Origin of the sequence: uncultured Pseudoflavonifractor sp. (assembly GCA_904419835.1) — a bacterium.
GTDB lineage: Bacteria > Bacillota > Clostridia > Oscillospirales > Oscillospiraceae > Pseudoflavonifractor.
Map to the genome: position 1 here is coordinate 1 of CAJFTA010000016.1, position 57,671 is coordinate 57,671.

The 57,671-nt window shown below is 64.1% G+C and carries 45 protein-coding genes (1 of these 45 running past the window's edge); 25 read left to right on the plus strand and 20 right to left on the minus strand.

The annotated features are described in order from the left end of the window. Positions 1 to 158 precede the first annotated feature (158 nt). Positions 159 to 1,136: a WYL domain-containing protein gene (locus QZY67_RS04630; RefSeq protein WP_295368774.1), complete on the minus strand. Its 978-nt coding sequence runs from the start codon at positions 1,134 to 1,136 to the stop codon at positions 159 to 161. Then, positions 1,136 to 2,368, minus strand: a complete 1,233-nt coding sequence (locus QZY67_RS04635) for a WYL domain-containing protein (protein ID WP_295368775.1) — start codon at positions 2,366 to 2,368, stop codon at positions 1,136 to 1,138. Before QZY67_RS04635 ends, QZY67_RS04630 begins: the two co-directional genes overlap by 1 nt. Positions 2,369 to 2,635: 267 nt before the next feature. On the opposite strand from QZY67_RS04635, the gene QZY67_RS04640 reads away from it, so the two are divergent. Beyond that, positions 2,636 to 4,102 carry a DUF2828 family protein gene (locus tag QZY67_RS04640; protein WP_295368776.1) on the plus strand — a complete coding sequence of 489 codons (1,467 nt, stop codon included), beginning with the start codon at positions 2,636 to 2,638 and terminating at the stop codon, positions 4,100 to 4,102. A 74-nt stretch (positions 4,103 to 4,176) separates the two neighbouring features. On the opposite strand, the gene QZY67_RS04645 is transcribed toward QZY67_RS04640, so the two are convergent. Next, a complete protein-coding gene (locus QZY67_RS04645) occupies positions 4,177 to 4,728 on the minus strand; it encodes a hypothetical protein (RefSeq protein WP_295368777.1) in 552 nt (183 codons plus the stop codon). 201 nt (positions 4,729 to 4,929) lie between these two features. Here QZY67_RS04645 and selD point away from each other — a divergent pair, with 201 nt between their 5' ends. The 3 genes from selD to QZY67_RS04660 all read left to right on the plus strand — a co-directional run bounded on the left by selD (position 4,930) and on the right by QZY67_RS04660 (position 8,442). After that, positions 4,930 to 5,979: a selenide, water dikinase SelD gene (gene selD / locus QZY67_RS04650; RefSeq protein WP_295368778.1), complete on the plus strand. Its 1,050-nt coding sequence runs from the start codon at positions 4,930 to 4,932 to the stop codon at positions 5,977 to 5,979. A gap of 142 nt (positions 5,980 to 6,121) precedes the next feature. Next, complete coding sequence (locus QZY67_RS04655) at positions 6,122 to 7,501, plus strand: ROK family protein (RefSeq protein ID WP_295368779.1); 1,380 nt, start codon at positions 6,122 to 6,124, stop codon at positions 7,499 to 7,501. Between the two features lie 107 nt (positions 7,502 to 7,608). Next, entirely contained in the window at positions 7,609 to 8,442 is an 834-nt protein-coding gene (locus tag QZY67_RS04660) for a hypothetical protein (protein ID WP_295368780.1), read from the plus strand. A 53-nt stretch (positions 8,443 to 8,495) separates the two neighbouring features. On the opposite strand, the gene sdaAA is transcribed toward QZY67_RS04660, so the two are convergent. The 4 genes from sdaAA to QZY67_RS04680 all read right to left on the minus strand — a co-directional run bounded on the left by sdaAA (position 8,496) and on the right by QZY67_RS04680 (position 13,154). Continuing rightward, entirely contained in the window at positions 8,496 to 9,353 is an 858-nt protein-coding gene (sdaAA, locus tag QZY67_RS04665) for an L-serine ammonia-lyase, iron-sulfur-dependent, subunit alpha (RefSeq protein ID WP_295368781.1), read from the minus strand. A 1-nt stretch (position 9,354) separates the two neighbouring features. Then, positions 9,355 to 10,023, minus strand: coding sequence for an L-serine ammonia-lyase, iron-sulfur-dependent subunit beta (gene sdaAB / locus QZY67_RS04670; protein ID WP_294537179.1), 669 nt, complete (start codon positions 10,021 to 10,023; stop codon positions 9,355 to 9,357). Between the two features lie 296 nt (positions 10,024 to 10,319). Next, a complete protein-coding gene (locus QZY67_RS04675) occupies positions 10,320 to 11,879 on the minus strand; it encodes an amidohydrolase (protein ID WP_295368782.1) in 1,560 nt (519 codons plus the stop codon). A 3-nt stretch (positions 11,880 to 11,882) separates the two neighbouring features. Further along, on the minus strand, positions 11,883 to 13,154 hold the full coding sequence (locus QZY67_RS04680; protein ID WP_295368783.1) for a chloride channel protein: 1,272 nt from the start codon (positions 13,152 to 13,154) through the stop codon (positions 11,883 to 11,885). 296 nt (positions 13,155 to 13,450) lie between these two features. Here QZY67_RS04680 and QZY67_RS04685 point away from each other — a divergent pair, with 296 nt between their 5' ends. The 4 genes from QZY67_RS04685 (at position 13,451) to QZY67_RS04700 (ending at position 19,024) form a co-directional block, all read left to right on the plus strand. Then, a complete protein-coding gene (locus tag QZY67_RS04685) occupies positions 13,451 to 14,800 on the plus strand; it encodes a hemolysin family protein (protein ID WP_295368784.1) in 1,350 nt (449 codons plus the stop codon). Positions 14,801 to 15,107: 307 nt separating this feature from the next. After that, entirely contained in the window at positions 15,108 to 16,535 is a 1,428-nt protein-coding gene (pyk, locus tag QZY67_RS04690; RefSeq protein ID WP_295368785.1) for a pyruvate kinase, read from the plus strand. Positions 16,536 to 17,089: 554 nt separating this feature from the next. Continuing rightward, positions 17,090 to 17,311, plus strand: a complete 222-nt coding sequence (locus QZY67_RS04695; RefSeq protein WP_295368786.1) for a hypothetical protein — start codon at positions 17,090 to 17,092, stop codon at positions 17,309 to 17,311. 117 nt (positions 17,312 to 17,428) lie between these two features. Next, positions 17,429 to 19,024 carry an MBL fold metallo-hydrolase gene (locus QZY67_RS04700; protein WP_295368787.1) on the plus strand — a complete coding sequence of 532 codons (1,596 nt, stop codon included), beginning with the start codon at positions 17,429 to 17,431 and terminating at the stop codon, positions 19,022 to 19,024. A gap of 53 nt (positions 19,025 to 19,077) precedes the next feature. Here QZY67_RS04700 and QZY67_RS04705 read toward each other — a convergent pair whose 3' ends face one another. Together QZY67_RS04705 and QZY67_RS04710 are read right to left on the minus strand one after the other, a co-directional pair. Next, positions 19,078 to 19,287 carry a hypothetical protein gene (locus tag QZY67_RS04705; RefSeq protein ID WP_294535602.1) on the minus strand — a complete coding sequence of 70 codons (210 nt, stop codon included), beginning with the start codon at positions 19,285 to 19,287 and terminating at the stop codon, positions 19,078 to 19,080. A gap of 101 nt (positions 19,288 to 19,388) precedes the next feature. Next, positions 19,389 to 20,558: a nucleoside recognition domain-containing protein gene (locus QZY67_RS04710; RefSeq protein WP_295368788.1), complete on the minus strand. Its 1,170-nt coding sequence runs from the start codon at positions 20,556 to 20,558 to the stop codon at positions 19,389 to 19,391. Positions 20,559 to 20,668: 110 nt separating this feature from the next. Between QZY67_RS04710 and QZY67_RS04715 the strand changes: the two genes are divergently transcribed. Next, positions 20,669 to 21,700 (plus strand): DUF2804 domain-containing protein, encoded by a 1,032-nt coding sequence (locus QZY67_RS04715; RefSeq protein ID WP_295368789.1) that lies wholly within the window; start codon positions 20,669 to 20,671, stop codon positions 21,698 to 21,700. Between the two features lie 291 nt (positions 21,701 to 21,991). Here the strand turns inward: QZY67_RS04715 and QZY67_RS04720 are convergent, their stop codons facing one another. Next, complete coding sequence (locus tag QZY67_RS04720) at positions 21,992 to 22,588, minus strand: TetR/AcrR family transcriptional regulator (protein WP_295368790.1); 597 nt, start codon at positions 22,586 to 22,588, stop codon at positions 21,992 to 21,994. Between the two features lie 99 nt (positions 22,589 to 22,687). Here QZY67_RS04720 and QZY67_RS04725 point away from each other — a divergent pair, with 99 nt between their 5' ends. Next, complete coding sequence (locus QZY67_RS04725; RefSeq protein WP_295368791.1) at positions 22,688 to 23,563, plus strand: DegV family protein; 876 nt, start codon at positions 22,688 to 22,690, stop codon at positions 23,561 to 23,563. A 55-nt stretch (positions 23,564 to 23,618) separates the two neighbouring features. Here QZY67_RS04725 and QZY67_RS04730 read toward each other — a convergent pair whose 3' ends face one another. Next, entirely contained in the window at positions 23,619 to 23,831 is a 213-nt protein-coding gene (locus QZY67_RS04730; protein WP_295368792.1) for a zinc ribbon domain-containing protein, read from the minus strand. Positions 23,832 to 24,030: 199 nt separating this feature from the next. Between QZY67_RS04730 and QZY67_RS04735 the strand changes: the two genes are divergently transcribed. From QZY67_RS04735 to QZY67_RS04770, 8 genes are all read left to right on the plus strand, one after another. After that, positions 24,031 to 24,573: a 4'-phosphopantetheinyl transferase superfamily protein gene (locus tag QZY67_RS04735; RefSeq protein ID WP_295368793.1), complete on the plus strand. Its 543-nt coding sequence runs from the start codon at positions 24,031 to 24,033 to the stop codon at positions 24,571 to 24,573. A 313-nt stretch (positions 24,574 to 24,886) separates the two neighbouring features. Continuing rightward, a complete protein-coding gene (locus tag QZY67_RS04740; protein WP_295368794.1) occupies positions 24,887 to 25,978 on the plus strand; it encodes a glycosyltransferase in 1,092 nt (363 codons plus the stop codon). 108 nt (positions 25,979 to 26,086) lie between these two features. Next, positions 26,087 to 27,163 carry a lysylphosphatidylglycerol synthase transmembrane domain-containing protein gene (locus tag QZY67_RS04745; RefSeq protein WP_295368795.1) on the plus strand — a complete coding sequence of 359 codons (1,077 nt, stop codon included), beginning with the start codon at positions 26,087 to 26,089 and terminating at the stop codon, positions 27,161 to 27,163. Positions 27,164 to 27,370: 207 nt separating this feature from the next. Beyond that, positions 27,371 to 28,321, plus strand: coding sequence for an ROK family protein (locus QZY67_RS04750; RefSeq protein ID WP_294536312.1), 951 nt, complete (start codon positions 27,371 to 27,373; stop codon positions 28,319 to 28,321). A 245-nt stretch (positions 28,322 to 28,566) separates the two neighbouring features. After that, entirely contained in the window at positions 28,567 to 29,736 is a 1,170-nt protein-coding gene (locus QZY67_RS04755) for a homocysteine S-methyltransferase family protein (RefSeq protein WP_295368796.1), read from the plus strand. A gap of 312 nt (positions 29,737 to 30,048) precedes the next feature. Then, entirely contained in the window at positions 30,049 to 32,991 is a 2,943-nt protein-coding gene (locus tag QZY67_RS04760) for a glycoside hydrolase family 3 N-terminal domain-containing protein (protein WP_295368797.1), read from the plus strand. Positions 32,992 to 32,994: 3 nt separating this feature from the next. Continuing rightward, positions 32,995 to 33,390 (plus strand): hypothetical protein, encoded by a 396-nt coding sequence (locus tag QZY67_RS04765; protein ID WP_295368798.1) that lies wholly within the window; start codon positions 32,995 to 32,997, stop codon positions 33,388 to 33,390. Further along, a complete protein-coding gene (locus QZY67_RS04770) occupies positions 33,391 to 34,611 on the plus strand; it encodes a hypothetical protein (RefSeq protein WP_295368799.1) in 1,221 nt (406 codons plus the stop codon). A gap of 285 nt (positions 34,612 to 34,896) precedes the next feature. Here the strand turns inward: QZY67_RS04770 and QZY67_RS04775 are convergent, their stop codons facing one another. The 4 genes from QZY67_RS04775 to QZY67_RS04790 are packed head-to-tail and all read right to left on the minus strand — an operon-like array spanning position 34,897 to position 39,773. After that, a complete protein-coding gene (locus tag QZY67_RS04775; RefSeq protein ID WP_295368800.1) occupies positions 34,897 to 36,177 on the minus strand; it encodes an ATP-binding protein in 1,281 nt (426 codons plus the stop codon). Then, positions 36,178 to 36,891, minus strand: a complete 714-nt coding sequence (locus QZY67_RS04780; RefSeq protein ID WP_295368801.1) for a LytTR family DNA-binding domain-containing protein — start codon at positions 36,889 to 36,891, stop codon at positions 36,178 to 36,180. Between the two features lie 40 nt (positions 36,892 to 36,931). Next, positions 36,932 to 38,107 carry a SpoIIE family protein phosphatase gene (locus QZY67_RS04785; RefSeq protein WP_295368802.1) on the minus strand — a complete coding sequence of 392 codons (1,176 nt, stop codon included), beginning with the start codon at positions 38,105 to 38,107 and terminating at the stop codon, positions 36,932 to 36,934. Further along, on the minus strand, positions 38,100 to 39,773 hold the full coding sequence (locus QZY67_RS04790) for a [Fe-Fe] hydrogenase large subunit C-terminal domain-containing protein (RefSeq protein ID WP_295368803.1): 1,674 nt from the start codon (positions 39,771 to 39,773) through the stop codon (positions 38,100 to 38,102). The genes QZY67_RS04785 and QZY67_RS04790 overlap by 8 nt, the downstream gene beginning before the upstream one ends. Before the next feature lie 277 nt (positions 39,774 to 40,050). Here QZY67_RS04790 and QZY67_RS04795 point away from each other — a divergent pair, with 277 nt between their 5' ends. The 5 genes from QZY67_RS04795 (at position 40,051) to QZY67_RS04815 (ending at position 49,407) form a co-directional block, all read left to right on the plus strand. Then, positions 40,051 to 41,751, plus strand: coding sequence for a M3 family oligoendopeptidase (locus QZY67_RS04795; RefSeq protein ID WP_295368804.1), 1,701 nt, complete (start codon positions 40,051 to 40,053; stop codon positions 41,749 to 41,751). Positions 41,752 to 41,849: 98 nt separating this feature from the next. Next, a complete protein-coding gene (locus tag QZY67_RS04800; protein WP_295368805.1) occupies positions 41,850 to 44,636 on the plus strand; it encodes an FAD-dependent oxidoreductase in 2,787 nt (928 codons plus the stop codon). A gap of 134 nt (positions 44,637 to 44,770) precedes the next feature. Beyond that, positions 44,771 to 45,481 (plus strand): LytTR family DNA-binding domain-containing protein, encoded by a 711-nt coding sequence (locus QZY67_RS04805; protein ID WP_295368806.1) that lies wholly within the window; start codon positions 44,771 to 44,773, stop codon positions 45,479 to 45,481. Then, entirely contained in the window at positions 45,478 to 46,812 is a 1,335-nt protein-coding gene (locus QZY67_RS04810; protein WP_295368807.1) for an ATP-binding protein, read from the plus strand. The genes QZY67_RS04805 and QZY67_RS04810 overlap by 4 nt, the downstream gene beginning before the upstream one ends. 216 nt (positions 46,813 to 47,028) lie before the next feature. Beyond that, positions 47,029 to 49,407 (plus strand): glycoside hydrolase family 2 TIM barrel-domain containing protein, encoded by a 2,379-nt coding sequence (locus QZY67_RS04815; RefSeq protein ID WP_295368808.1) that lies wholly within the window; start codon positions 47,029 to 47,031, stop codon positions 49,405 to 49,407. 277 nt (positions 49,408 to 49,684) lie between these two features. Here the strand turns inward: QZY67_RS04815 and QZY67_RS04820 are convergent, their stop codons facing one another. From QZY67_RS04820 to QZY67_RS04840, 5 genes are all read right to left on the minus strand, one after another. Next, on the minus strand, positions 49,685 to 50,872 hold the full coding sequence (locus tag QZY67_RS04820; RefSeq protein WP_295368809.1) for an S-layer homology domain-containing protein: 1,188 nt from the start codon (positions 50,870 to 50,872) through the stop codon (positions 49,685 to 49,687). A 255-nt stretch (positions 50,873 to 51,127) separates the two neighbouring features. Then, complete coding sequence (gene pflA / locus QZY67_RS04825; RefSeq protein WP_295368810.1) at positions 51,128 to 51,874, minus strand: pyruvate formate-lyase-activating protein; 747 nt, start codon at positions 51,872 to 51,874, stop codon at positions 51,128 to 51,130. Continuing rightward, positions 51,861 to 52,103, minus strand: coding sequence for an autonomous glycyl radical cofactor GrcA3 (gene grcA3 / locus QZY67_RS04830; protein ID WP_294533753.1), 243 nt, complete (start codon positions 52,101 to 52,103; stop codon positions 51,861 to 51,863). The genes pflA and grcA3 overlap by 14 nt, the downstream gene beginning before the upstream one ends. 41 nt (positions 52,104 to 52,144) lie before the next feature. Then, positions 52,145 to 54,229, minus strand: coding sequence for a formate C-acetyltransferase (gene pflB / locus QZY67_RS04835; RefSeq protein ID WP_295368815.1), 2,085 nt, complete (start codon positions 54,227 to 54,229; stop codon positions 52,145 to 52,147). 188 nt (positions 54,230 to 54,417) lie between these two features. Further along, positions 54,418 to 55,494 (minus strand): glycosyltransferase family 2 protein, encoded by a 1,077-nt coding sequence (locus QZY67_RS04840; protein WP_295368811.1) that lies wholly within the window; start codon positions 55,492 to 55,494, stop codon positions 54,418 to 54,420. A gap of 127 nt (positions 55,495 to 55,621) precedes the next feature. Between QZY67_RS04840 and QZY67_RS04845 the strand changes: the two genes are divergently transcribed. Both QZY67_RS04845 and QZY67_RS04850 read left to right on the plus strand, forming a co-directional pair. After that, positions 55,622 to 57,043: an alanine/glycine:cation symporter family protein gene (locus QZY67_RS04845; protein WP_295368812.1), complete on the plus strand. Its 1,422-nt coding sequence runs from the start codon at positions 55,622 to 55,624 to the stop codon at positions 57,041 to 57,043. Positions 57,044 to 57,112: 69 nt separating this feature from the next. Next, positions 57,113 to 57,671 carry the beginning of a glycerate kinase gene (locus tag QZY67_RS04850; protein WP_295368813.1) on the plus strand. 587 nt of this gene lie beyond the right edge of the window, so the window shows 559 of its 1,146 coding nt (coding positions 1–559); its start codon is at positions 57,113 to 57,115; its stop codon lies beyond the right edge, outside the window.

Below are 57,671 nucleotides of genomic sequence, written 5' to 3' on the forward strand. Positions count from 1 at the left end.
TTCGAGGCGCATGTCCCCGAAAATGACGGATTTTCATTTGATTCCGTCATCTGCGGATGACGGAACTCTGCGAGGCTTCCCCTTCTGGGAGGTTTTTCGGCACGCTGGCGGGAGCCCCCGGCGCACACAGTGCCGGGGGCTCCCGATAGGACCAATCTTCAGCTTTTCCCATTGTCCAGCAGGGCGGCCTGCCTGGCCACCCGAGCCCGCATCAGGGCTGCAAAGGGCTCCGGTCCCAGCACCCGCACCACCGGGCCGAAGCCCAGCAGCCGGATGAGCACCTCGGCCTCGTCGTTCTGCTGATACCACAGCCGCACCGTACAGGCGCCGGTCTCCTCGTCGTACTCGCTCTGCTTCTCGTAGGAGGAGAACTCCAGCATGAACCGCTCCACGCCGTTACGCTCGCCGGAGACCCGCAGGAGCAGGGGCTGGGCGCAGCGGTGGCGGCGGCGCCACTCCGCCACGTTAAAGGCGCCGCCGTACCGCGCCTCAGAGGGGGAGAGGTCCGCAATCCGGCCCAGATTGAGGACATGGCACCCCTGGGCGGCGCCGTCCAGGAGCCTGACGGCGTAAATCCGAAACTTGTCGTCCCGGGGGGAGTACTCCAGCCGCATGGGCCGGTATTCCCCCGTGTGGAGGCCCGTTCTGGGGGAGCGGTAGGTGATGTGGAGCACGGTCCCCTCCTCCAGGGCGGCCAGAATAGCCTGGAACCGCCGCCGGTAGCCCGGGTCGGCATAGTCGTCCCCGTCCAGAAAGCGGTCGAAGTACACGATATCCTCCTGCCGGTACAGAGGCTCCACGCCGGACAGGGCCTCCTCCAGGTGGGCGAGCTGCCCGTCGGAGAGGAACAGCCGGAGACGGGGGTCGGACAGCAGGGCCTTCAGCCAGGCGCGCTCCAGGCGGGTCACCGGCAGGGCGGGGAGATGGTCCAGGCGGCTGTAAAACAGGCCGTCCCGATCCTCCAGCAGCGGCCAGTCCCGCCCGTTCAGCAGCTTGGGGATGAGCTGGATGACGCTCTCGCCGTAGCCCCGGCCCGCCGCCAGGGCCTCCGCCTGGGCGCGGGTCAGGGGGGCGCCGCGGAGAATCTCCGACACCACCGCGTAGTAGCAGCCGTAGACCTCGGAAAACAGCTCCATTACCCCTCACCTCCGTACATCTCCGCCAGGCGGCGGACATCCTCATAGAAGCGGTCAATGGCCGCCTGATTGTCCCCCTCCAGGGACACGATGCGACCGATGAAGGTCTTGACCCAGTTCATCATCTCGCTGGTGTCCCAGACGTACCGGGTGCAGCGCCACAGGCCGGGCCCCACCTGCTCCACCGTGCCGCCCCGGCTCTCCCGGCGCAGGCGCTGGATGATATAGTACTCCCTGACCTCGTCGGCCTCTACGGTCATGGAGAACCGCTCCAGCCGGGCCCGGCCGCGGAGCGACGAGCCCCAGCTGTGGGCCAGCCGCTCCTCCGCCAGCGCGCGGTATGCCCCGTCCTCCTCCTGACCGGGGCGGAGGGAGAGGGCCTTGATGTAGTCCAGCCGGAGGGAGGTGAAATTCCTCCGCTCGGGCAGCCAGGCCGCCAGATAGCGCCGCCCGGTCTGGACGCTGACCATAATTTTCACCGGCACAACCGTCATCACCCGCTCCAGGCCGCTGCGGCCGCTGACGTTGGTCACCTCCAGCCGGGCCTGGGCGCGGATGGCCTCCAGGGCGGTGAGCAGCATCTGGTCCTCCAGGGTGTGGACGATGAAGTGGTGCTTGAACCGTATGCGCCGGTCCTCCTCCGCGCCGCGGCTGGCGAGAAAGCTGCCCGCCACCGAGAGAGGGGCCGCCTCCCCGAAGAAGCACAGCAGCTCGGGCAGCCGGGCCGGGTCGGGGAAGAGGGCCTCCAGAGTGCAGGGGGACAGGGTGTAGTACAGAGCCCGGCCCTGCCGCTGCCCGTCCAGAATGCCCATCTCCCCGTACTCCTTCAGCTTGCGCCGGACGGTGGACAGCTCGAAGAGGACGCCGTACCGCTCCGCCAGGGCGTCGGTGACGGCCTCGGCGTGCCGGGGAAGGCCGTCGGACAGCAGGTCCAGCAGGCAGAAGTGGAGGGTGATGTCGTTGTCGGTAAAGCTCCTGGACTGCCAGGCCCGGTACAGCGGGTTATGCACCAGCTCCGCCGTGTCCATGGACAGGAACACCGCCTTGCCCTTGGCGCGGTACTCCCAGCGCAGGTTGTCCCCCAGCCAGCTCTCAATGCGGCGGCGCTCGTTGTCGTAGGTGCGGGCGCTCCTGCCGGCAAACTCCCGCCGGGTCTTGTAGCCAAAGACCAGAAAATCCCGCATGTACTCCCGCACCGATTCAAACCGCTTTACCAGCTCCCGATAGGCCATGCCGCCACCTCCTTTTCTGACAGTATACGGCAAAGCGGGAGACCTCGCAACTTTTTTGAGAGGAAAAACCAGCGGCCGCGGACTATGATAAGCACAGAAAAGGCGCCCACAGCAGTTCATCTGACTAGCTTGGGAAAAGCGGCCGGTTCATGGCCGGAATACGGCGCCTTGTCCGCAGAAAGGCACAGACAGCAATCCAATGGGGCTTTGTGGTTCAACTCCACAGCGTGCCTTGTCATCCACCCCAGCCGCCAGGGAGGTACCGCCATGCTGGAAGCATTGAAAAGAGAATCCATCCGCACCCGCACGGAGAATGGCGGGGCCGCCTGGTCCACCACCATGAGCGGCTGCCTGGACCTGTTCTCCACCGCGGGCGCCCTGCGGGGCGCGTCCCGGGAAGAGATTCGGGACCGCTTTCTCCGGGCCTGGGTCGAGGACCGGGACGCGGCGGTGAAAATCGCCTTCTTCGCCCGGGACATCCGGGGCGGCCTGGGGGAGCGGTATGTGTTCCGCACGATTCTGAAGGAGCTGGCCCGGCTGTCCCCCGAGACGGTGGCCAAAAACCTGGGGAACATCCCCGAGTACGGCCGCTGGGACGACCTGCTCACCCTCTTTGACACCCCCTGCCGGGACGCGGCCATCGCGTACATCAGAGCCCAGCTGGCCCGGGACACGGCGGCCCTGGAGTCCGGAGGGGGGAATGTCTCTCTCATGGCCAAGTGGCTCCCCTCGGTAAACGCCAGCAGCCCCGACACCCTGCTCTCTGCCAGGATCCTGGTGAAGGGCCTGGGCATGACCGAGGCCGCCTACCGCAAGACCCTCTCTGCCCTGCGCGCCAGAATCGCCATTCTGGAGAACAACCTGCGTGAGAGGGACTACACCTTTGACTACGCCAAGCAGCCCTCCAAGGCTATGCTCAAGTACCGCCAGGCCTTTCTCCGCAACGACGGCGAGCGCTACCAGGACTTCATGAGACAGGTCTGTGAGGGGAAGGCGGCCCTCCACACGGACACCCTCTACCCCTACGATGTGATCGCACCCGTTCTTGTGGGCAAGGTGATGTCCCAGACGGAGCGCCTTGCCCTGGACACCACCTGGAAGGCCCTGCCCGATTACACCGGCGGCGGCAACGCCCTTGTGGTGGCCGATGAATCGGGCTCCATGTACAGCGGGTATGTCAGACCTATCCCTGCCGCTGTGGCCCTGTCCCTGGCCATCTACTTTGCCCAGCGGAACACAGGGGCCTTCCGCAACCACTTCATCACCTTCTCCCGCAGCCCCAGGCTGGTGGAGATCAAGGGTGAGGACCTCTATGAGCAGGTGCATTACTGCGCAGGCTTCAATGAGTGTGCCAACACCAACCTCCAGGCGGTCTTTGACCTGCTCCTCCGCACTGCAGTGGAGAACCACATGAGCCAGGCGGATATACCCGACACCCTGTACGTCATCTCTGACATGGAGTTTGACGAGGGGACCGAGCGCGCGGACGTCACCGTCTTTGAGGGCGCCCGCCGGGCCTTTGCCGCCGAGGGCTACGCTTTGCCCCGGGTGGTGTTCTGGAATGTGGCTAGCCGCAATCTCCACCAGCCCGTTACCATGAACGAGCAGGGGGCGGCGCTGGTCTCGGGCTGCACCCCCAGGCTCTTTGAGATGGCGGCCGGCGGAACAATCTCCCCCTACGCATACATGATGGACGTTCTCAGCTCTCCCCGCTACCGGGAGCTGACGGCGTAAATCCTATCACAACAATACAGAGACGGCTTGTCCCAATTCGGGATGCGCCGTCTCTGCGTGTCAAAAAGCCTCAGTTAAAAAGGACCCGCCTGAACTGGGGCGGGGGAGCGCGAGGGGGCAGCCGCCCGCCTCGCGTGGAATCGAATGCCCCGGAAGTCTTGCTGCGCAAGGCTTCCGGTGAGCGGAGCGAGGACTTTTGCGCCGCTGCGGGGCGCAAAAGTAACGGCATTTTTGAAGGCTGTCGAAAAAGTCCTTGGACTTTTTCGACAGCCTGAGACGGCGCGTCCCAATCCGGGATAGGCCGTCTTTTTGCAGGGAAAGTGTCTCTGTGCTGCGCAGCCGTGGGGCGCGGTACCGTCCACAATGGCGGTGGCCAGGGTGGGGATGATGACGGCGTCCAGGGAGTCCGGGTCGCCGGAGCACTGGATGCACTCCACTGCCAGGCCCTGCTCCTCCATGGCGGCCCCCACCTTCCGCATCAGGGAGGACTTGCCGCAGCCCGGGCCGCCCTTGAGGATCATCACGTCCTGGGCCTGGTCGGGGTCGATGAGCTGGTCGTAGAGAGAGTAGAAGCCGGAGGGGGCGTTTGCCCCCAGGTAAAACTGTACACGCGGTTCCGCAGCCATATGGATAACCCTCCAGTATTCAAAATAGGAAACGAGACATGGATTTCTTCTCAGTTCCAGCCTATGCCGCACCGGTCCGGCGGGTGAGACGGCGGCGGGTCAGCGTGGAAAATTTGCAGTTTAACCCCGGCGGGAGATGTGATATAATGAAATAAAATTGTTCCGGGCACCTGTCCCGGAGCAGGGGAGAGGAGGCGCGGTATGAACGAAGAACCGGTCAGACTGACCAAAATGACAGCCGCGGGCGGCTGAGGGGCCAAGATAGGACCGGGTGTCCTTGGCCAACTGCTGGCGGACCTGCCAAAGGGCTCTGATGAGCGGCTGATGGTGGGTTTTGACGCCAGCGACGACGCTGCCGTCTACCGGATCAACGACGATACCGCCATGATCCAGACGGCGGACTTTTTCCCGCCCGTAGTGGACGAACCCCGCAGCTTTGGCCGGATTGCGGCGGCCAACGCCCTCTCCGACGTGTACGCTATGGGGGGCACGCCCCGCCTGGCCATCAATCTGCTCTGCTTCCCCACCTGCCTGAACCTGGAGATTGTCCGGGAGATTCTGGCCGGCGGCGCCGACAAGGTGGTGGAGGCCGGAGCGGTCATCGCCGGAGGGCACAGCATTGAGGACACAGAGCCCAAATACGGCCTGTGCGTCACCGGCTTTGCCCGGCCGGAGGAGATTCTGACCAACAGCGGCGCAAAGCCCGGGGACCTGCTGGTGCTCACCAAGCCGGTGGGAACCGGCGTGCTCTCCACCGCCGCCAAGGCGGAGCTGCTCACCGACGGGCAGCTGAAGGAGATGATCGGCCTGATGAGCACCCTGAACAAGGGGGCCCAGGAGGTCATGCTGCCCCTGCGGCCCAACGCCTGCACGGACATCACCGGCTTTGGCCTGCTGGGCCATGTCAACGAGCTGGCCGAGGGCAGCGGCGTGACGGTACAGCTGTGGGCCGACCAGGTCCCCCTGGCCTCCGGCGCGCTGGAGCTGGCCCGGGAGGGCATCATCCCCGGCGGCGCCTACCGCAACCGGAGCTACCTGGAGGGCAAGGTGAAGGTGGAGGAGGCTGTGGCCCTGGAGCTGTCCGACCTGCTCTTTGACCCACAGACCGCCGGCGGCCTGCTCATCTCCATCCCGGAGGCCCGGGGCGGGGAGCTGGTCCGGCGGCTCAGCGACCGGGGCATCCCCGGGGCCGTCATCGGCCAGGCGCTGCCCAAAGAGACGCACGCCGTCCGGGTGCTGCCCAGCATGTGACGGGAGATACAGTGAAAAGAGGCCGGAGCCTGGCTTTGCACAGGCTCCGGTCCTTTTGTGCAAAAAGTGAGCAGGTTTGGATAATGCGCCGGGGGAGCTCGTGTGATAAACTGGAGGCAACAAACAAGAGGAGGATGCTTCCATGAAATTTTTAGGACTGGATCTGCCGGTGACCCACCTGCCCGAGCTGGACAAGACCTTCGTGCCCCTGGCCCGGTTCCTCCGGGTCTATGAGAGCGGGGCAAAATACCCCTTCGCCCTGGCGGTGGAGCGGGAGGACGGCCTGGTGTCGGTGTATGACACCGCCCTGCGCACCGAGGGAGCGCTGGACGAGGCGGACCGGCTGTATGTGGACCGGCTGGCCAAGTTCCTCCTCTGGTCCCGGGGCGGCTGGAAGCTCGTCGCCTGCGGCAGCCCGGCGGCGGCGGAGTACCTGCGCAGCGCCTATGCCCCCGGCGGCAGCCGGAACTTTGACCGGAACTTCATGGAGGGGGTCTACGAGCGCACCTTCACCGTGGAGTGCCGGAGCTACGCCGAACGCCCGGCGGAGAAGGGATCCTCCCGCCCGGTGGGGCGGCACCTGGAGGGCTGCCGCATCGGCCTGGACGCGGGGGCCAGCAACCTGAAGGTGAGCGCCCTGGTGGACGGCAAGAGCGTGTTCTCCGACACCATGCCCTGGCGGCCCAGCGAGCAGAGCGACCCCCAGTACCACTACGACCACATCACCGCCGCCCTCCGCGCCGCGGCGGAGCACCTGCCCCGGGTGGACGGCGTGGGCGTGTCCACCGCCGGCGTGCTGGTGGGGGAGCGGTGCATGGTGGCCAGCCTGTTCCTCGCCGTGGGCAAGGAGGACTTTGACAGGTCCGTCAAGGACATCTACCCCCGCACCGCCGCCAGCCTGGGGGAGGACATCCCCTTCGCCGTGGCCAACGACGGCGACGTGACCGCCCTGGCCGGGGCCATGGGCCTGAACGAGAACGGCATCCTGGGCATCTCCATGGGCAGCAGCGAGGCCGGCGGTTACGTGGACAGGGCGGGCAACGTGACCGGCTGGTTTAATGAGCTGGCCTTCACCCCCATCGACGTGCAGGCCGACGCCGCCCGGGACGACTGGAGCGGCGACGTGGGCTGCGGCGTTAAGTACCTGAGCCAGGAGGGCGCGGTGAAGCTGGCCGCCATGGCCGGGCTGGAGATGCCCGAGGGCGGCGCCGCCGACAAATTCTCCTCCATCCGCCGCCGGATGGATGGCGGCGACAGGTCGGTGGAGGCGGTCTACCGGGACCTGGGCGTCTACCTGGGCCACGCCCTGGCCCTGTACGCCAAGTTCTACGACATGAACTGCGCCCTGGTGATGGGCGGCGTGGCCGGCGGCGCCGGCGGGGACATCATCCTGTCCACCGCCCGCCAGGTCCTGGCAGACGAGTACCCCGACTGCGCCTTCTCCGTCCAGGCCCCCGACGAGCGGGTGCGGCAGATTGGCCAGAGCGCCGCCGCCGCCAGCCTGCCGGACAGCCGGGTATAAAAGTACATACAAAAACAAGGGGTCAGCGTCCTTTGGACGCTGACCCCTTGAAACATTCCGGCCCGCTTTTCGTCTATACAGACAGAGCATAAAAGGAGGGAGTCTGTATGAAACGAGGAAAGCGCTGGCTGATTGCGCTGCTCTGTGTGGCGGCCATCGGGTGCGGCATCTTTGCCCTTTCCGCCCTGGCCGGGCGGCGGCCCTACAGGGACCTGACGGCGGCGGATATTCAGTCCGCCACGGTGTGGCTTACTCCGCCTGACACCACATTGGAAATTCCCGATACTGCGGAGCTGGCGGAGTATCTCAGCCAGGTGGTCATCTATGACCGGGACGACTCCTATACGGAGTACGCCGGCCAGGGCGTGGTTTTCACCCTCCATATGACCGACGGCAGCACCACCGACGTGATGGCCTACAATCCCTTCCTGGTGATTGACGGGGTGGGGTACCGGACCAAATACGAGCCCTGCGAGGCGCTGAGCCGCTACGCGAACCAGCTGCTGGGCAGTGGGGAGGCCGTTGTGGTGCTGGAAAAGCCGCCTGTTCTGACGGTGGTGAGCGACAATACCGCCGCAACGGCCCTGCTGGGGACCTATCAGTGGGAGAAAAAGCGGGCCGACGGCACCACGGAGCACAGCATTGCCGACAGCGCCCACCCGCTGGACTGCCGGGAGCTGTTCACCCTTCTGGAAACTCGGGAGGGCACGGCGGAGCTGGACTTTGCCCGGATGCCCGGCGAGATTTTCAGCGCCCGCTGCTGGAGCGACGAATACTGGGGCGAACCCATGGCAGAAGGGGAGCCGGTGGCGGTGCACGGTAATGAGATTACCCTGAAACCGGGGGCGTATGTCTACCAGGTGGGCGCCCGGTGGGACACGGACAGCGGGTACGGCGGCACGGCCTATTATGCGTTCTATATTCATTGCCTGACAGAATAAGACACAATATGACAAGAGCCTCTGCGCACAGCGCAGAGGCTCTTGCTGTGCTGCTACTGGCCCAAAATCTGCTCCGCGATGCGCCGCCCGGTGGGGGTGGCGGCCAGACCGCCCATGCCGGTCTCCCGGAGGGAGGCGGGCAGGGCGTCGCCCACAGACCGCATGGCGTCAATGACCTCGTCGCAGGGGATGGCGTTTTTCACGCCGCACAGGGCCATCTCGGCGCAGGACAGGGCGTTCACCGCCCCCATCACGTTGCGCTTGACGCAGGGCACCTCCACCAGCCCGGCCACCGGGTCGCACACCAGGCCCAGGGTGTTGCTCAGGGCCATGGCGCAGGCGTGGGCCATCTGTTCCGGCGTGCCGCCCATGACGTGGACCAGAGCGGCGGCCGCCATGCCGGAGGCGGAGCCCACCTCGGCCTGGCAGCCCCCCTCCGCCCCGGAGATGGAGGCCCGGGAGGCGATGACCTGGCCAAAGCCCGCAGCCACATAGAGGGCCTGGGTCATGACCTCGTCGGAGAGGCCGTCCCGCTGCTGGAGGGGGAGGAGCACGGCGGGCAGCACGCCGCTGGCCCCCGCCGTGGGGGCGGCCACAATGCGGCGCATGCAGGCGTTGCACTCGCCGGTTTTCAGCGCCGTGGCGATGACGGCGGAGAAGAAGGGGCCGCACAGCCCGCCGCCCTGCTCCGCCACCAGCCCGCCTTCGCCGCCCACCAGGTCGCTGGACGAGCGGAGCCGGGGACTGTACTGCGCCACGCTCTCGGTCATGGCCGCCCAGAGGCGGGCCATCTGGCCCCAGGACTCGGCGGCGTCGGCGCCCCGGTCCCGGATATCGTCGTTCTGAACCGCCTGCCACAGCGGCGCCGCCGCCGCCGCCCGCAGCAGGCCCTCCACAGATGTAAACGCCATGTCAGCCGTCCTCCTCCATGTTGAGATAGGTCACCCGCACAATGCCCGGGCAGGCCCGCAGTTCCTCAATGGCCGCCTGCCAGATGGCCTGGTCGCTCTCCAGCACCATCACCGCCAGGCCGCCCCGCATGTTGCGGTAGAGCTGCATGGTGGCGATGTTGACCTGCCGCCGGGAGAGAATGGCGGACACCTCGGCCACCGCGCCGGGCTTGTCCTCGTTGCGGATAATCAGGGTGGGGTACTCCCCGGTGAAGGAGGCGTCCAGACCGTCGATGGCGTTGACCCGCACCCGGCCGCCTCCCAGGGAGGAGGCGTTGACCTCCAGGGTGTTGCCCCGCTCGTCCTCCACCCGCAGCAGCACCGAGTTGGGGTGGGCGCCCCGGAGGACAATGCTGCCCAGGCGCACCAGCATCCCGGCCCGCTCCGCCAGAGGGAAGGCCCGGGGGATGTCCGGGTCGTCGGGGGCCATGCCCAGCAGGCCGGCCACCAGAGCGCGGTCCGTGCCGTGGCCCTTGCCGGTGGCGGCAAAGGAGCCGTGGAGCAGCAGCTCGGCCCGGACCGGGGGACGGCCCAGCAGCTTGCGGGTGATGAGGCCGATGCGCACCGCCCCCGCCGTGTGGGAGCTGGACGGCCCCACCATGACGGGGCCCATAATATCAAAAATGTTCAAGAGAAAAAACCACCTTTCGGGCGCGCGCGGACCGATGGGGCCGTCCAGCGCGAGCGGAAGCGAGCCGCCGCTGTGCGGCGTACAGGGGTTTTCCCGGAGGGGAAAACCCTCAGCGTGTCGAAAGAGCTTCCCCGAAGGAAAGCCTCGCAGAGTTCCTGCGGCCGAAGCCGCAGGAATCAAATGAAAATCCGTCATTTCCGAGGACATGCGCCTTGGAAATGACACTTCTCGCGAATCGAGGTCCTCCTTGCGCACATCTCCCTCGAAAAAGTGGCTGGAGCCACTTTTTCGAATGGTCACGCCTGCCAGACCGTTTTACCCCTGTGAATGGTCTCCAGCACCCGGACGGAGCGGATATCCATGGGGTCCACCGCCGTGGGATCGGCGGAGAGAATGATGAGGTCGGCCTGCTTGCCGGGCCGGATGGAGCCCAGGGTGTCCTCCCGGAAGTACTGGTAGGCGGCGTGGACTGTCACCGCCCGCAGGGCGGACATGGGGGAGACCCTCAGCTCCGGCCCCAGCACCGCCCCGCCCCGGGTCAGGCGGTTGACGGCGCACCACACCGTCTCCAGCATATCGGGCTGGATGACCGGCGTATCCTGGTGGAGGGTGAAGGGGAGGCCCAGCGCCTCCGCCCACCCCAGGGGACTGATGGAGGCGGCCCGGCCCGGGCCGAAATTCTCCGCGTGGACGTCCCCCCAGTACCACAGGTGGGCGGCGAAGAAGGAGGGGATAATACCCAGGTCCTTCATCTCCGCCAGCTGCTCCCGGCGGACCAGCTGGGCGTGGATCATCACCGGCCGGATGTCCGCCACGCGCAGGCCGGTCTCCTCCTGGGCGGCGCGGCAGCAGCGGATATACTGCTCCGCCGCCCCGTCCCCGTTGCAGTGGGCCAGCAGCTGCCTGCCCTGGGTGAGGGCCGTGCGGACAAAGCCGGTGACCTCCCCGTCGGTGTAGATGGGATAGCCGCAATAGCCGGGCTGGCCGGGCTGGCTGGAGGCGTAGGGCTCCAGCATCCAGGCCGTCCTGCCCTGGGGCGAGCCGTCCAGAAAAATCTTATACCCGCCGATGCGGGGCTTGTCAATCAGGCCGGGGGAATTTTTCAGGTCGGCGTACCCCACCGCCTCGGTTTTCAGATGGGCGGCGGAGAGCAGGGCGCACCGCCCGGCGTCGGTGAGGCCGTCCTGGATGAGGGTAATGCCGTGGGAGAGATAGATCTCCTCCGCCCGCTCCACGTTGCGGGCCGCCTGCTCCGGCGAGGGGCCGGGCATGGCGGAGGTCAGGCGGATGAAGGCGTTTTCCTCCAGGTAGCCGCTGGGGGTGCGGCCGTCGGACTCCCGGCCGATTCTGCCCCCCTCCGGGTCGGGGGTGTCGGCGGTGATGTTCAGCAGCTTCAGGGCGGCGGAGTTGGCCGCCCCCATGTGGCCCGAGGCGTTGGAGATGAGCACCGGGGTGTGAGGGAAGGCGCCGTCCAGGGCGTGCCGGTCGGGCTGGGAGCGCTCGGCGAGCACATTGTGGTCGTACCCGAAGCCGATGAGCCACTGGTCCGGGGCCATGTTCCGCTCCCTCTGGAAGGCCAGCAGCAGCCGGGTGATGTCCCCAAAGGAGGACGCGCTGCCCAGGGGGCACAGGTCCAGGGTGGAGGCCAGGGCGGTCAGGTGGCTGTGGGGGTCCAGAAAGGCGGGCATCAGGGTGCGGCCCTTCAGGTCCCGCCGCGCCGCCGAGGGGGCCAGCGTCTCCAGCTCACTCAGAGAACCCACGGCCCGGATGACGCCGTTCTCAGCCAGGACGGCCTGGGGGGCGGGGCCGTCCTCCATGGTGAGGATGGTTCCGTTGTAAAAGAGGGTTTGGTTCATGACTCACTCCGCCTTTTTATCAATAAATTCCGGTCTGAACTTAGAATACACGATTTTCTGCTCGCTATACAGGCCGTAGTAGCCGGAGAGCATGTAGGCCACGGCACAGGACAGGGCGAAGAGGGGGAGGCCCTGTCCGCCGAAGAGCTCATAGGCCAGGAACAGGGAGGTCATGGGACAGTTGGTGACGCCGCAGAACACCGCCGTCATGCCCAGGGCCGCGCCGAAGGAGGCGGGCAGGCCCAGGAAGGGGGCGGCCACACAGCCGAAGGTGGCGCCGGTGAAGAACACGGGCACAATCTCGCCGCCCTTGAAGCCGGCCCCCAGGGTGACGGCGGTGAACAGAATTTTCAGCAGAAAGGCCTCGGGCCGGGCCTGGCCGCCGATGGCCTGGGCGATTATCCCGGCGCCGGCGCCGTTGTAGTCGTAGGTGCCCGGGTTCCACAGCCACACCAGGTAGGTCAGGGCGATGACCAGGGCGCCGCCCACCGCCGCCCGGAGGACGGGCCGGGGAATCAATCTGTTATAGAGCTTGGGCGCGGCGTGCATCACCCGGCAGAACAGGATGGACAGCAGGGCGAACAGCACCCCCATGCCCACGCACTGGAGGGCGGAGAGGGGACTGAGAACGGGCACGCCGGTGAGGGCGTAGGCAGTGGGGGGCACGCCGAAGGAGGAGGCCACGCCCACGCCCACCAGGGAGGCGATGGTGCAGGGGACAATGGCGGCGTAGTACATGACGCCCACGCTCACCACCTCCATGGAGAACACGGCGGCGGCCAGGGGGGTGCCGAAGAGGGCGGAGAAGGCGGCGGACATGCCGCACATGGTGATGACCCGGCTGTCCTTGTCGTCCAGGCCCATCCAGCGGCCGATTTTGGAGGAGATGGAGCCGCCCAGCTGGAGGGCCGCGCCCTCCCGGCCGGAGGAGCCGCCCACCAGATGGGTGATAACGGTGGCGGCAAAGATCAGCGGCGCGGTGCGCAGGCGGAGGGGCTCGTTCTCCCGCACGGCCACCAGCACAAAGTTGGTGCCCCGGTCCTTCTCCATGCCGCACCAGCGGTAGAGCAGGACGATGAGGGCGCCGCCGGCGGGCAGAAGCCAGAGAAGCCACGGGTATTCCCCCCGCAGCTCGGCGGCGGCGTCAATTGCGAAGTGGAACAGCGTGCCCACACCGCCGCAGATAAGGCCGATGAGACAGGCGAAAATGAGCCATTTTACAAAAATCGCAGGCTGCCTGGCCCAGCCGGGCAGGCGGTCCCGGAGCGTCTTCACAGGGCATCCCTCACTAAAGCAGAATGGCGGAAATTCATAAAAACGGGCCAAAACGGCTGGATTTATGACACCGCGAGAACAGATACAGACCGGACAGACCGGGTGGAGCCTCATTTGGCAGACATCATTATAACATGGGCCGGGCCGATGCGCACTCATTTTGATGAAGAAGGGCACAGAAAATTGAAAGTGTAAGATTTTTGAAAAAAGTAGTGAATTTTTATTGCAGTTATGATATAATTCTGCGACAAAGGCAGAGAAGCCAAACTGTCTGAATATCGTTAGGAGGAATTTCTGTGTCATCGGACCCTATATGGCCCCAATTACTGCTGCAGCTGGTTCTGATTATGCTCAATGCGTATTTTGCCGCCACGGAGATTGCAGTCATCTCGCTGAATGAAAATATCCTGCGCCGTCAGGCGGAGGACGGCGACAAGAAGGCGGCCAGGCTGCTGAAGATTGTAGAGACCCCCACCCGCTTCCTCTCCACCATCCAGATCGGCATTACCCTGGCCGGCTTCCTGGGCTCGGCCTTCGCGGCGGACAACTTTGCCAGCCGTATCCGGGACTGGGCCGTGGTGAAGTGGCAGCTGGACGCCTCTGCCGCCGCGGCGGTGAATACCCTGGCGGTCGTGCTCATCACCATCATCCTCTCCTTCTTCACCCTGGTGCTGGGCGAGCTGGTGCCCAAGCGGGTGGCCATGCAGAAGGCGGAGCAGGTGGCCCGGTTTACCTGCGGGGTGGTGTCCGGCCTGGCGGCGGTGATGCGGCCCCTGATCTGGCTGCTGACCGTGTCCACCAACGGCGTGCTGCGTCTGCTACATATCGATCCCAACGCCGAGGAGGACCAGGTCTCCGAGGAGGAGATCCGCATGATGGTGGACATCGGCGAGGAGAAGGGGGCCATTGAGTCGGGCGAGAAGGAGATGATTGAAAACATCTTCGAGTTCAACAACATGACCGCCGAGGAGGTCATGATTCACCGCACCGACGTGGTGATGCTCTGGGCCAGGGACAGCGATGAGGAGATTGTCCGAACCATCCGGGAGACCGGCCTGACCCGGTTCCCGGTCTATGAGGAGGACGCCGACGACATCGTCGGCATCCTGAACACCCGCACCTACCTGCTCAACGCCCGGGAGTCCCAGCCCCGGCCCCTGCGGGAGCTGCTGACCCCCGCCTACTTTGTGCCCGAGTCCGTGCGGACCGACGTGCTGTTCCGGGATATGCAGGCCAGAAAGATACACATGGCCGTTGTGGTGGACGAGTACGGCGGCACCAGCGGCATTATCACCATGGAGGACCTGCTGGAGGAGATTGTGGGCAACATCTACGACGAGTTTGACCCCCAGGACGAGCAGGAGATCATCCCCCTGGGAGAGAACCAGTGGCGCATCGCCGGATCCGCCGACCTGGAGGAGGTGGCCGAGGCCCTGGATGTGGAGCTGCCCGGGGATGAGGAGTACGACACGCTGGGCGGCCTGGTGTTCGCCCAGCTGGCCGTCATCCCCGAGGACGGCAGCCACCCCGAGGTGGATGTGTGCGGCCTTCACATCCGGGTGGAGGAGCTGAGCGACCGCCGGGTGGAGTGGGCCACGGTGTCCAGGCTGGAACCCGCACATCAGGATGAGGAAGCGGCGGAGTAACAGAGAAAATCACTGGAAAAGGGAGCGCCACGCCGGCAGGTGTGGCGCTCCCTTTTGAAGTCAGTCCGCCGGCGCGGCGCTTCCGGGAGCGTAAAAACAGAATAAGGAAGCGCTTAACTTGAAATATGAAATAGATAATTGGGAAATTGTTGGAAATGATATGGATAAAATGACGATTAAGGAAAATGTTAAATCTTTTCGGATTGTAGTGATTACCCCTTTTCAAACGGCCTCCTTTGTAGTATGATTATCCCGCAAAGATATTCAAATCCTGGAATATAACCACCGATACGGAGGTATGTCAGCCATGTCCGATATGAGAAAGACAAAAATTATCTGCACCCTGGGTCCCGCTGTGGACAGCGAGGAAATGATCCGTAAGCTGATCCTTGCCGGCATGAACGCCGCCCGCTTCAACTTCTCCCACGGCACCCATGAGAGCCATCTGGCCCAGCTGACCAAGCTCAAGCGGGTGCGGGACGAGCTGGGTATCCCCGTGGCCGCCATTATGGACACCAAGGGGCCCGAGATCCGCATCAAGACCTTCAAGGACGGCCGCATCGAGCTGAAGAAGGACGATATCTTTACCCTCACCACCGCCGACTGCGAGGGCGACGCCACCCGCGTCTCCGTTACCTATGCCAACCTGCACAACGAGGTGGTCCCCGGCAACCACATTCTGGTGGACGACGGCCTTATCGACCTGCTGGTGCAGGAGATCAAGGGCCAGGAGATTGTCTGCACGGTGGAGAACGGCGGCCCCCTGTCCAACAATAAGTCCATCAACATCCCCGACGTGCACATCCTGCTGCCTTCCCTCACCGAGAAGGACAAGGAGGACCTGAAGTTTGCCGTGGAGAACGACTTCGACTTCATCGCCGCCTCCTTTGTCCGCAAGGCCAGCGACGTGGAGGACATCCGCGCCTGGCTGAACGAGTGCGGCGGCGAGAAGATCCGCATCATCTCCAAGATTGAGAACCGCGAGGGCGTGGACAATCTGGCGGAGATCATCGCCGCCTCCGACGGCGTCATGGTGGCCCGGGGCGACCTGGGCGTGGAGATTCCCGCCCAGGAGGTGCCCATCCTCCAGAAGAAGATGATCAAGGCCACCACCATGGCCGGCAAGCCCGTCATCACCGCCACCCAGATGCTGGACTCCATGATCCGCAATCCCCGCCCCACCCGCGCCGAGGTCTCCGACGTGGCCAACGCCGTGTTCGACGGCACCTCCTGCGTGATGCTCTCCGGCGAGACCGCCTCCGGCAAGTACCCCATTGAGGCCGTGGAGGCCATGGTGTCCACCGTGAAGGCCGCCGAGTCCGCCATCAACTACTGGGGCCGCTTCCGTGAGCACAGCCTCCAGCCCGGCGTGTCCACCATCAACGATGCCATCACCCACACCTGCTGCATGACCGCCATGGACCTGAACGCCACCGCCATCCTGGCGCCCACCGAGTCCGGCTACACCGCCAAGGTCATCTCCCGGTTCCGTCCCGCCTGCCCCATTGTGGCCGTGTGCCAGAGCGAGAAGGTCCGCCGCCAGCTGGCCATCTCCTGGGGCGTCCACTCCTACCTGACCGGCTTTGTGGATTCCACCGACCGCCTGTTCTCCATGAGCGTGGAGGTGGCCCGCAAGGAGGGCGCCGTGAAGTGCGGCGACACCGTGGTCATCACCGCCGGCGTGCCCATCGGCAAGAGCGGTACTACCAACCTGATCAAGGCTCAGGTGGTGTAAGAAGCACCAGACCAAAGAGCGGGGGAATGTATCCCCCGCTCTTGCCGATCCAAGGCTTTGCCGGAGGCAAAGGCTTGATGCGGGGCGGATTCACTCCGCCCCAGCAGATGAAAAAAACGGGGTCCCCACGGAATGGATTCCGTGGGGGACAAGAGCGGCACCACGAACCTGATCAAGGCTCAGGTGGTGTAAGAAGCACCAGACCAAAGAGCGGGGGAATGTATCCCCCGCTCTTTTATTGTCGCAAAAGGCGCAAGGCGCCTTTTGCGAGTGAGACGCAGTCCGCCGCGCGCAGAATTTGCCCGCTGAACGCGGGCAGATTCCACACTTGCGGCCTGAGAAGTGTCATTTCCGAGGCGCATGTCCCCGGAAATGACGGATTTGGATTTGATTCCCGGGGCTGCGGCCCCGGGAACTCTGCGAGGCTTCCTTTCCCAGGAGGTTTTTCGGCAGGCTGTGGGCGGGGGGGGCACATCCCCCGCTCTTTTGCGGCCCGGGGCGGTTCTTCCGGCCCGGGCGGCGCATAGGATGGGGAGAAGAAAGGCGGGATATCCATGGAAAACCCTATTCTGCGCCGCCTCCGGGAGCGGCACGGCGTGGACCGCCCGGACCCGGTGTGGCTGCTCACCCTCCTGACCACCCAGCAATTGGACTCCTACACGCTGGAGAACTGGAACGAGGCCCTCTCTCTGGCGGCCGGGCGGCGGATTTTCTGCCCGTCCTACCGCACCCTCTCGGCCTATGTCCAGCGGCTGGCGGTGGACAGCCTCCGGTGAGGGAGAGGAAAGTTCGCGGAGAAAAGGAAATTTTACGCGCTGCCGCCCACCTCCTGATTGCATTTCCGCGGCGGGGAGGGTACAATGAAGCCAGAAGGATAAAAGGAGGTGCCTGGTATGAAACTGACCTTTTTCGGCGCTGCCAAGGCGGTAACCGGCAGCTGTCACTGCGTGGAGTGCGGCGGAAAGCGGATTCTGGTGGACTGCGGACTCCAGCAGGGGCGGGACGAGCAGGACAACAGCAGGCTGGACTTTGCGCCCGGGTATATCGACGCAGTTGTGGTGACCCATGCCCACATCGACCACTCCGGCCGCCTGCCCCTGCTGGTCAAGCAGGGCTTTGACGGACCCATCTACTGCACCCGCCTCACCGCCCAGCTGCTGTCCATCATGCTGCGGGACTCCGCCCACATCCAGGAGAGCGACGCCCAGTGGGAGAACCAGAAGGGCAAGCGGGCCGGCCGGCCGCCGGTGGAGCCGCTGTACACCCTGGAGGACGCGGAGCTGACCCTGAAGCAGCTGGTCTCCTGCGAGTACGGCCAGGAGCTGGACATACTCCCCGGCATTGCCCGCCTCCGCTTCACCGACGCCGGGCACCTGCTGGGCTCGGCCAGCGCGGAGATTTGGCTCACCGAGGAGGGGCAGACCCGGAAAATCGTCTTTTCCGGCGACATTGGCAACCACGACCAGCCCATTATCCGCGACCCCCAGTACATCCAGGAGGCGGACTACGTCCTCACCGAGAGCACCTACGGCGACCGGCTCCACCAGGGCAGGGGGGAGTACAAGGAGGAGCTGGCGGCCATCATCGACCGCACCCTGAGCCGGGGCGGCAACGTGGTGATTCCCTCCTTTGCGGTGGGCCGCACCCAGGAGCTGCTCTACTTCATCCGGGAGATAAAAGAGGAGAACCTGGCCCCCAACGCCCCCAATTTCCAGGTCTGCGTGGACTCCCCCCTGGCCCGGGAGGCCACCCGCATCTTCTCCGGCGACCTCCGCGGCTATCTGGACGAGGAGGCCCTGGAGGTGGTGCGGGACGGCGAGGCCCTGTTCACCTTCCCCGGCCTCACCCTGGTGGAGAGCAGCGAGGAGTCCAAGGCCCTGAACGCCGACAAGACCCCCAAGGTCATCATCTCTGCCTCCGGCATGTGCGACGCCGGACGCATCCGCCACCACCTGAAGCACAACCTGTGGCGCGGGGAGTGCACCGTGGTCTTTGTGGGCTACCAGGCCGAGGGCAGCCTGGGCCGCCGCCTGCTGGAGGGGGTCAGGGAGGTCAAGCTGTTCGGCGAGACCATCGCCGTCAACGCCGAGATCACCCAGTGCCACGGCCTGTCCTCCCACGCCGACCGGAACGGCCTGCTGGCCTGGATTAACTACTACAATCCCAGGCCCAGGGAGGTCTTTGTGGTCCACGGCGACGCACAGGTCACCGAGATCTACGCCAACACCCTGCGGGAGCAGGGCTTCTCCGCCCACGCCCCCGAGTATGAGGAGGTCTACGACCTGCTCTCCGGCCGCGTGCTGGCGGCGGGCATCCCCCAGCCCAGAAAGGCCGCGCCTCAGGACGCCGGCTCTCCCGCCTACCGCAGCCTGAAGGAGGCCGGAGAAATGCTCATGGAGGTCATCCGCCGCAGCAAGGGCGGCGCCAACAAGGACCTGGCCAGGTTTGCCGAGCAGATCCGCGCCCTGGCGGAGAAGTGGGAGCGCTGATGCAAAACGAAAAAGGAGGACGGAGCGGCCGCTCCGTCCTCCTTTTTGTGCAATTACAGCTTGAAGTCCTCGTCCTTCAGCTTGCTGAAGTCGGGGGCCACCGGCCTGGGCGGCACCCGCTTGAAGGGGTCGTACTGAAAGGCGCGGCAGCGGCTCCCCGGGGACACCACCCCTTTTTTGGCGCACAGCAGGGTATCCTCATCCAGCGGCGCGGAGCGGGTGCAGTAGGCGCAGCGGGGCTCAATGGATTTTTGAAACAGCATGGCAGTTCCCTCCGGAAGGCGTTTCTTTTCTCGCGTAACAGTATACCGCATTCCGGCGGGATTTTCCACAAAAACAGGGAAGAAAGGGGAAAAAGCGGGATTCACGCCCTCCGGCAGCGGCGGATGGCGGCGGCAGCGGCGGCGAAGAAGAGGAGCCACACCACCCAGGCGGACACGGTGGAGATGACCAGAGCGGTGTGGAAGTCCAGCCCGGCGATGGAGGCCACCTGGTCGGCCAGATAGGCGGAGGCGGGGGCCTCGAAGGAGAACAGCCGGAACAGCCCCGCCACAAACAGGGCGGACAGCCCGCCGTGGAGCAGCTTGCCCACCAGGTAGGTCCGCACGCTCAGGCCGCTGCCGCCGATAAAGGACAGCACCTGGCAGTGGACGGACACCCCGGCCCAGCCCAGCATGAAGGCGGCCATGGACAGCCGCCCCGCCAGTGCCCCGGAGCCGGACAGGGTCCACACCCCGGAGGAGATCTCCAGAAAGCCGGTGAGCAGCCGCTCCGCCCACGCCTGGGAGAAGCCCAGGGGGGAGAGCAGGGTCCCCAGGGCCCAGGACACGCCGGAGAGCACCCCGGACAGAAAGAGCAGCCTGATGACCACGGTGAAGAACACCACAAAGGCGCAGATGTTGAGGGTGGAGAGGAAGGAGCTTTTGATGGACCCGGTGAAGGCGGCGGTGAAGCGCTGGGCCTGGAACCGGGGCGCCGGGCGCGCCCCCTCCCGGCCGCCTCCGCCGGCCTTGTAGAAGCGGAAGAGGATGCCCACGCACACCGACGCGGCGGCGTGGGCCAGGTAGAGCAGCAGGCCCACCTTGCTGCTGCCAAACACCCCCGCCCCCACCACGCCCAGGATAAAGGCGGGGCCGGAGTTGTTGCAGAAGGAGAGCAGCCGCTCCGCCTCGGTGCGGGAGCACATGCCCTTCTCGTAGAGGCTGATGGCGGTCTTGGCGCCCACGGGGTAGCCGCCGATAAAGCCCAGGGCAAAGGCGGAGGCGCAGGCGCCGCTGACGTTGAACAGGGGGCGCATGACCTTCTCCAGGGCCCGGCCCAGGTAGCCCGCCAGTCCCAGCTCCACCACCAGAGAAGAGAGAACGAAGAAGGGAAACAGGGAGGGGATGATCACATTGTAGCACAGCGTCAGCCCGTCCCTGGCGGCCGACATGGCCTCCTGGGGATAGAACATCAGCCCCAGGGTGGCGCACAGCAGGGCCAGCCCCAGAAGGGCGTCCCGCACCCACTGCCTGGCAAGCAGTCTGGATATCATCATCCCACCTCCCGTCCAGACAGGATATGCGCCCGCTGGTTGTCCCTATGCCCGCTTGCCCCGGAGCGGCAGGTAAGATATAATGGAGAGGAGAAAAAGGAGGGAGCGCCGTGGAGCAGCATGAGATTACAGCACCCATCCCCCTGCTGGACCGGCAGGGCAATCTGACCGAGGCGGGATACGCCAGGCGGCTTCTGCCGGTGTACGACCGGAGCAAAGTAAAAGGCGGGCTCACCCGGCTGAAGGAGTGGGACTACTATCTGGTGATGAACGACCGCTTCGCCCTGGCCCTCACCATCGCGGACAACTCCTACATGGGCCTGGACTCCATCTCCCTCCTGGACTTCGACCGGGGCTGGCAGGTGACAAAGAGCCCCATGCGGCTGCTGCCCATGGGCCGCACCGGCCTGCCCGCCACATCAGAGCGGGGGGACACGGCGGTGGCGGGGAAGGGGTACGGCCTCTTCTTCCGGGCCGGCGGGGGGAAACGGCTGCTGGTGGCCCACATGGACGATTTCCGGGACGGCCAGGCCCTGGACGCCCGGGTGGTGCTCACCGGCGAGCCGGAGGAGTCCATGGTCATCTGCACCCCCTTTGACAAGCCGGGACACTTCTACTACAACCAGAAAATCAACTGCATGCGGGCCTCCGGGGCCGTCACCCTGGGGGAGAGGACCTACGCCTTCCGGCCGGAGGACTCCTTCGGCACCCTGGACTGGGGCCGGGGGGTGTGGACCTACCACAACACCTGGTACTGGGGGTCCGCCTCCGGCCTGGCGGACGGGGCGCCCTTCGGGTTCAACATCGGCTGCGGCTTCGGGGACACCTCGGCGGCCACCGAGAACATGCTCTTCTACGGCGGAAAGGCCCATAAGCTCTCCAGAGTGGCCTTCCACATCCCCAAAAGGGGCGGCCGGTACGACTATATGGCCAACTGGACCTTTACCAGCGACGACGGCCGCTTTGAAATGGACTTCCAGCCCGTCCTGGACCGGGCGGCCTGCACCGGCGCGGGGGTGCTCAAGTCCGACCAGCACCAGGTCTTCGGCCGCTTCACCGGCCGGGCGGTGCTGGACGGCGGCACGGCGGTGGAGGTGCGGAATTTCATGGGCTTCGCCGAGCGGGTGGAGAACAGGTGGTAAAGACAGCAACAGGGGCGCGCCGTGCGGCGCGCCCCTGTTGCTGTCGAAAAAGTGGCTTCCGCCGCTTTTTCGAAGGAGCTTCATGAAATTTTCACCTCGATTTCTGATGAAATTGTCGGCAAAAATTTCATGAAAAGTGTCATTTTCGAGGCACATGTCCCCGAAAATGACGGATTTTCATTTGATTCCGTCATCTGCGGATGACGGAACTCTGCGAGGCTTCCCCTTCTGGGGGGAGGTTTTTCGACAGCTTTTGCCTGTATTCGTGATGCGCCCCAAGCGCATGAAGTTTTATGCCGTGCGCTGGAAAATCTGGGCGAAGAACTGATAGTCCTGCTCCAGTTTGGGCAATAATGGATAGGAGCCCTGGTGGAGAATCCAGTCGATGGTCACGCCCCGGAAGTGGCGGAACAGGAAATCCGCCACCCACTCCGGCGACTTGCCCGGCATTAGCCGCCCCAGATCCCTGGCCTGCCGCAGGCACTCCAGCATGGCCCGGTGGGTGAAGCGGGAGGGGTCCATGGACTCAAAGGAGGGGTTGGAGAGGCGGTGGACATAGTACCGGGCCACCAGCTCATGGCCCTCCTCCTCCATAAAACCGGCATAGCTGGACAGCAGCAGCCACAGCCGGGACACCGGATCGTCCCCCTCATGGCCGCGCATGGCCCGCTCCATATACACGTCCAGCGAGGCAAAGCCCCGCACCAGCATATCCTCCTTTGACTTGAAGTGGTGATAAAAAGCGCCGGTGGTAATGCCGGCCCGGCGGCAGATGTCCCGGATGGAAATCCGGTCAAAGCTGTCCTCATGGGACAGCTCCAGCGCCGCCTGAAGGATGGCCTGCTCCGTCTGCCTGGCCTGGGCCTTCCGCCGCTCCTGATAATCCATATTTTGGCCCCCTTCTCGCTTGACAGTGGTGGAAGAGTTGGATATAATAGCCACATAACGTTGTTATGTTATATTCCCCAATGTTAATTATAGAGTGAGATGATAGCGTTGTCAAACCCTTATAAGATTGCGATTCTGACCGACTCCTGCGCGGACCTATCCGAGGAGCTGCGGGCGGGCAAGCCCATCTACACCGTGCCGCTGAAAATCGCCTGCCGGGACGGGGAGTACTTCGACGGGGTGGATATTTTCGCGCCGGACATTTACCGCCGCCTGGAGGCGGGGGAGCTGCCCAAGACCTCCCTGCCCGACTTCTTCACCGCCGACCGGATTCTCAGCCGCATCAAGGCGGAGGGGTACGAGCGGGTGCTGGCCATCCACCTCTCCTCGGGGCTCTCGGGCACCTACAACATGGTCCGCCTGCTGGCGGAGGGCAGGCACGACCTGGAGATTGCCGTGTTTGACTCCCTCAGCGGCGCGCTGGGCATGGGCGTCTCGGTGCTCCAGGCCTGGGAGGACATTGACAACGGTATGTCCTGGGACGAGCTGGTGAAGGAGCGGGTGCCCAGGCTGCTGGCCAATACCTTCCCCTTCTTCTCGGTGGACACCCTGGAGTACCTGGCCAAGGGCGGGCGCATCGGCAAGGTGACCGCCATGGCGGGCACCATGCTGAACATCAAGCCCCTCATCACCTTCGCCGCGGACGGGCAGCTCCAGAGCATCGCCAAGGTCCGGGGGCGCAAGGCCGTGCAGGACAAGCTGATAGAGCTGGTGCGCAAGTCCCTGGGGGACCACAAGCGGTACAACCTGGCCGTGGCCAACGGCGGCGCGCCGGAGGAGATGGCCCAGCTCCGGGCCAGGATGGAGCAGCTCTTCCCCAACTACGACCACTTCTGGCAGGGGGAGATGGACGCCACCCTCAGCGTCTACATCGGCTGCGGCGCTCTGGGCGCGGGCGTGCAGGTGCTGGACTGAGACAGGAAGAAGCAATTCAGGCGGCGGGAAGGGCTTCCCGCCGCCTGTTTTTTCGTCAGCTGCCGATGAGAAAGTCCAGCACATCCCAGCCCGAGTCGTTCTGGGTCTTGTACAGCTCGGTGTAGCCGCACCGGGTGCAGGTGATGGTGTAAAACTTCTTGTTCTGAATGTCGAACAGCTTTGCAAAATTTCCGCCGGTGGCCTGGAACTGGTCGTGCTCATAGGTCATACAGCCGCACTTGGGACAGACATACTGCTGCTTTTCCATAAAATGCGTCACTCCTTATTCCCCGGGAAAGGGCGCATACCGTGATGCTCCGCCGGGATTTTGCAATTATTGTACAAAAGACAGATTGAAAACACAATATAAAAAGCATTAAAATAATGTCTGCGGGATAAATCGCATCGGGGTTTATCCCCGGGGCACAGCCCCGCAATTGCGTGAAAACGGGAGAGGAGGTAGGGCCATGCTGCTGATACTGGGCAGCAGGGACCAGGAGGGGCGGGCCGCGTCCCGCCGCCTGCTGGCCCTGGGCCTGCGGGAGGTCTGGGGGGTGGAGAATGTGCCGCCCATGGAGCGGGGGCCCATGGGGAAGCCCTTTTTCCCCGCCATGCCCCACATCCATTTCAACCTGAGCCACAGCGGAGACCTGGCCCTCTGCGCCCTGTCCGACCGGCCTGTGGGGGTGGACATCGAGCGGGTGCGCCCCCACCGGGCCGGCCTGCCCCGGTATGCCCTCAGCGACCGGGAGTACCGGTGGTTTCTGGCCCAGGGGGGCGGCTGGGAGCTGTTTTGCCGGCTGTGGACCCGGAAGGAGAGCTGGGTCAAGCGGACCGGCGGCAGCATTGCCGGGCCGTCCGGAATCTGCCCGCCCCTGCCCGGCGAACAGGCGGAGGGCGTGCTGCTGGACGACTTCTCCGGCGCGGGCTGGCGGGCGGCTGTGTGCGCCGCCGGGGCGCCGACGTGGAAGCTCCTGTGGAGAGACCATGCGGAGACGTATAAAACATAAAAACAGCGGGGCTTTTCTCATAAAACAGGAAAAAGCCCCGCTCCTCTTTGTCCGCCTTTTTCCGCGTTCCAATTGACGAGTTTTTAAAAGAAAGGAAGGGCGCATGAAGGAACTTATGGATTACAGCGGATGAATAAAAGCCTTGCCATTTGTCCAAATTTTTACTTGTGGAATATAAAACCATCTAAAACGTGGGGAAGGTTTTTCATTTTCTTAATGATTCTTTAAGCTTTGGGGCAGGGTTTTCTAAAGATTCTGCGGCTATACTCATAGGCACAAAGAGAGAAAGCATGCAACGACAGGAGGGTTGGACGTGAAAATCCTGATTCTCACAGGAAAATTCGGCATGGGCCACTGGTCGGCCTCCCAGTCTCTGGCGCAGCAGTTCCAGGACGAGGAGCCCGGCACGGAGGTCAAAGTGCTGGACTTTATTGATTACGCCGTGCCCAGCGCCTCTGAGGCGTGGTACAAGGGCTTTTCCCTGCTGGTCACCCATGGCAGCGGGATTTATAATACTTACTATAAGATGACAGAAAACATGGAGAGCGACGCCCATCCGCCTTTTGAGTGGCACTTCCTGGACCGGCTGGAGAAGCTGCTGGAGGAGGAGCGGCCCGACATGACGGTGGCCACCCACCCCCTCTGCGCCCAGCTGGTCTCCCGCTGGAAGCAGGAGACCGGCGCGGCGATGCCCCTGGTCACCTGCATCACCGACCTGTCCGTCCACGGCGAGTGGATCAACAGCGGCACCGACTGCTACCTGGTGGGCACCCCCGAGCTGCGGGAGCGGCTGGCCCGGAAGGGCGTGGACCCGGCCTTCATCGTGCCCACCGGCATTCCGGTGAAGGCCCGGTTCAAGACCACCCCCCACCAGCGGGACGGCGCGCGGCGGAGCCTGCTCATCATGGGCGGCGGCCTGGGCCTGCTGCCCCGGAAGGACCGGTTCTACGAGGAGCTCAACGCCCTGCCCGGGGTGGAGACCACCATCATCGCCGGGCGGAACGAGAAGCTGCGGGAGCGCTTGGAGGGGAAATACGAGCACATCCATGTGGTGGGGTACACCGACCGGGTGTACGACTACATGGCCCGGGCGGACCTGATGCTCTCCAAGCCCGGCGGCATCACCATGTTTGAGAGCATTTTCTCCGAGCTGCCCCTGCTGGCCTGGGAGCCCTTCCTCCAGCAGGAGATCAACAACGCCCGGTTCCTGCTCCGCTCCGGCATCGGCGCCGTGGCGGCCAAGGAGACTGAGGACTGCCTGGCGGCCATCCGCGGTCTGATCTACGACCGGGAGAAGCTGACGGCCATGGCGGACAATATGCGCCGCCTCAAACGGCAGCTGGCGGAGAACAGCCTGGGGGCCATCCTGGAGAGGCTGCGTGTGATGAAGGGAGCGTGCGCGTGATGAAGAAAAAGAGACATACTGCGGGGCGTTTCGCCGTCCTGGCCGCGCTGGCCGCCCTGGCCGCCCTGGCGGGCCGGCTGGCGTGGGGCTGGAGGCAGGTGCACGCCCATGAGTAAGGGAAAACGTCTGGCAGGGGGCATCCTGCTGCTGGCCCTCATTGCCCTGACCTTTTATCTGCTGCTGCGCAACCAGCCCGTCTCCCAGCTGCTGGACGTGCTGGGCCGGGTGAAGCCGGGCTACGTGGTCCTGGGCCTGGGGCTGATGTTTGTCTTTGTGGGCTGCGAGGCCATGTGCTCCAAGCTGATTCTGGGCCGTCTGGGCCATTCGCTGACCTACCGGCGCTGCCTGAGCTTCTCCTTTGTGGGGTTCTATGTCAGCTCCATCACCCCCTCCGCCACCGGCGGACAGCCCGCCCAGATCTACTACATGAGCAAAAGCGGCGTCCCCGCCGCCCACGGGGCGCTGAACATGATGATGATCGCCGTGTGCTACCAGGTGACCGCGCTGCTCTACGCCGCCGCCGCGGCCATCGCCATGCCGGGGGTGCTCTCCGCCATGGGCGCGGGCATGGGCCTGCTGCTGCTCTACGGCGGGTTGGTTATGCTGGCCCTCACCGCCGGGATGCTCTGCTTCATGTTCCTGCCCAACGCCGCCCGGCGGCTGATGAACGGCCTGCTGAATCTGGGCGTCCGGCTGCGGGTGGTCCGGAACCGGGCCGCCGCAGAGGAGCGGCTGGAGCGGCAGATGGCCGAGTACCGCTCCGGCGCGGCCTGCTTCCGGCAGAACGCCGGGCTGGCGCCCGCGCTGCTGGGGCTGAACGCGGTGCAGCTCACCGCGCTGTTCCTGGTGCCCTTTGTGGTGTACAAGGCCTTTGGCCTGAGCGGCCACGGGGTCCTGGAGCTGGTGGGCGCCCAGGCGCTGCTCACCCTGGCCACCTCCTCGCTGCCACTGCCCGGGGCGGTGGGCGCCACGGAGGGGGGCTTTGTCACCCTGTTCGCCCTCTTCTTCGGCGCGGCCCTGGTGACGCCGGCGGTGCTGGTCTCCCGGGGCATCAGCTTCTACGCCTTCCTGCTCCTCAGCGGCCTTGTCACCCTGGGCGTCCACTTTGCCGCCAAGCGGTGGAGCGGCGAAAAAAACACGGGCGCAGCGGCGGCCGGGCTGAGTAAGGCGGCCCCCGCCGCGTAAGACGGTGCACACGCCGGCAAAGACGGAAAAAACGGAAAAGCGCGGTTTGGAAGCGCCTCCAAACAGAGGATTATTTTTACCGTGCACACAGCCGTGCCCCTTGTGGGGCGCGGCTTTTTTCGCTATAATAATGTCTGCTGAATCAACCGCCGCGCTGGTCCGGCGCGGCAGCGGAAGTACAGAGAGAACAAGGGAGGACGTTTGCTTATGAAGTATCTGGGCATTGACCTGGGCGGCATTAACGTGGCCGCCGCCGTAGTGGATGAGGCGGGCACCATTCTCAGCCGGGGCAAAGTTTCCACGCCCCGCACCGGCGCGGAGGCCGTGGCCGCCGCCATGGCCGAGGCGGCCCGCCAGGCGCTGGCCGCGGGGGGCTTCACCATGGACGATATCGCGTCGGTGGGCATCGGCTCGCCCGGCGTCATTGATCCCAGGAACGGCGTTGTGGAGTACTGGTCCAACCTGGACTTCCACAACGTGCCGCTGGCCGACATGCTCAAGGTCCGCCTGGGCAAGGAGGTCTATATTGAAAACGACGCCAACGCCGCGGCCCTGGGCGAGTACGCCGCCGGCGCGGGCAAGGGCAGCCAGTCCATGGTGGCCATTACCCTGGGCACCGGCGTGGGCGGCGGCGCCGTGCTGGACGGCAAGCTGTATACCGGCTTCAACTACGCCGGGCTGGAGGTGGGCCACTTCGTCATTGAGTACAACGGCCGCCTGTGCACCTGCGGCCGCCGGGGCTGCTTTGAGACCTACGCCTCCGCCACCGCCATCATCAAGCGGGCCCGGGAGCGGATGCAGGACAACCGGGAGACCCTGCTGTGGAAGCTGTGCGACGGCGAAGCGGAGAAGGTGGAGGCCCGCACCGTCTTTGACGCGGCGGCCCAGGGCGACCTGCTGGCCAGGGAGCTGGTGGAGGAGTACCAGTCCTATCTGGCCTGCGGCATCACCAGCCTGATCAACGTGTTCCAGCCCGAGGTGTTCTGCGTGGGCGGCGGCGTGGCCGGCGCCGGCGAGACCCTGATGGGGCCCGTGCGGGCCATTGTGGACCGGGAGGACTACGCCCGGGACAGCAGGCGCCGCACCATCCTCACCCTGGCCCAGCTGGGCAACGACGCGGGCATCATCGGCGCGGCCCTGCTGCCCCTGTTCCGCTGAGGGCGGGCGCGCACAAATCAAGAGAGAACCGTACCGTTTGGGGCGGGCGCCGCGCACAGCGGCGCCCGCCCTCAGCGTGTCGAAAAACCTCAATCAGAGGGCATCCGCTTGAGCAGGGCGGGGGAGCGCGAGGGGGCAGCCGCCCTGCTGTATTTCGCGCCGTCCGGGAAGATTGCCTTGCATTTTGAAGCGGAACCAGCTATACTAAATTCCAAATATATCAAGCGCAAGGAGGAAGAACTTCCATGGACATACCTCTACCCCTGCCCCTTCTCATCGGCGGCGCCGAGGAGGACGGGAATGACGGCGCACGGGAGAGCACCCGGCTGCCCGGGCGTATTGAGAAGATGAGCCGGCTCCAGCGGAGCTGGGCCGCGGCGGGCTGCGGCGCGGTGGCGGCCCCCACCTTTCGGGGCAACCGGTTCCGCCTGCCCCGCCGGGACGGGGAAGAGGACGTGGGGGGCTATAACCGGACCCTGGTGGAACTGACCCGCCGGTCGGTGGGGGAGCGGGTCCTGGTGGCCGGCGGCATAGGGCCTGCCGGGCAGGAGCTGGAGCCCTTCGGCGACATGAGCTTTGAGGAGTTGGTGACGGCCTATGCCGAGCAGGCCACCGCCCTGGAGGAGGCGGGCGTGGACCTGTTCCTGCTGGCGGAGGACATGACCATGGCCGAGGAGCGGGCCGCCATGCTGGCGGTGCGGCAGGCGTCCGGGAAGCCGGTGGTGGTGCTGGCCCGCTGCGACGAGGAGGGGCGCACCGCGTCGGGCACCGACGTGCTGGCCGCCCTGATTGTAATGCAGGGCATGGGGGCGGCCGCCTTCGGCCTGTCCTGCTGGGAGGGGGAGGAGGCGCTGCTGGAGCAGCTCCAGCGGCTGACGCCCTACGCCGCCGTTCCCCTGGCGGCGGTTGTCAGCCGGGCCGGGGCGGAGCTCCAGACCCTGGCGGAGGCGGGGGTGAAGCTCTTTGCCTGCGGCGGGGACCTCAGCGGCGAGGGCGTGGCGGCCCTGGCCCGGGGGCTGGAGCGGGTGGATTTCTCCCGCTTTGCGCCGCCGGAGCACGACCCGGACGTCATCCCCTGCGCCAGCGAGAAGGAGGCCAGGTTCATCACCCCCGATGTGGACGTGGGAGAGACCATCGAGTGCACCCCCGACCTGATGGAGGAGATTCTGGAAGCGGAGGAGACCTGTCCCCAGGGGGCGCTGAAAATCGCCATTCTGGAGGAGGACGACGTGGCCATCTTCGCGGAGAATCAGTATGTCGTCCGGGACGCCCTGTGCCTGTGGTCCGACGTGCCCGAGCTGCTGGAGCAGGCCCTGCGGGTCTACCAGGGCCGGGCCTTCTGGGACGGCACCGGGGACCTGGAGCCGGAGTTCCTGGCTGAGATGTCCAGGAAATACGGCCTGGTGCTGCTCTGAGGACAAAAGTACGCTCTGCCCCGCCGGGTGTGCCCGGCGGGGCTTTTCACACGCTGAGCGGGCGCTTTGGTGAAACAAACCAAAGCGCCCGCTTTTTTTCAGCCTGTATTTGACCGTTTCGGGCGGCAAACAGACCGCTTGAGACAAAACCGCTCTATGAGGGCAGGAGATTTTTATAATTTTACCTGTGAAGCGCCGGGAAGCCTGTTTCCGCGGCGCAGATGAGGGCGGCTGGCCCTCTGATATTTTTATGGAGGAGGAGAAAACGGAATAAGAGCCTGACAAAACGAGAACAAGCAGAGGAGGACGTATATGAAAAGAAAAGCGGCAATTCTGCGCGGCGTGGCCGGAATTATGGCATTTTTGTTTTTCCTGTGCACCGCCGCAACCACGCTGACCTTCCACTACGCGGGCGTCATCAACCAGGCGCTGGGCGTCTCCACCACCCAGATTATCCACAGCGATGACGCCGCGGCGGCCGGCGCGGTGGTCTATGACAACGAGTACGGCACTGACCCCAGCAACAACCAGGCGGCCCTGATGCTGGAGATGGACGTGGCCGCCGAGAACATCAGGCAGGCCGAGGAGGGTTCTGTGCTCCTGACCAATAACGGGGCCCTGCCTCTGGCGAAGGGCGCTGGCGTGACCCTGTTCGGCAACGGCGCGTTCCACCCTGTGGGAACCTCCACCAGCACCCCCTTTGAGTCTATTGCGGCCTCCACGCTTACCTCCGCCCTCCAGGACGCCCTGGGCGCGGAGAACGTGAACGCCACCCTGGGCGACACCGCCTACGCCAGCCTGGGCACCACCAGCATTACCTCGGTGGCGGAGGCCCCCATCGCCGACGTGAGGGCCCAGGAGAGCTCCTGGCAGAGCAGCTGCAATGACGCCGCCATCGTGGTCCTCTCCCGGGCGGGCAGCGAGAGCAACGACGCATCCCTCTACAACGACGACGGAAACCACTATCTGGGCCTGTCCGACAACGAGGCCGACCTGATGGCCTACCTCCAGAGCCAGAAGGAATCCGGCGTGTTCGGCAGCATCATCGTGCTCATCAACTCCGAGCAGGCCATGGAGCTGGACTGGCTGGACGACTACGGCGTGGACGCCTGCATGCTGGTGGGCCGTCCCGGCGCGGTGGGCTACACCGGCGTGGTCAACCTGCTGGTGGGCGCCGCCAACCCCTCCGGCCGGGTGGTGGACACCTACGCCGCCAATTCGCTGTCCGCTCCCGCCGTCACCTATGCGGGCAACAACACCCAGCAGTGGTCCAACCTGGACTGGGTGGCCGCCAACAACCCGGACTGGGGCGCCGACGGCACCTCGGAGAGCAACTGGATTCTCTACGCCGAGGGCATCTACACCGGCTACAAGTACTATGAGACCCGGTACGAGGACACCGTTCTGGGCGCGGGCAATGCCGCCAGCGCCGCAGGCTCCTCCACCGGCGGGGCCTGGAGCTACAGCGACGAGGTGGTCTTCTCCTTCGGCCACGGCCTGAGCTATACCACCTTTACCCAGACCCTGGACAGCGTGGAGTACGACCCCAACACCGACTCCTATCTGGTGGACGTCACCGTGACCAACACCGGCGGCATGGCCGGCATGGATGTGGTGGAGGTCTACGCCCAGACCCCCTACGGCGACTATGAGAAGCAGAACAGGGTGGAGAAGGCCGCCGTCCAGTTTGTGGGCATGGGCAAGACCGACACCCTGGAGCCGGGTGAGAGCGAGACCGTCACCGTGGAGGTGGACCGCTACTTCCTGGCCAGCTACGACGCCTATGGCGCGGCTGGGTACATCCTTAGCGCCGGGGACTACTATCTGGCCATCGGGTCCAGCGCCCACGACGCGCTGAACAACATCCTCGCCGCCAAGGGCTTCACCACCGCCGACGGCATGGACTATGACGGCGACGCCGGCAAGACCCACACCTGGAACCAGGCCGAACTGGACACCGAGAGCTATGACCTGTCCCGCATCACCGGCGTGGAGGTCACCAACCTGTTTGACAAGGCCGACATCAACTACTACGGCTATGAGTTTACCTACCTCTCCCGCTCCGACTGGGAGGGCACCTATCCCGCCGAGGCCATCGAGGTGGCCATGACCGAGGAGATGCTGGAAGACGCCATTCCCGACTGGTACAATGCCGCGGACTACGATACCGGAGAGGAGTTTACCTTCGGCGCGGACAACGGCCTCACCTTCGCCGACCTGTACTACACCGACTTTGACGACGAGGAGACCTGGAACGCCTTCCTGGACCAGCTGACCGTGGAGGAGATGCTCAGTCTCATCTCGGACAACGATGGATATGACGCCATCGAGAGCGTGGGCATGCCAGGCGCCAACCGCACCGATGACAACACCGGCATCGGCAACCTGGTGTGCAACAACAGCAGCTGTATCGGCTGGGTGTCCGAGGTCACCACCTCCCGCACCTGGAACACCGAGCGCTTTGACCAGCGGGGCCGCCTGCTGGGCATTGAGGCCCTGTTCTGCGGGGCCACCGAAATCTGGTACGGCGGCGGCGACCTGCACCGTACCCCCTTCGGCGGGCGCAACCACCAGTACTGGTCCGAGGACGGCAACTTCGGCTACATTGTGGGCACCCACGAGGCCGCCGCCATGCAGGCGGTGGGCACCACCTTCTGCATCAAGCACTTCGCCCTCAACGACCAGGACTACGCCCGGGACGGCGTGGCCACCTTTACCAACGAGCAGGCCCTGCGCGAGAACTACCTCCGGGCCTTTGAGGGGGCCTTCTGTGAGGGCGGCGCCCTGAGCGTCATGACCGCCTTCAACCGCATCGGCTGCGTACCCAACAACGCCAACTCCGCCCTGCTGGACGGCGTGCTGCGGGGCGAGTGGGGCTTCCAGGGCCACGTCACCTCCGACGGCTACTCCTCCTACGCCTACAAGAACCACTTCGCCGAATTCCTGGTCACCGGCCAGGACTACTACTGCCTGGACGCCGGCGCCTACCGCAACGCCATCCAGAGCCTGATTGACAGCGGCGACACCGCTATCATCTCCCACCTGCGGGAGGCCGCCAAGCACGACCTCTATGTTCTCAGCCGGACCTGGTCGATCAACGGCCTGACCAGCGGCAGCACCATCCTCACCATCGTGCCCGGCTGGCAGAAGGCCCTGCTGATCGCCACGGCGGTGCTGGGCGTGGGCTTTGTGGCCTGCACCGCCGCCAGCGCCGCCATGGTGTACAAGAAGAAGCACATTGCGGAGGTGAAGTAAGGTATGAAGGGAAAAAGCGTCAGCGCCAAGCTGAGTCTGATCGCTGTGGCGGTCAATCTGATCACTCTGATTGCCTTTGTGATTTACGGCACGATTTACAGCTACATGGACTCCATGGTGGTCCTCTCCCTGCTGCTGAGCACAGTCTGCGGCGGGGTCTATGCCCTGGTGGACAGGAAGGCTACCGAGTTCCTCAACCTGGTCCAGGTGCTCCTGGTGTCCTACGGCGTGGGCCTGTTCTTCCTGAACAGCTACCCCGTCTGGGCTGACCGGCTCAACAACATCACCATGTACGGAGCCCGGGGCTCCCTGGTACCCGTGGTGGCCATCATTCTGCTCTGCTTCGCCACGGCCATCCTGGGGATTGCCTCCTGCTTCACCAGAAAGGAGGCGGCTTGAATGAAACTGCGTAAACTTCTCAGCCTGCTGCTCATGGTGTGCGTGTTGGGCCTGCTGTGCACCTCCTGCGCCACCACGGCTCTGGACAACATCAACACCTATTACGCCGAGGTGGGCGCTGTCATGGACGACTGGTTCGCCAGCAGCACCTCCGCCGACGGCTCCGCCACAGAGAGCCAGAACGCCGCCGCCAAGCTGGACACCCCCGCCGACTTCACCCTCAGTGAGAACGGCGACTACTCCTTCACCGGCGTGGCCAATGCGGACTACTATCTGGTCTACTTCTGCGCCCCCGACGCCACCGGCGACAGCGATCCCTTCCTCTTCTCCAGCAACTCCATCGCCGCCACCGGTACCGGCGGCGAGACCTACTCGGGCAACATTGACGACCTGGTCCAGTACGGCTACGGCGAGTATCTGGTGAAGGTGTTCGCCTTCCCCAGCCTGAACGACTCCGCCCACGCCATGTCCACCGCCGCCACCGCCAGCTACTCCTTCTCCGGCGCCCAGGACGCCCCGGTGGTGGATTACCTGTGGAACACCTTTGACGGCACTGTTGACGTGCAGCTGTCCAACATCGACACCTACATGTACCAGGCCTACCCCGACTCGGTGGAGGTGACCTTCACCAACACCGCCGACCCCAGCGATACTGTGGTCGTCACCATCGAGGACCTGTCTGCCGATCACTACAGCGCCACGTCGGATGCCCTTACCAGAGGCGCGACCTATGACATCACCGCGGTGAATCACAGCGAAAACGCCTATGTGACCAACGGGACTTCCGACACCGCCCAGGTGGCCCAGGGCGTCACCTTCGGCGGGCACAATGTCATCTCGGCCGATTACTACTATACCGACGGCATCGCCCGCAACTCCTTCAGCTATCCCCAGTACGTGGACCGCTTTGACCTGATCAACGGCGGCGTGTTCAACTGCGGCAACAGCTCCATCAGCTTCAACTTCACCGCCACGCCCACCGCCGCCTCCGCAGGCTCGGCCTACACCTACAGCATGACCAGCGACAACCGGCCCTTTGCCATTCAGGACGGCACCCTGGAGCTCTATACCGACGGCACCTTCCGCTTCGACCAGTACAGCGAGATGCCGCCCCAGGGCCCCTCTCACATTGAGGGCATCTGGACCGACAACGGGGACGGAACCGCAAACCTGAGCTTCGACCACTCCACCCTGCGCACCTCTCTGGACCCGGATTATTGATTTTCCCCGGACGGGGACAGAAAAGGCGGCCCGCCGCAGACCAAAGGCCTGCGGCGGGCCGCTCAGCTTGTCAAAAAGCCCTCCTGCAAGGAGTTCCGTCGTCCGCAGACGACGGAATAAAACGAAATTCCGTCATTTCCGGGGACATGCGCCTCGGAAATGACACTTCTCACGAAGTTTTTGCCGACAATTTCACAAGAAATCGAGGTAGAAATTTCGTGCAGTTCTTCTCGAAAAAGCGGCGCAGACACTTTTTCGACAGTCTCGGCGGACCGCCTTTTTGCTTTACTGGGGAAGAGGGATGGAGATGCTCAGCAGAAAGAGATGGTCCTCCGCGCTCACCGCCATGTGGCCGCCGTACTTCTTTACGGTGTAGCCGATGCTGCGGATGCCGAAGCCGTGGCTGCTCTTGTCCGCCTTGGTGGTGAGGGGCAGGCCGTTTTCAAAGCGGAGCGTACCCTCGAAGTAATTCTCAAACTGGATGAGCAGCAGGCCGCTCTTGCTCCACACCGATACGGCAATGGCCCGCTTCTCCGGGTCTGTCAGAACGCCGACGCTCTCAATGGCGTTGTCAATGGCATTGCCGAAGATGGTGTACACGTCCACATCGTCCAGGAAGGACAGCCGCCGCCCGTCGGCCATGCAGGTCATGGTGATCTGGTGGGCGCCGCAGTACAGGCTCTTTTCGGTGAGGACGGTGTCCAGCACCCGGCTGCCCGTCTCCGGCGTGGAGTCGTAAATCTGGATGGAGCGCTCAATCTCGGACAGATGGGCCTCCCGCTGCTCTTCCGAGGAGATATTACGCAGGGCGGCCACCTGGTGCTTCAGATCGTGGCACTTGCGGTTGATGATGTCAATGGTCTCCCGGGTGAGCTCGTACTGTTCCCGCTGCTGGCGGGCGAGCTGCTGCTGGAGCACCAGCTCCCGCTCCAGCCGGGAGCGGTTGCGCTGGTTGACCTGCCCCCAGAACATGGATACGCAGCAGAAGATGCCGTACAGGTGGCAGACAATGCTGATGCCGGGATTGTCTGCCGCCAGGGTCTGGGCCGCGGTGCTGAGGAGCCAGACCACCGCCAGCGTACCGATGGAGGAGAAGAGGGTCTGGTGGACGTCCACGTCGTACCGGCCGCCGCCGGCCAGGTTCCGGCCAAAGAAGAAGTAGAGCAGGACAAAGACAGTGGGATAGATCACAAAATAGGGGAGGGAGAGGCCGGGCGGGATTTCCCACGACACGCCGGGGAGCAGGAAGCGGATAATGGAGTAGACGGCGTAGGCGATGTGCTGGTAGGCATACCCGCACACGCCGCAGTAGACGGCGTCGGTCACCGGCAGGTCGCAGCACAGCCACACCAGGGCGATGACCACCAGCAGCTCCAGCAGGTAGCTGAAGGTGCCATGGGGGATGAAGAAGGAGAGAGCCAGGGAAGCCGGGATGCCCAGGGCCAGCTTGGGCCACAGATGGGGCCGCTTGGCCAGGGGGATGGCGAAGAGGCCGCAGGCCAGCAGCAGGTCCCTGGTCTGGACGGTCTGCTTGAGAAAATTGTCCAGCAGGTCGAGAAATTCCATCTACCTTCCCCCCTTTCCGTAGTACTCAGTCACTGCAAGCAGAAATTCTTCCCGCTTCCTGCGGCTCATGAGCAGCTCGTCTCCTCCGGCCATGACCACCCGGTCGCTCTTGATGAGCTGGATATGGCGCAGGTTGACCAGATAGCCCTTGTTGCACCGGGCAAAGTGCTGCCCCTCCAGCGCCTCCTCCAGCTCCTGGAGGGTGCCCCGCATGGTGTACACCCCGTCGGTCATGTGGATCTGGAGCCGGTGGTCGCTCACCTCCGCATAGCGGATGTCCGAGGCGGATATCTTCTGCATTCCGTCCCTGGTGTGGATCATCAGGCTCTTCTGAGCCCGGCTGTGGAGGTAGGAGAAGGCCTTTTTCAGCTTGACGGACAGGGAGAAGTAGTTCACCGGCTTGAGCATAAAGCCCAGGGCCTCCACCTCATAGCCGCTGATGGCGTACCTGGCCAGGTTGGTGATGAAGAGAATCAGCACCTCGCTGTCCGCCCGGCGGATCTTCCGGGCTGCGGTCATGCCGTCCAGATGGGGCATTTCAATATCCAGGAGGAGCAGATCGTAGACAGGGCGGTATTCCTCCGCCAGCTCCATGCCGTCGGGGAACCAGTGGACCTCCAGTTCCTCTCCGTTCTCACGGCCGTACCGCTCCAGATACTCCTGCAGCTGCCGGGCGCAGGCCTGGTCATCCTCCGCAATGGCGATGCGGAACACAAAATTCCCCCCCCTCTGCACGAAACACTCATCTGAATGGTTAGAATCTGTAGGTTTTGACCGCCTTCCCCATCCGCTTCAGGCAGTCGGACAGCTGGTCGGCGATCTGCATCTTCCGGTCGAACCCGATGGGCAGCCCCTCCGCCTGGTGGGCGGGATTGACCGCCCGGCCGATGTACAGGTTGACATCGGTGGCCTCCTCAAAGAGCATCCGGGCGGCCAGGGAGGCGCCGTCCTTTTTATAGCCCCACTCAGCGTACCGGGCGTTGTCTCCCAGGTAGTCCTGGGCGTACTCCACCACCCGGCTCAGGGTGACCACCCCCTCGGTGACCAGGTCCACCCCCTCCAGCTTTGCGGTGGGGGGGATCTCCGGATCCACATAGGCGGGGAGGGAGGTGTCCAGCTCCCGGCCCAGGTGCCGCGCGGCCAGGGCGGAGGTGGTGCCGCCGGAGACAATGTGCTTCCCCGGCTCGGCGAAGAAGGAGGCGAGCATGCCCTCCTCGTCGTCCGGGTCCCGGGAGGGGCCCAGCATCAGGCTGACGGTCTGCCGCCGCCGGAGGCGGACGGTGCACACCGTGGTGTCGTCCCCGGGCCGCCCGCCGTAGAGCCGGCGGCACTCCCCGGCCAGAAGGGAGGACACGGTCTTGGCGGTGGCGTTGGGGTCGTACATGGTCTCCAGAAACTGGCCGATGGCCCACCGGTCCCAGGTCAGGTCCAGCACCGGGCCCACGCTGGCGTGGAGAGCCCCGTCGCTGAAGGCCACAAAGGTGTCGTGCTCCATGAGGTCAAGGTCGGCCTGGTAGATCTTCTTGCCGTCAATCTCCACCATGTCCTGGGGATAGGCGTAGGGGCGGCCGTCCCGCAGGAGGATGACGTGGGGGTTGTCAAACTGGATGATCTGGGCCGTCCGGCCCCCCGCGAAGCGTAGGATGGTAAAGGTGGAGTAGGCCACCTGCCGCTCCGAGCACACCGGCAGGGTGGCGGCGATGGTGTCCACGCAGTCGGCCAGGGACAGGCCGTTGGCCATCATGGTGGAGATGATCTTGGCCGTCAGGGTGGAGAGGATGCTGGCCTTTACCCCGGATCCCAGCCCGTCGGCCAGCACCACCACCAGGCTGCCGTCCTCCCCGTCCACAATCTCCACGTGGTCGCCGCACAGCTGCTCGCCGAATTTGTTCAGGCTCACATAGCCCACATCGGGAATCAGTTCACTCATGGCCCAGGCTCTCCTTCAGCTTGGTGAGGGCCACCTTGGTCTCCGCCGCCGTCTCCCCCAGCAGGGAGGCGATCTCCTGGACGGTGCGCATCTGCTTGGCGATGACCTTGTCCGCCACATCCAGGGTGATGGCGTTCACCGCCTCCCGGCGCTCCCGCTCCCGCTGCTCCGCGGTGATGTCCCGCATGATGCAGATGAGGATGCGGTAGCCCTCGTCGTAGGTGACCATCTGCTCCACATATTTGTCATAATCCCGGAGGTAGAGGCACTTCCGGTGGCAGGGGCGGCCCAACTGGAGGGTCTCCGTATAGACCTCCGGGGCCAGCAGGCCCCCGGGCTGGGTCCCCTTCAGCGCCTCCGGCCCGGCCCCCAGCAGGCGGCAGGCCGCGTCGTTGACCTGCTGGATGACCAGCGCGTCGTCAAAGACCACAATGGCGTTGGGGGTGTTCTGGATGATGTGGTCGGAGAAGGATTCGGCCCGCTCCTTCAGGTAGGGCAGGCACATGGTGATGTCCGCCTTGCCCGCCAGCACGGCGGCCGCCTTCTCCCGGCAGGTGTCGTACCCGCAGGTGCCGCAGTTGAGCTCGTCGGCGGGGCGGGTCTTGCCCATCTGCCGCAGCACCTCCTCAATGGCGGCGCTGCCCGGCTTGACCTGGCCGGTGAGCAGCAGGGGGAAGCGCTTGTTCATCTTCTCCGGCGGCAGGGGCGCAAAGGGGAAGTCGGCGGGGCCGGCGTATCGGTCCACGGTGACGAAATCCCGCACCGCCGCCCGGCGGTTCTTGCCCATGGCCGGGCCGCCGATGCAGCTGCCGGGACAGGCGGACATCTCGATAAAGCACTTGCCCATCCGCCCGGCGGCGATGTCCCGCAGGGCGGTGATGCAGTTGTCAATGCCGTCCACCGCCAGATAGGCGTAGTCCGGGCTGCGCTGGGCCATGGTGCGCAGAATGCCCCCGGTGGTGGGGAAGAGGCGGGCCCGGCTCTCCCGGTTGCCGTCGGTCCCCGGCTCCAGGGCCACCCCGGCCTGGTCCAGCCAGGCGGACAGCTCCTCGAAGGTGAGGACGCAGTCCACAATGCCGGGGTAGGACTCGGCCTCGTCCTTTTTGGAGATGCAGGGCCCGATGAACACGGTACGGCACCCGGGGTGCCGCCGCTTCAGGTCCCGGCAGTGGGCCTGCATGGGGGAGACCACCTTGGCCAGGGCGGGCAGCGCCTCGGGGAAGTGCTTCTGTACCAGCAGGTTCACCGTGTGGCAGCAGGTGGAGATGATGACCTCCTGCTCCCCGGCGGCGGTGAGGCGCTCGTACTCCGTCTTGACCATGGTGGCCCCCAGGGCGGTCTCCTCCGCGCCCGCAAAGCCCAGGGCCTTCAGAGCCGCCTCCATGGAGGAGATGGTCACCCCCTCCCAGGCCGCCACAAAGGACGGGGCCACGCTGGCGTACACCGGCGCGCCGCCGGAGAGCAGGGCCCGGGCGGCGGGCAGGTCGTCCCGCACCTCCTTGGCGTTCTGGGGGCAGGCCACAAAGCACCGCCCGCAGAGGATGCACTCGTCGGGGACAATATTGGCCTGGTGGTCGGAGAACCGGATGGACTTGACGGGACAGTTGCGGATACACTTGTAGCAGTTCTTGCAGTTGGACTTTTTCAGCCTGATATAGTCGCCCATGGGCCGCGCCTCCCCATAATTTCTTACATTTAGTATATCGGCGGAAGGTTCGTCTGTCAATCTGGACGGCTGCTTCTCCTGAGGCCGCGCTACCGCCCGAAAATTCCGGAACTTCCGCTGGCCGGCCCGCCCAACCGGCCGGGCCGGCCGGGCGCGCATTTTTGGGCCGGCGGGCGGAAAAATAATCCTTGCCAAAGGGACGCTTGTGTCCTAATATGGAGTCTGGGGCCTCCGCCGCGCAGCGCGGGGAGGTTCCGACGGAAAGGAGCGTAAGAAAATGAAATTTTCCGATATGACCTATACCCGCCCCGACCTGGAGGCCGCCAAGGCCGCCATCAGCGCCCACACCGATGCGCTGAAGGGGGCGGAATCCTATGAGGAGGCCAGGGCTGCCTTCCTGAAGATGCAGGAGCTGTACCGCCACCTCTACACCGCCTACACCCTGGCCTCTGTCCGCCACACCATCGACACCCGGGATACCTACTATGACGAAGAGGCCCGCTTCATGGCCGAGAACATGCCCCTTCTGCGGGAGGCGCAGCAGGACTTCCAGAAGGCCCTGCTGGAGTGCCCCTTCCGGCCTGACTTTGAGGCCGAGTACGGCACGCTGTTCCTGAAGAATATGGAGATGGAGCTCAAGACCTTCATCCCCTCCATCGTGCCCCAGATGCAGCGGGAGAACGCCCTGACCCTGGACTATGAGAAGCTCATCGCCTCCGCCCAGATCCCCTTTGAGGGCGGCGTGTACACCCTGTCCCAGCTGACCCCCTTCAAGCAGGACGCCGACGACGACCGCCGCCGTGCCGCCTGGGAGGCGGAGGGCCGCTTCTATCTGGAGCACGGGGAGGAGCTGGACGCCCTCTATGACGAGCTGGTCCAGGTCCGTACCCGCCAGGCCCGTGAGATGGGCTATGACAACTACGTGGAGCTGGGCTACTACCGCATGAGCCGCAACAGCTACACCAAGGAGGACGTGGAGAAGTTCCGCGCCGCCGTGGTGAAGTATCTGGTGCCCGCTGCCGAGCAGGTGGTGAAGGCCCAGGCCAAGCGGCTGGGCAAGGAGTACCCCCTGAACTTTGCCGATGCGGCCCTCTTCTACCGGGGCGGCAACGCTGTGCCCCAGGGCGGTCCCGACGACATCTTGGCCCAGGGCGTGGGCTTCTACCACGACCTGTCCCCCGAGACCGCGGAGTTCATCGACTTCATGATGGACGGTGAGCTGCTGGACGTGCTCTCCCGCACCGGCAAGGCCGGCGGTGGCTACTGCACCGATATCCCCGACTACCGCAGCCCCTTCATCTTTGCCAACTTCAACGGCACCCAGGGGGACGTGGAGGTCATGACCCATGAGGCCGGCCACGCCTTCGCCGCCTACATGGCCCGTGACATGGTGCCCATGGAGAACCAGAGCCCCACCTATGAGTCCTGCGAGATCCACTCCATGTCCATGGAGTTCTTTGCCTGGCCCTGGTCGGAGAAGTTCTTCGGGCCCCAGGCGGACAAGTTCCGCTACAAGCACCTGTCCGACGCCGTCACCTTCATCCCCTACGGCACCATGGTGGACCACTTCCAGCACGTGGTGTACGAGAACCCGGACATGACCCCCGCCCAGCGCCATGCGGTGTGGAAGGAGCTGCTGGGGGTGTATATGCCCTGGATGAAGCTGGGGGAGATCCCCTTCTACGGGGACGCCAAGGGCTGGCAGCGCCAGAGCCACATCTACGAGCGGCCCTTCTACTATATCGACTACTGCCTGGCCCAGACCGTGGCCCTGGAGTTCTGGAACCTGATGCAGACCGACCGCGCCGGCGCCTGGCAGCGGTACCTGGGCCTGGTGAAGCTGGCGGGCACCCGGACCTTCACCGAGCTGGTGGCCTCCGCCGGGCTGGACACCCCCTTCGGGGACGACGCCCTGCGCACCGTCTCCGCCGCCGCCCTCCGCTGGCTGGAGCAGGCGGACCCCGCCTCCCTGGCCTGAGTCCCATATGTGCCCGCCGCGGCTCCCGCGGCGGGGAGGCAGGGCAGGAACAAACAGAATACCGCCCCGCAGCGGGGCAGGAGAAAGGAAGATGAAACATGGAAACGTTTGAGCTGAAAAAGGGCTTCTATTTCACCGGCGCCATTGACCATGACCTGCGGGTGTTCGACATTATCATGTACACCGAGTTCGGCACCACCTACAACTCCTACGTCCTCAAGACCGGGAAGCACACCGTGCTCTTTGAGACCGCCAAGGCCAAGTGCTGCGACGACTGGCTGCGGAAGGTGGGGGAGATTACCCCCATCGAGGAGGTGGACTACCTGGTGGTGAGCCACACCGAGCCCGACCACTCGGGCAGCATCGAGCGGCTGCTGGACCTGAACCCCCGGCTGAAGATTGTGGCCACTGGCTGCGCCCTGGGCTTCCTGAAGGAGATTGTCAACAAGGACTTCTACTCCATCGCCGTCAAGGACGGCCAGACCCTGGAGCTGGACGGCAAGACCCTGGAGTTCATCGTGGTCCCCAACCTCCACTGGCCCGACACCATGTACACCTATATCCGGGAGGACAAGACCCTGGTGACCTGCGACTCCTTCGGCTCCCACTACGCCATGGACGAGGTGGTGGCCAGTAAGGTCACCGACCGGGAGGGCTATCTCCGGGCCACCAAGTACTACTTTGACTGCATCATCGGGCCCTACAAGTCCTTCATGCTCTCCGCCCTCAGGCGGGTGCGCCAGCTGGAGCTGGACATGATCTGCCCCGGCCACGGCCCGGTGCTGGACTGCAATATCCCCTGGATGCTGGACACCTATGAGGAGTGGTCCACCGTCATCAACCCCAACCCCAGGACCACGGTCATCATCCCCTACGTCAGCGCCTACGGCTACACCGGCAGACTGGCCCAGGCCATCGCCCAGGGCATCCGGGAGAGCGGCGACATCGACGTGCGCACCTACGACATGGTGGAGGCCGACGCGGCCAGGGTGGCCGAGGAGCTGCTGTACGCCGACGGCTTCCTGCTGGGCACGCCCACCATTGTGGGCGAGGCCCTCAAGCCTATCTGGGACCTGACCACCGGCATGTTCGCCGCCACCCACGGCGGCAAGCTGGCCAGCGCCTTCGGCAGCTACGGCTGGAGCGGCGAGGGCGTGCCCCACATCATGGAGCGCCTCAAGCAGCTCAAGCTGAAGACGGTGGAGCCCTTCCGGCTCCGCTTCAAGCCCAGCGAGGGCCAGCTGGAGCAGGCCAGGGACTTCGGCCGGAATTTCGGCCAGACCCTGCTGGAGAACCGGAAGAGCGTCAGGCGGGCCCCCGCCCGGAAGGTGAAGTGCAAGGTGTGCGGCGCCGTGTTTGACGAGGGCGCGGAGGTCTGCCCCGTGTGCAAGGTGGGCCCCGAGCACTTCGCGCCCCTGGACAAGGAGACAACCCCCGCCGTCCCCAAGGCCGGGGAGAAGGTGCGCTGCAAGATCTGCGGCGCCGTGTTCGACGGCTCCAAGGAGCGCTGCCCGGTGTGCGGCGTGGGGCCGGAGTACTACGTCAAGCTGGATGAGCAGAAGGCCGCGGCGCCCAAGGGCGGCCGCAGGCTGGTGAAGTGCCTGGTGTGCGGCGAGATTTTCGACGCCTCTCTGGACACCTGCCCGGTGTGCGGCGTGGGCCGGGACAAGTTCGTGGAGGTGGAGGAGGAAAAGACCGCCTTCCGCAACGACACCCGGAACAGCTATGTCATCCTGGGCAACGGCTGCGCCGGCGTCAGCGCGGCGGAGGCCATCCGGGAGCGGGACAAGACCGGCCGCATCCTGCTTATCTCCAACGAGGGCCCGGCCTACCAGCGGCCCATGCTCACCAAGGCCATGCTCTCCGGCCTGACTGAGGAGCAGATGGCCCTTCATCCCGCCGGGTGGTATGAGGCCAACAACATCGTGCAGATTCTGAACCGGCAGGTCATCTCCGTGGACACCGAGAAGAAAACCGTCACCCTGGACGGCGGCAGCGCCCTGCCCTACACCAAGCTCATTTTCGCTCTGGGCAGCGAGTGCTTCATCCCGCCCATCCCCGGCCACGACCAGGCCGGCGTGGTGGCCATCCGCCGCATCGGCGACGTGGAGAAAATCCAGGCCATGGGCGCCGCCCTGAAGCGGGCCGTGGTCATCGGCGGCGGCGTGCTGGGCCTGGAGGCGGCCTGGGAGCTGCGCAAGGCCAGGTGCGAGGTGACCGTGCTGGAGCTGGCGCCCCAGCTCATGGGCCGCCAGCTGGACGACGCGGCGGCCCAGCTGCTGCTCAAGCAGTGCGGCAAGGCGGGAGTCCGGGTGGAGACTGGCGTCCAGATTGCCGCCATCGAGGGGGACGGCAAGGTGACCGGCGTGAAGCTGGGCACCGGCGAGGTCATCCCCGCCGACCTGGTGGTGGTGTCCTGCGGCGTCCGGGCCAACACCGCCGTCGCCAAGGCCGCCGGGGTGGAGACCGACCGGGCCATTGTGGTCAGTGAGACCATGGAGACCAACCTGCCCGGCGTGTACGCCTGCGGCGACTGCGCCCAGTTCCAGGGGGTCAACTTCGCCCTCTGGCCCGAGGCCCAGGAGCAGGGTAAGGTGGCCGGCGCCTGCGCCACCGGCGACCTGGCCGCCTACAAGCCCATCTCTCCCATCCTGGCCTTCCACGGCATGGACACCGAGCTCTTCTCCCTGGGCGACCCGGGCAAGAACCCCGGCGTGGCCTATCAGACCGTGGAGCTCCGGGATGACGCCCAGGGCCGTCTGGAGCGGTACTACTTCACCGGCGGCCGTCTGTGCGGCGTGATTCTGGTGGGCGATGTGTCCAAAATGGCGGACATGATCAAGGCCGTGGAGGAGAAGCGGCCCATGGACAAGTTCTTCGCTTAAACAGAAAAGAGGGCCAATTCGAGGGCCGGAGGCTTTATGTCTCCGGCCCCTGTTCTGACCGGGCGGCAATTGTTGCGCGGCGGGCGGGGAAATGGTATGATAAAGACAAAGTAGCGATGGAGGAGGCGGCGGCTGTGATACGGATTGCCCTGGTGGAGGATGAGGAGAGCTACGTGGCAACCCTGCGGGAATTTCTCGCCCGCTACGAGCGGGAGCGGGGGGAGCGGCTTCAGATCACCGTGTTTTCCGACGGAGACGAGATCGCCCTGGGCTACAGGAGCGAGTACGACGTGATCCTCATGGACATTGAGATGCGCTTTATGGACGGCATGACCGCCGCCGAGGAGATCCGGCGGGTGGACCCGGAGGTCATCATCATCTTCATCACCAACTCCCCCCAGTACGCCATCAAGGGCTACGCGGTGGACGCGCTGGACTATGTGCTCAAGCCCCTGACCTATTTCGCCTTCTCCCAGCGGATTGACCGTGCGCTGGAGCGGCTGGGCAACCGGGCGCAGCGGTATATGATGATCAACATCAAGGGGGGCAGCAGGAAGCTGGACGTCTCCAGGGTGTGGTTCATCGAGGTGCGGGACCACGAGCTCATCTACCACACGGAGGAGGGGCCCATCACCACCACCGGCACCATGCGGGAGGCGGAAAAGACCCTGGAGGGCTGTTCCTTTTTCCGGTGCAACAAGGGCTATCTGGTGAACCTGGAACATGTGGACGCCATCCGGGAGGACAACGCCATTGTCCACGGGGAGACCGTGCAGGTGAGCCGGGCCAGGAAAAAGGCCTTTCTGGACGCCCTGAACAACTACCTGGGCGAGGTGAGCAAATGAACGGGGAGCTGCTGGGCAACATCCCCCGGATCCACACCGCCCTGGCCGAGTGGATTGCCTGCATGTTCTGCGTGGTCCAGCTGCCCAACCGCTTTCACGGACCAAAGCTCTGGGCGGCGTCGGGGGGCTTTCTGGCCGTGCTGTGCGCCTTTCTGGAGCTGACGGGGGACCTGCCCGTGGGCTGGTTTCTGCCCTGTATCCTGGCCTCCGCGCTCATCATGTTCGGTTTTTTGGCCTGCTGCTGTAAAATCCCCCTGCCAAACGCGGCCTACTGCTGTGTCCGCGCCTTCATCATCGCGGAGTTTGCCGCCTCTCTGGAATGGCAGCTGTACAGCTACTACTGGTATGCTGTGGCGGGCGGGGAGGACACCGGAGCGCTCGTCCGCTGGGCCTTCCTGCTGGGGACCTATTTTGTGGTGTTCGGTCTGCTCTACCTGCTGGACTTCCGGCGGCGGAGCAGCGACGTGGCCCTCCAGGCCGCCCAGCTGACCGCCCGGGAGCTGTGGTCCTCGGTGGCCATCGGCGCGGCCATCTACGGCCTGAGCAACCTGAGCTATGTGACGGTCAACACCCCCTTCTCCGGCCAGGGAGTCTATGAGATCTTCAATATCCGCACCCTGGTGGACCTGGGCGGCATCGCCATTCTCCACGCCTACCACGTCCAGCTCTCCGAGCTCCACGCCCGGCGGGAGGTGGACGCCCTTCAGAACGTGCTCCACGCCCAGTACACCCAGTACCAGCAGAGCCAGGAGAGCATTGAGCTCATCAACCGGAAGTACCACGACCTGAAGCACCAGATCGCCGTCCTCCGGTCAGAGGCGGACACGGAGAAGAAAAACGCCTATCTGGACCGGATGGAGGAGGAGATCAGGGCCTACGAGGCCCAGAACAAGACGGGCAACCAGGTGCTGGACACGGTGCTCACCAGCAAGAGCCTCTACTGCCAGCAGCACAACATCAGCCTGACCAGCGTGGTGGACGGCACGCTGCTGAATTTCATGGACGAGATGGACCTGTGCACCCTCTTCGGCAACGCTCTGGACAACGCCATTGAGAGCGTGGAGAAGGTGCAGGACCTGGAGAAGCGGCTGATCCATCTCTCGGTTGCCCGGCAGAAGGCCTTCGTCCACGTCCGCCTGGAGAACACCTATGCGGGAGAGCTGAAGTTCGAAGGAGATTTGCCCGTCACCACCAAGGCGGACAGCCGGAACCACGGCTACGGCCTGAAGAGCATCCGGCAGACAGCCAAAAAATACGGCGGATCCGCCACCGTCGCCGCCAGGGGAGAGTGGTTTGAGCTGCGGGTGCTCATCCCCCTGAACGGAATGTAACAACGCAAAAACAGGCCCGGACTTTGGCAAAACGCCCAAAAAGTCCGGGCCTGTTTTTGTGTTTTATGGACAGAAGCCGGACGGATTACGGGAGAAAAACGACCGTTCACGGGCACGGCGCTCCGGCGGGGAAATTTTGTGGTACGCTATTGACGAAATGAGACGGCGCCGGCAGCGGGCCGGGCCGCGAAGAACCGGGTAAAGGGGAAGATGGATTTGACAAAGCGCATCCCGTGGAACAACGACTGGGCGTTTACCGAGACATTTGACGAGGCGTTTCTCAACGGCGGGGGGGAGAGCACCGCGGTGCGGCTGCCCCACACCTGCAAGATGCTCCCCCTCCACTACGCCGACGAGCACGACTACCAGATGGTGTGCGGCTACCGCCGCAGCTTTGACGTACCGGAGGCGTGGAAGGGCAAACGGCTCTTTCTCACCTTTGAGGGCGCGGCCCACCAGGCCGCCGTGTTTGTCAACGGCAAGGAGGCGGCCAGCCACGACTGCGGCTACACCGCCTTTACCGTGGAGCTGACCGGCCTGGTGGAGTATGGAAAGGAGAACCGCGTGGCCGTCCGGCTGGACACCCGGGAGAGCCTGGACCAGCCCCCCTTCGGCCACGTCATCGACTACATGACCTTCGGCGGCCTCTACCGGGAGGCGTACCTGGAGGTGAAGGAGCCCGCCTTCCTGTCCGACGTGTTTGTCCGCACCCCGGAGCTGGACAGGGCCCTGGTGGACCTGACGCTGGAGAACAGCGCCCTGGCGGACACGGTGAGCCTGACCATCCTGGACAGTGCAGGTCAGACCGTCTTTACCGGCGCGGCCGGGGCGGAGGATGCGATCCGCGACTTCCCCTGCGCCGTCCCCGGCGCGCAGCCCTGGTCTCCCGACAGCCCCGCCCTCTACACCCTGGAGGCGGCGCTGAAGGACGCCGCCGGGACTGTGCTGGATATGAAGCGGGTCCGCTTCGGCTTCCGCACCGCCCGGTTTGCGAAGGACGGCTTCTTCCTCAACGGGAAGAAGCTGAAAATCCGGGGCCTGAACCGGCACCAGAGCTACCCCTATGTGGGCTACGCCATGCCCGCCTCGGTCCAGCGCCACGACGCGGAGATCCTCAAGTACGAGCTCCAGTGCAACGCGGTGCGCACCAGCCATTACCCCCAGTCCCACCACTTCCTGGACGCCTGCGACGAGCTGGGCCTGCTGGTGTTCACCGAGATGCCCGGCTGGCAGCACATCGGCGGCGAGCACTGGAAGGACGTGGCCTGCGGCAACACCCGGGACATGGTGCTCCAGTACCGCAACCACCCCTCCATTGTCCTCTGGGGCGTGCGCATCAACGAGTCTCAGGACGATGACGAATTCTACACCCGCACCAACGCCATCGCCCATGAACTGGACCCCTCCCGCCAGACCAGCGGCGTGCGGTACCTCTGGAAGAGCAGCCTGCTGGAGGATGTGTACTCCTTCAACGACTTCTCCCACGCCGGCACCAACCCGGGCCTGCTGCCCAAGTGGCTCATCTCCCCGGGCAAGGAGAAGGGGTACCTCATCAGCGAGTACAACGGGCACATGTACCCCACCAAGACCTTTGACACCGCCGCCAACCGGCTGGACCACGCCCTCCGCCACGCCACGGTGCTGGACGCCATCTGCGGCCGGGACGAGGTGGCGGGCGGCTTCGGCTGGTGCATGACCGACTACTACACCCACGGCGACTTCGGCTCCGGCGACCGCATCTGCTACCACGGCGTGCTGGACATGTTCCGCAACCACAAGCTGGCCGCAGCGGTGTACGCCTCCGCCGGGGACGGCGCGCCGGTTCTGGCGGTGGGCTCCGAGATGGACATCGGCGACTATCCCGCCGGCAGCATCGGCGACAACTATATCTTCACCAACGCCGACTTTGTCCGGGTCTGGCGGGACGGCCGCCAGCTGGGGGAGTACCGCCCCGGCGGAAAGCGGTGGAAGCACCTGAAGCACCCGCCCATCCCCTTCAACGACACCATCGGCGACGCCATCGAGAAGGGGGAGGGCTGGAGCCACCGCAAGGCCGAGGCCCTCAAGGACTCCCTGCTGGCCATCCAGCGCTTCGGCGTGAAGATTCCGGTGAAGTACATTCTCAAGACCGGACTGCGTGCGGTGCGGTATCTGGCCGGGCCGGGGACCTTCTCCCGCCTGTACGCCAAGTACTTTGAGAACTGGGGCACCTCTGCGCCGGTGTACCGCTTCCAGGCGGTGAAGGACGGCAAGGTGGTGGCCGAGATCTCCAAGTCCTCCAACGCCAGACTGAGCCTGTCCGCCGACGCCAGCGCCACTGTCCTCACCGAGGGGGACACCTACGACGCCGCGGCCGTGCGGGTACGCATTGTGGACGAGAACGGCTCCACCGCCCCCTACGCCCAGCTGCCCGTCCGCTTCGAGGTCTCCGGGCCGCTGGAGCTCATCGGGCCGGACACCGTCTGCTCCGACGGCGGTATGTGCGGCACCTATGTTAAGACCACCGGCCGGACGGGAACCGCTGTCCTGCGGATTACCGCCCCCCAGACCCAGCCGGTGGAGCTGACCTTCCAGGTGAGCAAAAAGGAAGCGTGACATGGAAGAGAAAATACGCTCCGGGACTTTCTGCCCGGTACCGCCGCCTGCCTGACTCACAGAGACTGGGACAGTATATTTCCTAAGAACCATCATAGGACAGCTTTTCCGGCAAGTTGTTCAGAAAATGAGAAAAATTCAAAAAAATACCTGGCCTTCCATTTGGAAATGCATCTGTAAAAAGTAGACATTCACACTTGTGTGAGTGTCTACTTTTGATGCAAAAATAATTAAAAATATAGAGATATTGTAACTTTATTTATTGTTTGAACTTTTGTTAATATTCTACGACTAAAATATTTTGCTTCAACTCTGCGTTAAACTCTACCCTCATAGAAACATCTAAAGAGAAAAATTTACAGTAATCTTCAACATTGATGTATTTTCCATAAAATGCAACGTCATTTAGCATGTAATCTCCAGTTTTATTCGTATAAGGGATATCCAGAGTTTTACCATTATAAGAATGGTGGATAGTATAGTAGCTTTCTGTTGTATTTATATAATGCTCTATTTGTTGAACATCAATAGTTGTCTTATCATAATATGTGCTGAACATATCGATTGCCCCATCCAAAAATGGATTGTTGGAAGGGATTAATTGGCATGTATTAGTCATTAAAGCAAGTGTAATAATATCAGTCCACATGTCTTTTCCCATCTGACTATCAATATACAGTGTGGTAGGATCGTTTTTCTCGTAATAAATTATATTAGTTTTAGGCTCTCTAAGCTCATATGAATAAATTATCTCATAAAGCTTACCGTTGATGTTTACATATGAGTAATTTAAAAGAGCCAGTTCGTGCTTGACCACAGTCCCATTTATGACGTCACTATATTGTTTTTGTGTAAATGCCCCATTAATGATTAGTGTATCTGCTAGGGTCGTATTTGTAGTTCCCTTCATTAAGGTGCTAAGAGCATTATAACTGATTTGAGCTATATCCCCGCGAGAAAAAAAGCTGGTGGAACTATACTCTCCATCAGTCAATCCAATTTTGTCAGACAGTTCCCAAGCTGTCTCCCATTTAAAATCTACATTGCTGTCATAGCCAAGAGCACGGAGGATAAATGTCAGATATTGAGATGCAGATACCGTAGCCTCACCGCCGAAAACAGTTGCACCTGTGCCAGAGGTAAGCCCGTTTGCATAGGCATAGCCAACATAAGGCTTTGCCCATTCTACCACGTCTGTAAAGGGGGTATCCCAATTACCAGCCTGAGCTTCTTCGCTCTTCCCTAGCAGTCGAACTAGCATGGTCACGGCCTCATAGCGGCTGGCCACACGCTCAAGAGCAAAATTGGGATTGCCATTTTCGTCTGTGCCTGTTCCCTGAAAAAGACCTAGCTGATACAGCTGATTTGCTGCGTCAATTGCTTCGCAACTTGCGGCGAAAGCTGGTGGAATCATTGCAAAGGTCATACTAATAACAAGTGCTACACTTAGAATCCATTTTTTCATGACAAAAGGCCTCCTGATTTGTATTTTTGTATATTTTTCCGCGAAAAAAGAGGAGATATTACCTTACTAGATATGCCTAGTGTAAGTGTAGCCTGTTTGTGGACAACTGTCAACAATGAGCCACGATTATATAAATTATAGAAAATACTGTACTATTACGTACCTGCGTACAATTGCATTTAATGAGCTGTGAGAGCACTTTTTGAGAGTAAATTGGAAATCGCTCATTTAAGAAGCTATTCTTTTATATGTCCTTCAGTGCCTGGCCTGCCGGAGCCCGTCCAGAATCATGTCCCGGGCGGCCCGGGCCCTGTCCCTGTCCATGGCGGGCACGCTGGAGAGGGGATAGGGGATGCCCAGTGCCTCATACTTGGCCGCCCCCATGGTGTGGTAGGGCAGCACCTCCAGTCCCCTCAGGTTGCGGAAGGGGGCAATGAGCCTGCCCAGAGCGGTCAGCTCCTCGGGGGAGTCGGTGAGGCCGGGCACCACCACATGGCGCACAATCATGGGTACCTTTGCACGTTCCAGGGCATGGGCGAAGGCGAGCACCGGGGACTGGTCCTGTCCGGTGAGCTGCCGGTGGCCCTCCGGGTCGGCGTGCTTGATGTCCAGCAGCACCAGGCCGGTGACGGCGAAGAGAGCGTCAAATTCCCCCTGCCGGCCGGGCTGGTACACGGCGCCCGAGGTGTCCAGGCAGGTGTGGATGCCCCGCTCCCTGGCCGCGGTGAACAGCTCGGTGAGGAAGGGCAGCTGGAGCAGGGGCTCCCCGCCGGTGGCGGTAATGCCCCCCTGGCGGTAGAAGCCCCTGTTCCGCTCATAGGCGGAGAGCAGCTCCTCCACCGTCATCTCCGCGCCGCCCTCCGCGCTCCAGGTGTCCGGGTTGTGGCAGTAGAGGCAGCGCATGGGGCAGCCCTGGAAGAACACCACAAAGCGGATGCCCGGGCCGTCCACCGTGCCGAAGCTCTCCACCGAGTGGATGCGCCCGGTGTTACATGCCCTCATGGAAGGTGCGGGCGATGACCTCGTCCTGCTGCTCCCTGGTCAGCTTGTGGAAGTTGACCGCGTAGCCGGACACCCGGACGGTGAGCTGAGGGTACTTCTCCGGGTGGGCCTGGGCGTCCAGCAGAGTCTCCTTGGTGAACACGTTGACGTTCAGGTGGTGGCCGCCCTTTTCGGCGTAGCCGTCCAGCAGGGAGACCAGGTTGTCAATCTGGGAATCGGTGACGTGCATGGAATTTTGCTCCTTTCGGGGGTGAGGTGTGGAAAACGGGATTACTCCTCTTCGTCGCTGAGGTTGGGCTCGCAGCAGGCGCAGTCCGGGTCCATCTCAAAGGTGATGGCGTCGTCGAAGAGGATCTGGTCGTCCTTGCCCAGGGCGCCGGGGATGATGGAGAAGGTGTTGGAGATGCCGTCCTGGGCGTCCTTGAAGGGCAGCTTGGACACCGAACTGAGGGAGGCCACAGCGCCGTGGGAGTCCCGGCGGTGCATGGGGTTGGCGCCGGGGGCGAAGGCCTCGCCCGCCTTCCGGCCGTCGGGGGTGGAGCCGGTGTTTTTGCCGTAGACCACGTTGGAGGTGATGGTCAGGATGGAGGTGGTGGGGATGCCGCCCCGGTAGGTGTGGTTGCCCCGGACATAGTCCATAAAGCCCTGTACCACGTCGTAGGCGATGGAGTCCACCCGGTCGTCGTCGTTGCCGTACTTGGGGAAGTCACCCTCCACCTCGTAGTCCACCACAATGCCGTTCTCGTCCCGGATGGTGCGGACCCTGGCGTACTTGATGGCGGACAGGGAGTCGGCCACCACGGACAGCCCGGCGATGCCGGTGGCGAACCACCGCTTTACGTTCCGGTCGTGGAGGGCCATCTGGATGCGCTCGTAGCAGTACTTGTCGTGCATATAGTGGATGATGTTCAGGGTGTTGACGTACACGCTGGCCAGCCACTTCATCATGTCCCGGAAGCGCTCCATGACCTCGCCGTAGTCCAGATACTCGCTGGTGATGGGCCGGTACCGGGGGCCCACCTGCTTCTTGGAGATCTCGTCCACGCCGCCGTTGATGGCGTACAGCAGGCACTTGGCCAGGTTGGCCCGGGCGCCGAAGAACTGCATCTCCTTGCCCACCCGCATGCTGGACACGCAGCAGGCGATGGCGTAGTCGTCGCCGTGGGTGACCCGCATCAGGTCGTCGTTCTCGTACTGGATGGAGGAGGAGAGAATGGAGGTCTTGGCGCAGAAGCGCTTGAAGTTCATGGGCAGCCGGGTGGACCAGAGCACCGTCAGGTTGGGCTCGGGGGCGGTGCCCAGGTTCTCCAGGGTGTGGAGATACCGGTAGGACATCCTGGTGACCATGCTCCGGCCGTCGATGCCCATGCCGCCGATGGACTCGGTGACCCAGGTGGGGTCGCCGGAGAAGAGGGCGTTGTACTCGGGGGTCCGGGCGAATTTGACCAGCCGCAGCTTCATGATGAAGTGGTCCACAAACTCCTGGATCTGCTCCTCGGTGAAGGTGCCGGCGGCCAGGTCCCGCTGGGCGTAGATGTCCAGGAAGGTGGAGGTACGGCCCAGGCTCATGGCCGCGCCGTTCTGCTCCTTGATGGCGGCCAGGTAGCCGAAGTAGAGCCACTGGATGGCCTCCTGCACGTTGGCGGCGGGCCGGGAGATGTCAAAGCCGTAGATGCTGCCCAGCTCCTTGAGCTCCTTGAGGGCCTTGATCTGCTCGCTCAGCTCCTCCCGCTCCCGGGTGACGCCCGAATACATGATGATGCGGGTGGTGTCCTTCTGGTGCTGCTTGTCCTGGATGAGCCGGTCCACGCCGTAGAGGGCCACCCGGCGGTAGTCGCCGATGATGCGGCCGCGGCCGTAGGCGTCGGGCAGGCCGGTGATGATGTGGCTGGAGCGGCAGGCGCGCATTTCGGGGGTGTAGGCGTCAAACACGCCCTCGTTGTGGGTCTTGCGGTGCTTGGTGAAGAACTCCACAATCTGGGGGTCCACATGGTAGCCGTTCTCCTCGCAGGCCTTCACCGCCATGCGGATGCCGCCGTAGGGCTGCAATGCCCGCTTGAAGGGCTTGTCGGTCTGGAAGCCCACGATTTTCTCTCTGCTCTTGTCCAGGTAGCCGGGCCCGTGGGAGGTGATGGTGGAGACAATGCTGGTGTCCATGTCCAGCACGCCGCCCTTTTCCCGCTCCTGGCGGGACAGGTCCATCACCTGAGCCCACAGGGCCTTGGTGTCCTCCGTGGGGCCGGCCAGGAAGGACTCGTCGCCCTCATAGGGGGTGTAGTTCTTCTGGATGAAATCCCGGACGTTGATCTCCTTCTGCCATACGCCGGGGGTGAAGGAGTCCCACTCCGGTACGATGCGCATTTCTTCCATAGAAGTCTCCTTTGGTACAGATTTGGCTGCCGGGCGGATTGCAATACCGCAATGGTTAGCTTAAGCTAATTATACTATTTCAGTATGAATTCGTCAAGAGCAGCGTGGAACAGTAAAAATGGACATTCGACCGAAAAAGTATACTATTTTTAAAGGTAGCTTGTCAAGGAACGTCAAGAGAAAGACAAAGAGGAGAAAAAAGTCCGGTTTTGGAGGACAAATGGGTCCTCCGGGCGGAAGGAGGCGGCCAGCTCGTTGAAGGCTCTGGCCTTCTCCACGTCGCCCAGGCGGTACCAGCAGACGCACAGCTGGATAGCGGGGAGGTACCCGTAGCAGTCGGGGGAGACGAAGGCGCCGGAGGTGTCGTCCCGCTTTCGGGTGAGGGCCAGTTCGTACCAGAAGGCGGCCTGCCGCCACTGCTCCCGGGCCAGAAACCAGCCGCCCATATCGCAGCACACCTCAGCCCTTGGGGTGTCCAGAGCCAGGCTGCGGAGTAGGGCAGAAAGGGCGTCCCCATCCCGGCCCAGAGCGGTCATACACTGGGAGAGCAGGCGGCAGGCCTCAATTTCATTCTCCAGCCACCCCTGCCCGCTGTCCAGAAAGGCGGTGAGTACCTCTGCGGCCTCGGCAAAGCGGCTGTGATACCACAGCTCCCGGGCGTAGTAGAACTGACTCCGGGGGTCCAGGGCCTTGCCTGCGGCCAGCTGGGCCTCGTAGATGCGCAGGTTGCGGTCCGGGTCGCCCGCGCCCGCTTTTTTGTGGGACACCGCCGCGTTGGACCAGCGGACTTCCCCGGCGGGGGCGATGGCCTCGTGGACGGCCCCCGCCCAGCGGAAGCGGGGATCGCTGCGCACCACCCGCTCCCGGTAATAGGTGAAGGTGGGCCGCCCCTGGGGGTCAAAGGCGGTGTGGTAGGGCATCATGATCACATCCGCCCCCGGCAGCAGCTCCTCCCGCATGGCCCGGAACCGGGCCCGGTCGGGCTCCTCTATCACGTCGTCGGCGTCCAGCCACATGCAGTAGCCGCCGCTGGCCCGGTCAAAGGAGAAGTTCCGGGCGGCGGCGAAGTCGTCCGCCCAGGGGAAGTCAAAGAGCTTATCTGTGAAGCGCCGGGCAACCTCTTTTGTCCCGTCGGTGCTGCCGGTGTCCACGATAATAATCTCATCCACCAGATCCGCCGCGCTCTCCAGGCACCGGCCCAGCACGGCCTCCTCGTTCTTCACAATCATACACAGGCTGATGGTACACAAAGCCGTCCCCTCCCAGTTTCTCAGCATTTGACCCATTGTATGCGCGCTCCCGGCGAGGAGCCATGGCCCGGGCTGTCCTCATAATTCCGCCGGGCGGCGCATACCTGTGGACAGAGGAGGTGGTACCATGGCCTTTTTGGAGCGGCTGGGGGATTTCATCTGGAACCCTTGGCTGCTGGGGCTGTTTCTGCTGGCGGGATTGTACTGCTCGGTGCGGACCGGTTTTTTCCAGCTCTTCGGCCTGCCGGTATGGCTGAAAACCACCCTGGGCTCGGTATTCCTGGGAAGCAGAAAAAAGACCGGCCGGGGCATCACCCAGTTCCAGGCCCTCTCCACCGCCCTGGCCTCCACCATCGGCACGGGCAGCATCGCCGGGGTGGCCACCGCCATCTTCTACGGCGGGCCGGGGGCGGTGTTCTGGATGTGGGTGTCCGCCTTCCTGAGCATGATGACCGGCTGCCTGGAAAAGACCCTGGCCGTCCGGTACCGGGAGCCATCCCCGGAGGGGGGCTGGCAGGGCGGGCCCATGTGCTATATGGAGCGGGGCCTGGGGAGCCGTGGGCTGGCCTGCCTGTTTTCCCTGTGCTGCGTGGGGGCCTCCCTGGGGGGCGGCAACATGGTCCAGGCCAACTCCATCGCCACCGCCCTGGAGCACAGCTTCGGCTGGGACCGGCTGGCGGTGGGGGTGGTGACGGCGGCGCTCACCGGCGTGGTGATTCTGGGCGGCATCGGCCGCATCGGCGCGGTGAGCGAGAAGCTTGTGCCCGCCATGGCCCTGCTGTTCATCGGGGGCAGCGCGGTGGTGCTGGCGGTCAACGCCTCCGCCCTGCCCGGGGCGCTGGAGTCCATTGTCGCCGGCGCCCTCACCCCGGCGGCGGCGGGGGGCGGCCTGGGCTACGGCGTGGCCCGGGCCATGCGGTACGGCGTCGCCCGGGGGGTGTTCACCAACGAGGCGGGCATGGGCTCCTCCGCCATGGCCCACGCCGCCTCCGACGTGAAGGAGCCCGCCGAGCAGGGCATGTGGGGCATCTTCGAGGTCTTTGTGGCCACCCTGGTGGTGTGTACCATGACGGCCCTGGTCATCCTCACCACCGGCGTCTACCACCCGGCGGAGGCCCTGGCCGCCATCCAGAGCGGCACGGTGTCCGACGCCATGCTGGGCGCGCCCTTGTCCGCCGCCGCCTTTTCCACTGTGTACGGCCCCTTGGGCGGGGCCTTTGTGGCGGTGTGCCTGCTGCTCTTCGCCTTCACCTCCCTGCTGGGCTGGAGCTACTACGGCGAGCGGGGCCTCCAGTACCTCACCGGCTCCCACCGGCTGCGGCCAGTCTACCGGGCGGTGTTTCTGGCGATGATTGTGGTGGGGGCGGCGGGAAACATGTCCGCCGTGTGGCAGATGGCGGATATCTTCAACGGCCTCATGGCCCTGCCCAACCTGACGGCCATTCTCCTCCTCTCGCCGGAGGCCCTGGCGCTGTGGCGGGCGTGGGCGGAGAAGCGCATGGGAAAACAGAGGCATTCTTGCGTTCCCGGCGGGAAGCCGCTATACTAAGCACAGACTGAGAATTCCCTGCCGCGGCCTGCGCGGGGCGGCAGACGTTTTGCGTCAGGGGGAAGCGATATGAAAAAAGTGGTCCTGATTCCCGACTCCTTCAAGGGCACCCTGTCCTCCGCCCGGATCTGCGAGATCATCGGCGGCAGGGTGGCCGAGCACTTCCCGGACTGCCAGGTGGTGTCCATCCCCGTGGCCGACGGCGGCGAGGGCAGCGTGGACTGCTTCCTTGCCGCCCTGGGGGGCGAGAAGGTGCGCGTCACCGTCAAGAACCCCTTCTTTGAGGAGATGGAGGGCTTTTACGGCCTCGTTGACGGCGGGGAGACCGCCGTCGTGGAGATGGCCGCCTGCGCGGGTCTGCCCCTGGCGGAGGACCGGAAGGACCCCCGCAGGACCACCACCTACGGCGTGGGAGAGCTGATTCTGGCCGCCGCCGCCGGGGGCGTGAAGAAGATCATCGTGGGCCTGGGCGGCAGCGCCACCAACGACGGCGGCTGCGGCGCGGCGGCCGCTGTGGGCGTGAAGTTCTACAACAATAAGGGCAAGACCTTTGTGCCAACCGGCGGCACCACCCACCAGATTGCCCGCATCGACATGTCCGGACGGGACAGGCGCCTGGAGGGCGTGG

What these genes read in the sequence shown, in the direction of transcription:
- pyk (WP_295368785.1), top strand. Translation starts at nt 15,108, where the DNA reads ATGTCCGATATGAGAAAGACAAAAATTATCTGCACCCTGGGTCCCGCT.
- QZY67_RS04640 (WP_295368776.1), top strand. Translation starts at nt 2,636, where the DNA reads ATGCTGGAAGCATTGAAAAGAGAATCCATCCGCACCCGCACGGAGAAT.
- QZY67_RS04770 (WP_295368799.1), top strand. Translation starts at nt 33,391, where the DNA reads ATGAAACTGCGTAAACTTCTCAGCCTGCTGCTCATGGTGTGCGTGTTG.
- QZY67_RS04800 (WP_295368805.1), top strand. Translation starts at nt 41,850, where the DNA reads ATGGAAACGTTTGAGCTGAAAAAGGGCTTCTATTTCACCGGCGCCATT.
- sdaAA (WP_295368781.1), bottom strand. Translation starts at nt 9,353, where the DNA reads ATGGCGTTTACATCTGTGGAGGGCCTGCTGCGGGCGGCGGCGGCGGCG.
- QZY67_RS04630 (WP_295368774.1), bottom strand. Translation starts at nt 1,136, where the DNA reads ATGGAGCTGTTTTCCGAGGTCTACGGCTGCTACTACGCGGTGGTGTCG.
- QZY67_RS04655 (WP_295368779.1), top strand. Translation starts at nt 6,122, where the DNA reads ATGAAATTTTTAGGACTGGATCTGCCGGTGACCCACCTGCCCGAGCTG.
- QZY67_RS04735 (WP_295368793.1), top strand. Translation starts at nt 24,031, where the DNA reads ATGCTGCTGATACTGGGCAGCAGGGACCAGGAGGGGCGGGCCGCGTCC.
- QZY67_RS04635 (WP_295368775.1), bottom strand. Translation starts at nt 2,368, where the DNA reads ATGGCCTATCGGGAGCTGGTAAAGCGGTTTGAATCGGTGCGGGAGTAC.
- QZY67_RS04645 (WP_295368777.1), bottom strand. Translation starts at nt 4,728, where the DNA reads ATGGCTGCGGAACCGCGTGTACAGTTTTACCTGGGGGCAAACGCCCCC.
- grcA3 (WP_294533753.1), bottom strand. Translation starts at nt 52,103, where the DNA reads ATGCACGTCACCGATTCCCAGATTGACAACCTGGTCTCCCTGCTGGAC.
- QZY67_RS04750 (WP_294536312.1), top strand. Translation starts at nt 27,371, where the DNA reads ATGAAGTATCTGGGCATTGACCTGGGCGGCATTAACGTGGCCGCCGCC.
- QZY67_RS04675 (WP_295368782.1), bottom strand. Translation starts at nt 11,879, where the DNA reads ATGAACCAAACCCTCTTTTACAACGGAACCATCCTCACCATGGAGGAC.
- QZY67_RS04810 (WP_295368807.1), top strand. Translation starts at nt 45,478, where the DNA reads ATGAACGGGGAGCTGCTGGGCAACATCCCCCGGATCCACACCGCCCTG.
- QZY67_RS04745 (WP_295368795.1), top strand. Translation starts at nt 26,087, where the DNA reads ATGAGTAAGGGAAAACGTCTGGCAGGGGGCATCCTGCTGCTGGCCCTC.
- QZY67_RS04705 (WP_294535602.1), bottom strand. Translation starts at nt 19,287, where the DNA reads ATGCTGTTTCAAAAATCCATTGAGCCCCGCTGCGCCTACTGCACCCGC.
- QZY67_RS04695 (WP_295368786.1), top strand. Translation starts at nt 17,090, where the DNA reads ATGGAAAACCCTATTCTGCGCCGCCTCCGGGAGCGGCACGGCGTGGAC.
- QZY67_RS04720 (WP_295368790.1), bottom strand. Translation starts at nt 22,588, where the DNA reads ATGGATTATCAGGAGCGGCGGAAGGCCCAGGCCAGGCAGACGGAGCAG.
- QZY67_RS04765 (WP_295368798.1), top strand. Translation starts at nt 32,995, where the DNA reads ATGAAGGGAAAAAGCGTCAGCGCCAAGCTGAGTCTGATCGCTGTGGCG.
- QZY67_RS04760 (WP_295368797.1), top strand. Translation starts at nt 30,049, where the DNA reads ATGAAAAGAAAAGCGGCAATTCTGCGCGGCGTGGCCGGAATTATGGCA.
- QZY67_RS04845 (WP_295368812.1), top strand. Translation starts at nt 55,622, where the DNA reads ATGGCCTTTTTGGAGCGGCTGGGGGATTTCATCTGGAACCCTTGGCTG.
- QZY67_RS04820 (WP_295368809.1), bottom strand. Translation starts at nt 50,872, where the DNA reads ATGAAAAAATGGATTCTAAGTGTAGCACTTGTTATTAGTATGACCTTT.
- QZY67_RS04660 (WP_295368780.1), top strand. Translation starts at nt 7,609, where the DNA reads ATGAAACGAGGAAAGCGCTGGCTGATTGCGCTGCTCTGTGTGGCGGCC.
- QZY67_RS04775 (WP_295368800.1), bottom strand. Translation starts at nt 36,177, where the DNA reads ATGGAATTTCTCGACCTGCTGGACAATTTTCTCAAGCAGACCGTCCAG.
- QZY67_RS04725 (WP_295368791.1), top strand. Translation starts at nt 22,688, where the DNA reads ATGATAGCGTTGTCAAACCCTTATAAGATTGCGATTCTGACCGACTCC.
- QZY67_RS04790 (WP_295368803.1), bottom strand. Translation starts at nt 39,773, where the DNA reads ATGGGCGACTATATCAGGCTGAAAAAGTCCAACTGCAAGAACTGCTAC.
- QZY67_RS04710 (WP_295368788.1), bottom strand. Translation starts at nt 20,558, where the DNA reads ATGATATCCAGACTGCTTGCCAGGCAGTGGGTGCGGGACGCCCTTCTG.
- QZY67_RS04785 (WP_295368802.1), bottom strand. Translation starts at nt 38,107, where the DNA reads ATGAGTGAACTGATTCCCGATGTGGGCTATGTGAGCCTGAACAAATTC.
- QZY67_RS04730 (WP_295368792.1), bottom strand. Translation starts at nt 23,831, where the DNA reads ATGGAAAAGCAGCAGTATGTCTGTCCCAAGTGCGGCTGTATGACCTAT.
- pflA (WP_295368810.1), bottom strand. Translation starts at nt 51,874, where the DNA reads ATGAGGGCATGTAACACCGGGCGCATCCACTCGGTGGAGAGCTTCGGC.
- QZY67_RS04700 (WP_295368787.1), top strand. Translation starts at nt 17,429, where the DNA reads ATGAAACTGACCTTTTTCGGCGCTGCCAAGGCGGTAACCGGCAGCTGT.
- QZY67_RS04795 (WP_295368804.1), top strand. Translation starts at nt 40,051, where the DNA reads ATGAAATTTTCCGATATGACCTATACCCGCCCCGACCTGGAGGCCGCC.
- QZY67_RS04755 (WP_295368796.1), top strand. Translation starts at nt 28,567, where the DNA reads ATGGACATACCTCTACCCCTGCCCCTTCTCATCGGCGGCGCCGAGGAG.